Source organism: Streptomyces sp. NPDC007025, from assembly GCF_042869455.1.
GTDB lineage: Bacteria > Actinomycetota > Actinomycetes > Streptomycetales > Streptomycetaceae > Streptomyces.
In genome coordinates, this window is record NZ_JBIAFT010000018.1 from 55,614 (window position 1) to 111,126 (window position 55,513).

53 protein-coding genes and 3 pseudogenes (2 of these 56 only partly in view) are annotated in these 55,513 nt (G+C 73.3%); 24 read left to right on the forward strand and 32 right to left on the reverse strand.

Features of this window, described 5'->3' with window-relative positions:
• Positions 1–132: the 5' end (the start) of a cytochrome P450 gene (locus ACFYMO_RS28900; protein WP_366771324.1), read on the reverse strand. The gene continues 1,065 nt to the left of window position 1, outside the view; 132 of the gene's 1,197 nt are visible here — the first part of the coding sequence; the start codon lies at positions 130–132; its stop codon lies off the left edge, out of view.
• 139 nt (positions 133–271) lie between these two features.
• Positions 272–715 (reverse strand): Lrp/AsnC family transcriptional regulator, encoded by a 444-nt coding sequence (locus ACFYMO_RS28905; protein ID WP_388550087.1) that lies wholly within the window; start codon positions 713–715, stop codon positions 272–274.
• Positions 716–810: 95 nt separating this feature from the next.
• On the opposite strand from ACFYMO_RS28905, the gene ACFYMO_RS28910 reads away from it, so the two are divergent.
• Complete coding sequence (locus tag ACFYMO_RS28910; protein WP_388550089.1) at positions 811–1,776, forward strand: SMP-30/gluconolactonase/LRE family protein; 966 nt, start codon at positions 811–813, stop codon at positions 1,774–1,776.
• A gap of 346 nt (positions 1,777–2,122) precedes the next feature.
• Here the strand turns inward: ACFYMO_RS28910 and ACFYMO_RS28915 are convergent.
• A pseudogene (locus ACFYMO_RS28915) lies at positions 2,123–2,392 on the reverse strand (VOC family protein); the annotation flags it as partial.
• Positions 2,393–2,574: 182 nt separating this feature from the next.
• On the opposite strand from ACFYMO_RS28915, the gene ACFYMO_RS28920 reads away from it, so the two are divergent.
• Both ACFYMO_RS28920 and ACFYMO_RS28925 read left to right on the forward strand, forming a co-directional pair.
• On the forward strand, positions 2,575–3,231 hold the full coding sequence (locus ACFYMO_RS28920; RefSeq protein WP_388550092.1) for an alpha/beta hydrolase: 657 nt from the start codon (positions 2,575–2,577) through the stop codon (positions 3,229–3,231).
• Positions 3,232–3,515: 284 nt separating this feature from the next.
• Positions 3,516–4,466, forward strand: coding sequence for an aldo/keto reductase (locus tag ACFYMO_RS28925; RefSeq protein ID WP_366771320.1), 951 nt, complete (start codon positions 3,516–3,518; stop codon positions 4,464–4,466).
• A gap of 154 nt (positions 4,467–4,620) precedes the next feature.
• Here the strand turns inward: ACFYMO_RS28925 and ACFYMO_RS28930 are convergent, their stop codons facing one another.
• Positions 4,621–5,286, reverse strand: coding sequence for a chitinase (locus tag ACFYMO_RS28930; RefSeq protein ID WP_388550216.1), 666 nt, complete (start codon positions 5,284–5,286; stop codon positions 4,621–4,623).
• A gap of 863 nt (positions 5,287–6,149) precedes the next feature.
• Between ACFYMO_RS28930 and ACFYMO_RS28935 the strand changes: the two genes are divergently transcribed.
• Positions 6,150–6,341 (forward strand): hypothetical protein, encoded by a 192-nt coding sequence (locus ACFYMO_RS28935; protein WP_366771377.1) that lies wholly within the window; start codon positions 6,150–6,152, stop codon positions 6,339–6,341.
• 191 nt (positions 6,342–6,532) lie between these two features.
• On the opposite strand, the pseudogene ACFYMO_RS28940 reads toward ACFYMO_RS28935, so the two are convergent.
• Positions 6,533–6,907: pseudogene (locus tag ACFYMO_RS28940) on the reverse strand (TOPRIM nucleotidyl transferase/hydrolase domain-containing protein); the annotation flags it as partial.
• A 237-nt stretch (positions 6,908–7,144) separates the two neighbouring features.
• Positions 7,145–7,759, reverse strand: a complete 615-nt coding sequence (locus ACFYMO_RS28945; protein WP_366771318.1) for a helix-turn-helix domain-containing protein — start codon at positions 7,757–7,759, stop codon at positions 7,145–7,147.
• 79 nt (positions 7,760–7,838) lie between these two features.
• On the opposite strand from ACFYMO_RS28945, the gene ACFYMO_RS28950 reads away from it, so the two are divergent.
• Positions 7,839–8,462 carry a class I SAM-dependent methyltransferase gene (locus tag ACFYMO_RS28950; protein ID WP_388550095.1) on the forward strand — a complete coding sequence of 208 codons (624 nt, stop codon included), beginning with the start codon at positions 7,839–7,841 and terminating at the stop codon, positions 8,460–8,462.
• 37 nt (positions 8,463–8,499) lie between these two features.
• Positions 8,500–8,991 carry a DinB family protein gene (locus ACFYMO_RS28955; protein WP_366771316.1) on the forward strand — a complete coding sequence of 164 codons (492 nt, stop codon included), beginning with the start codon at positions 8,500–8,502 and terminating at the stop codon, positions 8,989–8,991.
• Between the two features lie 57 nt (positions 8,992–9,048).
• Here ACFYMO_RS28955 and ACFYMO_RS28960 read toward each other — a convergent pair whose 3' ends face one another.
• Positions 9,049–10,149 (reverse strand): winged helix DNA-binding domain-containing protein, encoded by a 1,101-nt coding sequence (locus tag ACFYMO_RS28960; protein ID WP_388550099.1) that lies wholly within the window; start codon positions 10,147–10,149, stop codon positions 9,049–9,051.
• A 379-nt stretch (positions 10,150–10,528) separates the two neighbouring features.
• On the opposite strand from ACFYMO_RS28960, the gene ACFYMO_RS28965 reads away from it, so the two are divergent.
• Both ACFYMO_RS28965 and ACFYMO_RS28970 read left to right on the forward strand, forming a co-directional pair.
• On the forward strand, positions 10,529–11,602 hold the full coding sequence (locus ACFYMO_RS28965) for a helix-turn-helix transcriptional regulator (RefSeq protein ID WP_388550102.1): 1,074 nt from the start codon (positions 10,529–10,531) through the stop codon (positions 11,600–11,602).
• A gap of 54 nt (positions 11,603–11,656) precedes the next feature.
• Positions 11,657–12,826, forward strand: a complete 1,170-nt coding sequence (locus ACFYMO_RS28970) for an alkaline phosphatase PhoX (RefSeq protein WP_388550105.1) — start codon at positions 11,657–11,659, stop codon at positions 12,824–12,826.
• Between the two features lie 87 nt (positions 12,827–12,913).
• On the opposite strand, the gene ACFYMO_RS28975 is transcribed toward ACFYMO_RS28970, so the two are convergent.
• Positions 12,914–13,378, reverse strand: a complete 465-nt coding sequence (locus ACFYMO_RS28975) for a GNAT family N-acetyltransferase (protein WP_366771312.1) — start codon at positions 13,376–13,378, stop codon at positions 12,914–12,916.
• 263 nt (positions 13,379–13,641) lie between these two features.
• On the opposite strand from ACFYMO_RS28975, the gene ACFYMO_RS28980 reads away from it, so the two are divergent.
• Entirely contained in the window at positions 13,642–14,631 is a 990-nt protein-coding gene (locus tag ACFYMO_RS28980) for a phospholipase (protein ID WP_069992022.1), read from the forward strand.
• Between the two features lie 119 nt (positions 14,632–14,750).
• Here ACFYMO_RS28980 and ACFYMO_RS28985 read toward each other — a convergent pair whose 3' ends face one another.
• The 6 genes from ACFYMO_RS28985 to ACFYMO_RS29010 form a co-directional block, all read right to left on the reverse strand.
• Complete coding sequence (locus ACFYMO_RS28985) at positions 14,751–15,398, reverse strand: DUF5825 family protein (protein ID WP_366771310.1); 648 nt, start codon at positions 15,396–15,398, stop codon at positions 14,751–14,753.
• Positions 15,399–15,466: 68 nt separating this feature from the next.
• Positions 15,467–17,434: a RiPP maturation radical SAM C-methyltransferase gene (locus ACFYMO_RS28990; RefSeq protein ID WP_388550110.1), complete on the reverse strand. Its 1,968-nt coding sequence runs from the start codon at positions 17,432–17,434 to the stop codon at positions 15,467–15,469.
• Between the two features lie 145 nt (positions 17,435–17,579).
• The gene (locus ACFYMO_RS28995) at positions 17,580–17,705 is read right to left on the reverse strand and encodes a hypothetical protein (protein WP_019357533.1); all 126 of its coding nucleotides are present in this window, start codon (positions 17,703–17,705) and stop codon (positions 17,580–17,582) included.
• The gene (locus tag ACFYMO_RS29000; RefSeq protein ID WP_366771308.1) at positions 17,702–19,753 is read right to left on the reverse strand and encodes a prolyl oligopeptidase family serine peptidase; all 2,052 of its coding nucleotides are present in this window, start codon (positions 19,751–19,753) and stop codon (positions 17,702–17,704) included. The genes ACFYMO_RS28995 and ACFYMO_RS29000 overlap by 4 nt, the downstream gene beginning before the upstream one ends.
• On the reverse strand, positions 19,750–21,039 hold the full coding sequence (locus ACFYMO_RS29005; RefSeq protein WP_366771307.1) for an MFS transporter: 1,290 nt from the start codon (positions 21,037–21,039) through the stop codon (positions 19,750–19,752). The genes ACFYMO_RS29000 and ACFYMO_RS29005 overlap by 4 nt, the downstream gene beginning before the upstream one ends.
• A 304-nt stretch (positions 21,040–21,343) precedes the next feature.
• Entirely contained in the window at positions 21,344–21,835 is a 492-nt protein-coding gene (locus ACFYMO_RS29010; protein ID WP_388550115.1) for a hypothetical protein, read from the reverse strand.
• Positions 21,836–21,932: 97 nt separating this feature from the next.
• Here ACFYMO_RS29010 and ACFYMO_RS29015 point away from each other — a divergent pair, with 97 nt between their 5' ends.
• Positions 21,933–22,157, forward strand: coding sequence for a hypothetical protein (locus tag ACFYMO_RS29015; RefSeq protein WP_366771306.1), 225 nt, complete (start codon positions 21,933–21,935; stop codon positions 22,155–22,157).
• 130 nt (positions 22,158–22,287) lie between these two features.
• Here ACFYMO_RS29015 and ACFYMO_RS29020 read toward each other — a convergent pair whose 3' ends face one another.
• The 3 genes from ACFYMO_RS29020 to ACFYMO_RS29030 are packed head-to-tail and all read right to left on the reverse strand — an operon-like array spanning position 22,288 to position 24,132.
• Positions 22,288–22,488, reverse strand: a complete 201-nt coding sequence (locus ACFYMO_RS29020) for a hypothetical protein (RefSeq protein WP_366771305.1) — start codon at positions 22,486–22,488, stop codon at positions 22,288–22,290.
• A 30-nt stretch (positions 22,489–22,518) separates the two neighbouring features.
• Positions 22,519–23,457 (reverse strand): DMT family transporter, encoded by a 939-nt coding sequence (locus tag ACFYMO_RS29025; protein ID WP_366771304.1) that lies wholly within the window; start codon positions 23,455–23,457, stop codon positions 22,519–22,521.
• Between the two features lie 45 nt (positions 23,458–23,502).
• The gene (locus ACFYMO_RS29030; RefSeq protein ID WP_388550120.1) at positions 23,503–24,132 is read right to left on the reverse strand and encodes an alpha/beta hydrolase family protein; all 630 of its coding nucleotides are present in this window, start codon (positions 24,130–24,132) and stop codon (positions 23,503–23,505) included.
• Between the two features lie 67 nt (positions 24,133–24,199).
• Between ACFYMO_RS29030 and ACFYMO_RS29035 the strand changes: the two genes are divergently transcribed.
• Positions 24,200–24,394, forward strand: coding sequence for a hypothetical protein (locus tag ACFYMO_RS29035; RefSeq protein WP_366771303.1), 195 nt, complete (start codon positions 24,200–24,202; stop codon positions 24,392–24,394).
• Positions 24,395–24,438: 44 nt separating this feature from the next.
• A complete protein-coding gene (locus tag ACFYMO_RS29040; RefSeq protein ID WP_366771302.1) occupies positions 24,439–24,969 on the forward strand; it encodes a GNAT family N-acetyltransferase in 531 nt (176 codons plus the stop codon).
• A gap of 140 nt (positions 24,970–25,109) precedes the next feature.
• Here ACFYMO_RS29040 and ACFYMO_RS29045 read toward each other — a convergent pair whose 3' ends face one another.
• From ACFYMO_RS29045 to ACFYMO_RS29055, 3 genes are all read right to left on the reverse strand, one after another.
• Positions 25,110–25,757: a serine/arginine repetitive matrix protein 2 gene (locus ACFYMO_RS29045; protein ID WP_388550124.1), complete on the reverse strand. Its 648-nt coding sequence runs from the start codon at positions 25,755–25,757 to the stop codon at positions 25,110–25,112.
• Positions 25,758–25,907: 150 nt separating this feature from the next.
• On the reverse strand, positions 25,908–26,522 hold the full coding sequence (locus tag ACFYMO_RS29050; protein ID WP_366771300.1) for a YdcF family protein: 615 nt from the start codon (positions 26,520–26,522) through the stop codon (positions 25,908–25,910).
• Between the two features lie 310 nt (positions 26,523–26,832).
• Positions 26,833–27,924, reverse strand: a complete 1,092-nt coding sequence (locus tag ACFYMO_RS29055) for a MerR family transcriptional regulator (protein WP_388550127.1) — start codon at positions 27,922–27,924, stop codon at positions 26,833–26,835.
• A 142-nt stretch (positions 27,925–28,066) separates the two neighbouring features.
• Between ACFYMO_RS29055 and ACFYMO_RS29060 the strand changes: the two genes are divergently transcribed.
• A complete protein-coding gene (locus ACFYMO_RS29060) occupies positions 28,067–28,597 on the forward strand; it encodes a GNAT family N-acetyltransferase (RefSeq protein WP_366771298.1) in 531 nt (176 codons plus the stop codon).
• A gap of 116 nt (positions 28,598–28,713) precedes the next feature.
• Here ACFYMO_RS29060 and ACFYMO_RS29065 read toward each other — a convergent pair whose 3' ends face one another.
• Positions 28,714–29,163 (reverse strand): DoxX family protein, encoded by a 450-nt coding sequence (locus ACFYMO_RS29065; protein WP_388550130.1) that lies wholly within the window; start codon positions 29,161–29,163, stop codon positions 28,714–28,716.
• A gap of 772 nt (positions 29,164–29,935) precedes the next feature.
• Between ACFYMO_RS29065 and ACFYMO_RS29070 the strand changes: the two genes are divergently transcribed.
• Entirely contained in the window at positions 29,936–30,286 is a 351-nt protein-coding gene (locus tag ACFYMO_RS29070; RefSeq protein WP_388550219.1) for a SpoIIE family protein phosphatase, read from the forward strand.
• Here ACFYMO_RS29070 and ACFYMO_RS29075 read toward each other — a convergent pair.
• From ACFYMO_RS29075 to ACFYMO_RS29085, 3 genes are all read right to left on the reverse strand, one after another.
• Positions 30,174–30,992, reverse strand: coding sequence for an alpha/beta fold hydrolase (locus ACFYMO_RS29075; RefSeq protein ID WP_388550133.1), 819 nt, complete (start codon positions 30,990–30,992; stop codon positions 30,174–30,176). The genes ACFYMO_RS29070 and ACFYMO_RS29075 overlap by 113 nt on opposite strands.
• Before the next feature lie 311 nt (positions 30,993–31,303).
• Positions 31,304–31,777, reverse strand: coding sequence for a diadenosine tetraphosphate hydrolase (locus ACFYMO_RS29080; RefSeq protein WP_366771295.1), 474 nt, complete (start codon positions 31,775–31,777; stop codon positions 31,304–31,306).
• Between the two features lie 80 nt (positions 31,778–31,857).
• On the reverse strand, positions 31,858–33,144 hold the full coding sequence (locus ACFYMO_RS29085; RefSeq protein WP_388550222.1) for a pentapeptide repeat-containing protein: 1,287 nt from the start codon (positions 33,142–33,144) through the stop codon (positions 31,858–31,860).
• A gap of 961 nt (positions 33,145–34,105) precedes the next feature.
• On the opposite strand from ACFYMO_RS29085, the gene ACFYMO_RS29090 reads away from it, so the two are divergent.
• From ACFYMO_RS29090 to ACFYMO_RS29100, 3 genes and pseudogenes are all read left to right on the forward strand, one after another.
• Positions 34,106–35,566, forward strand: coding sequence for a Glu/Leu/Phe/Val dehydrogenase dimerization domain-containing protein (locus tag ACFYMO_RS29090; RefSeq protein ID WP_366771293.1), 1,461 nt, complete (start codon positions 34,106–34,108; stop codon positions 35,564–35,566).
• Positions 35,567–35,852: 286 nt separating this feature from the next.
• The gene (locus tag ACFYMO_RS29095; RefSeq protein WP_388550137.1) at positions 35,853–37,187 is read left to right on the forward strand and encodes an MFS transporter; all 1,335 of its coding nucleotides are present in this window, start codon (positions 35,853–35,855) and stop codon (positions 37,185–37,187) included.
• A gap of 225 nt (positions 37,188–37,412) precedes the next feature.
• Positions 37,413–37,948: pseudogene (locus tag ACFYMO_RS29100) on the forward strand (hypothetical protein).
• Between the two features lie 165 nt (positions 37,949–38,113).
• Here the strand turns inward: ACFYMO_RS29100 and ACFYMO_RS29105 are convergent.
• Positions 38,114–39,388, reverse strand: a complete 1,275-nt coding sequence (locus tag ACFYMO_RS29105) for an FAD-dependent oxidoreductase (RefSeq protein WP_366771290.1) — start codon at positions 39,386–39,388, stop codon at positions 38,114–38,116.
• A gap of 97 nt (positions 39,389–39,485) precedes the next feature.
• Positions 39,486–40,736 carry a M24 family metallopeptidase gene (locus ACFYMO_RS29110; RefSeq protein ID WP_366771289.1) on the reverse strand — a complete coding sequence of 417 codons (1,251 nt, stop codon included), beginning with the start codon at positions 40,734–40,736 and terminating at the stop codon, positions 39,486–39,488.
• A 363-nt stretch (positions 40,737–41,099) separates the two neighbouring features.
• Here ACFYMO_RS29110 and ACFYMO_RS29115 point away from each other — a divergent pair, with 363 nt between their 5' ends.
• A complete protein-coding gene (locus ACFYMO_RS29115; protein WP_366771288.1) occupies positions 41,100–42,116 on the forward strand; it encodes a LysR substrate-binding domain-containing protein in 1,017 nt (338 codons plus the stop codon).
• A gap of 94 nt (positions 42,117–42,210) precedes the next feature.
• Here ACFYMO_RS29115 and ACFYMO_RS29120 read toward each other — a convergent pair whose 3' ends face one another.
• On the reverse strand, positions 42,211–42,786 hold the full coding sequence (locus ACFYMO_RS29120) for a GNAT family N-acetyltransferase (protein ID WP_366771287.1): 576 nt from the start codon (positions 42,784–42,786) through the stop codon (positions 42,211–42,213).
• Positions 42,783–43,859 carry a tRNA (adenosine(37)-N6)-threonylcarbamoyltransferase complex transferase subunit TsaD gene (gene tsaD / locus ACFYMO_RS29125; protein WP_366771286.1) on the reverse strand — a complete coding sequence of 359 codons (1,077 nt, stop codon included), beginning with the start codon at positions 43,857–43,859 and terminating at the stop codon, positions 42,783–42,785. Before tsaD ends, ACFYMO_RS29120 begins: the two co-directional genes overlap by 4 nt.
• 198 nt (positions 43,860–44,057) lie before the next feature.
• Between tsaD and ACFYMO_RS29130 the strand changes: the two genes are divergently transcribed.
• Entirely contained in the window at positions 44,058–44,330 is a 273-nt protein-coding gene (locus tag ACFYMO_RS29130; RefSeq protein WP_366771285.1) for a hypothetical protein, read from the forward strand.
• A gap of 183 nt (positions 44,331–44,513) precedes the next feature.
• On the opposite strand, the gene ACFYMO_RS29135 is transcribed toward ACFYMO_RS29130, so the two are convergent.
• From ACFYMO_RS29135 to ACFYMO_RS29145, 3 genes are read right to left on the reverse strand one after another with little or no spacing between them, the layout of a single operon-like run.
• Entirely contained in the window at positions 44,514–45,269 is a 756-nt protein-coding gene (locus tag ACFYMO_RS29135) for a copper homeostasis protein CutC (RefSeq protein WP_388550142.1), read from the reverse strand.
• A complete protein-coding gene (locus ACFYMO_RS29140; protein WP_388550145.1) occupies positions 45,266–46,789 on the reverse strand; it encodes a M81 family metallopeptidase in 1,524 nt (507 codons plus the stop codon). Before ACFYMO_RS29140 ends, ACFYMO_RS29135 begins: the two co-directional genes overlap by 4 nt.
• Before the next feature lie 10 nt (positions 46,790–46,799).
• Positions 46,800–48,047 (reverse strand): ROK family transcriptional regulator, encoded by a 1,248-nt coding sequence (locus ACFYMO_RS29145; protein WP_366771282.1) that lies wholly within the window; start codon positions 48,045–48,047, stop codon positions 46,800–46,802.
• A gap of 307 nt (positions 48,048–48,354) precedes the next feature.
• Between ACFYMO_RS29145 and ACFYMO_RS29150 the strand changes: the two genes are divergently transcribed.
• Genes ACFYMO_RS29150 through ACFYMO_RS29170 form a run of 5 tightly spaced genes read left to right on the forward strand, consistent with a single transcriptional unit; the run spans position 48,355 to position 54,718 of the window.
• Positions 48,355–50,166, forward strand: coding sequence for a peptide ABC transporter substrate-binding protein (locus ACFYMO_RS29150; protein ID WP_388550148.1), 1,812 nt, complete (start codon positions 48,355–48,357; stop codon positions 50,164–50,166).
• Positions 50,167–50,215: 49 nt separating this feature from the next.
• On the forward strand, positions 50,216–51,175 hold the full coding sequence (locus tag ACFYMO_RS29155; RefSeq protein WP_366771280.1) for an ABC transporter permease: 960 nt from the start codon (positions 50,216–50,218) through the stop codon (positions 51,173–51,175).
• Positions 51,172–52,077 carry an ABC transporter permease gene (locus ACFYMO_RS29160; RefSeq protein WP_366771279.1) on the forward strand — a complete coding sequence of 302 codons (906 nt, stop codon included), beginning with the start codon at positions 51,172–51,174 and terminating at the stop codon, positions 52,075–52,077. Before ACFYMO_RS29155 ends, ACFYMO_RS29160 begins: the two co-directional genes overlap by 4 nt.
• Positions 52,074–53,786, forward strand: a complete 1,713-nt coding sequence (locus ACFYMO_RS29165; RefSeq protein ID WP_366771278.1) for an ABC transporter ATP-binding protein — start codon at positions 52,074–52,076, stop codon at positions 53,784–53,786. The genes ACFYMO_RS29160 and ACFYMO_RS29165 overlap by 4 nt, the downstream gene beginning before the upstream one ends.
• Positions 53,783–54,718, forward strand: a complete 936-nt coding sequence (locus ACFYMO_RS29170; RefSeq protein WP_366771277.1) for an ROK family protein — start codon at positions 53,783–53,785, stop codon at positions 54,716–54,718. The genes ACFYMO_RS29165 and ACFYMO_RS29170 overlap by 4 nt, the downstream gene beginning before the upstream one ends.
• Before the next feature lie 190 nt (positions 54,719–54,908).
• On the opposite strand, the gene ACFYMO_RS29175 is transcribed toward ACFYMO_RS29170, so the two are convergent.
• Positions 54,909–55,513 carry the 3' portion of a 3'-5' exonuclease gene (locus ACFYMO_RS29175; protein ID WP_366771276.1) on the reverse strand. Its footprint extends 70 nt past the window's final position, so the window shows 605 of its 675 coding nt (coding positions 71–675); its start codon lies beyond the right edge, outside the window; it ends in the stop codon at positions 54,909–54,911.

Below are 55,513 nucleotides of genomic sequence, written 5' to 3' on the forward strand. Positions count from 1 at the left end.
GGTGCGCCCCGTCGGACCGCTTCGCACCGCGCGCACCGGCTCGTCATGCGGCGGCGAACCGCCCTGCCCGTGCGGCTCCTGGCGGCTGGATGCGGACTCCTGCACGGTGCCGAACTCCCGACTCCTGGTCATGCCGCCGCTGTCGCGGCGCTTGAGGCGCGCCGCGCGGACCGCGAACGCCCCGACAGACTACGGGCCCCCGCCGCCCCGCCCGTCGGCCGCGGCCCCCGGCACGTCGGCACGCGGGGGCCGGATGCGCCGCGTGCAGGGCTCACGCGTCCTTCACCGGCACCGGCCGTTCGAAGAACGTCTCCAGGACGACGGTGGCCTGGGTCCCGCTGACGCCCTCGATCGCGTACAGCCGCCGCAGTACGTCCTGCAGTTGCCCGGTGGTCGAGGCGCGCACCTTCACCAGCACCGAGGCGCTGCCGGCGGTGACGTGGGCCTCCTGGACCTCGGGCAGCGCCGCGAGGGCGGGTGCGGAGTCGCCCATCCAGGCCGTGGAGTCGAGCATGACGTAGGCCAGTACGTCCCCACCCACCGCGGCCGGATCCACCTCGACGGTGGTCCGTCGGATCACGCCCCGTTCGCGCAGCTTCCGCACCCGTTCGTGGGTGGCGCCGGGGGACAGGCCGACCGCCTCGCCGAGGGCGGCGTAGGACTCCGTGGCGTCCTGCTGGAGCCGGGTCAGCAGGGCGCGGTCGATATGATCCACAACTCTCCCATTCGACAGAAGCTTGTGCTAGCAATACATCATACTGCTGATGCGAGTGAGCATCGAATGAGATTCAGCTGCGAGAGGGTGTTCCTATGACTGCCGAACGACGGCCCCAGCTGTACGAGTGCTTCGACGACCGCTTCCGCTCCGGGCGCTGCATGGTCGGCGACGAGCGGCTGGAGGTGCTGCACACCGGGTGCCGGTGGGCCGAAGGGCCGGTGTACCTGCCCGCCTGGCGGCAACTGGTCTGGAGTGACATCCCGAACGACCGGATGCTCCGCTGGGACGAGGAGACCGGCGCCGTCAGCGTCTTCCGCCGCGAGGCCGGCCATACCAACGGCAACACCCTCGACCGGCAGGGCCGCCTGATCACCTGCGAGCAGGGGAACCGCCGGGTGACCCGGACCGAGCACGACGGCACCCGCACGGTGCTGGCCGACCGCTGGCAGGGCAAGCGGCTCAACAGCCCCAACGACGCAGCGGTGACCTCGGACGGTGCGATCTGGTTCTCCGACCCGGACTTCGGCATCACCAGCGACTACGAGGGGCACCGGGCGGAGAGCGAGATCGGCGCGAACAACGTCTACCGGATCGATCCCGCGACCGGGCGGGTGGAGGTGGCGGCGGACGGATTCGGAGCCCCCAACGGACTCGTGTTCTCGGCCGACGAGCGGCAGTTGTTCGTCTCCGACACCCGCGCCGGATGCATCCGGGTCTTCCCGGTGCGCGAGGACGGATCGCTCGGCGAGGGTGTGGTGTTCGCGGATGCCGTGGAGCGGCCCGAAGCCCGTTTCGACAACCTCCGCTTCGACGCCGACGGCCGGCTGTGGGCGGCGGCGATGAACGACGGTGTGCACTGCTACGACCCGGACGGCACCCTGATCGGCCGGCTCGACGTACCGGAGCCGGTCGCCAACATCGCCTGGGGTGGCGCCAAGCGCAACCGCCTCTTCATCACTGCCACGACCTCGCTGTACTCGCTGGTGAGCGGAGTGACGGGAACACACCCGACCGGCCCCGGCCGGCGTCCGGCAGCCGTCGCCCTGCCGCGGCCCTGAGGCCTGCCCCGAGACCGGCGGCGGGAGACGCGCCGTCCGGCCGGCCGCGGAGACCCCGACCCGCGGCGGGACCCGGGCGTTGCCCGGTCGCGGGGCGAGCGGACCGCCGGCTGGGCACGGCCCGCTGTTCCGTGCGCGCTCACGCGGTGGAGCGTGCACCTGCCACCGGTGAGGGCGAGGGCGAGGCGGCTCGGCTCCGTCCACGTCCCCGACGGCGGTGCGGTCGGCGCGGCGGGGCCGCCGACCGGCATAGCACGCCGTCGGTGCGGGCCGGGCTCGCCCGGGTCGGTGCGGGCAGATCCGTACATGACCTCGTCGCGGGGCGGCGCGGCGGCTCGGCTTCGGCCTACGCCGCGCAGAACTCGTTGCCTTCGGGGTCCTGGAGGACCCACCAGTGGCCGGCGGGCCCCTGGTCGACCTCGCGGAGGCGGGTCGCGCCCAGTCCCTCCAGCCGCGCCACCAGTGCCTCGCGGCCGTCCGGCCCGCTGTGCACGTCGATGTGCAGGCGGTTCTTGCCGGACTTGGCCTCGGGCACGTCCTGGAAGAGCAGCCGCCGGCCGCGTCCGACGCCGCTCCGCCTGTCGAACGGGTCCTCGGGGTGGCGGACCGCCGCGAAGCGGGCCGGGAATCGCGCAGGCCCACCCATCCGCGAGCACTCCGGCTCCGAAGTGGAGGATGGGCCCGCGGACGGGCGAACCGCGTCGGCGGGCACCCGGGACCGTCGTCGGACCGGGTGCCGGTGGCCCGGATCGGCCCGTCCTGCGACCCTGTCCGTCCGCCCAGTTCGAGGAGTGTCCGGTGGAAGACCCCGCTTCCGCAGTGTCGCTGGCCATGCCGGCTGCCGTACCGCAGGCCGCGGTCCTGGTCCTGCACGGTGGCCGTGCCGACGGGTTGGAAGCCCCGCCGCCGTGGAACCTGCCCGGCGCCCGGATGCGGCCCTTCGTGCGGATGATCGGGCGGGCGACCGCTGGGCAGGGTGTGGTGCTCGGCACGGTCCGCTATCGCCACCGGGGCTGGAACGGCGACCGCCAGGACCCGGCGCGGGACGCCCGGCAGGCCCTCACGGAGCTGGCGGACCGGGTGGGCGAGGTTCCGGTCGTGCTGCTCGGGCACTCGATGGGCGGCCGGGCCGCGCTGCGGGTGGCAGGACATCCGAGTGTGCGGGGCGTCGTCGGCCTCGCGCCGTGGTGCCCCCCGGGGGAGCCGGTGGCACACCTCGCCGGCTCGCGCCTCGCCCTCGTGCACGGTGACCGCGACCGGACGACGGATCCTCGCGCTTCGGAGGAGTTCGTACGCCGGGCCCGGGCCGGGGGAGCGGAGGCCCGCATGATTCCGGTGCCCGGTGGGGACCACGCGATGCTCCGCCGACCGGGCTTCTGGCACCGTCTCACCACTCGCCTGGTCACCGGGCTGCTGGACCCCACGGCACGGCCGCCGCGCGCCGCCGCTCGGTAGACCGCGGTTGCCGCAGGTGGTGGAAGGGCGCGGCAGGGCCTCCTCGGACCGCCTCGCGCGCGCACGGGGGAGTCGCAGCGAGGGCCGGTGTGCCCATGGTCCCGACGCCGCGCACCCGCCTCGGCGCGTCCGACTGAGCGAGACCGCTCCCACCCGGCGTGCGCCGTGTGCCGGCTGCGGTCGTGTCCGTGGGTGCCGGAATCCGGAGAGCGGCTGCTGCTCGGTGCGCTCCCGCACGGACACGGGCCCGGTTCGGCCGGGAGTTCGGCTGGTACGTTGCGTGGGTGACGCCAGCTGAAGACGACTACGCCCTGCTGTACGGCTGCATGGGCCTCGGCGGCACCGGGGAGGCGGAGGCCGGCGGCGCGGCGGAGATCGGCGCCGCGGAAGCCGCTGTCGAGGCTGCTCTCGACGCCGGGATCACCGTTTTCGACCATGCCGACATCTACCGCGGCGGCAGGGCCGAGGCCGTCTTCGGCGAAGTCCTCGGCCGTGCGGCGGGGTTGCGCGAGCGCATCGTGCTGCAGACGAAGTGCGGCATACGGCTGCCCGACGGCGACCGCCCCGGCCACTACGACCTGCGCGGTGCACGTATCCGCCGCCGGGTCGAGGAGAGCCTCACCCGGCTCGGTACCGATGTCCTCGACGTCCTCCTGCTGCACCGCCCCGATCCCCTCGCGGACCCGGCCGACGTGGCCGAGGCGTTGACGTCGCTGCACCGCGAGGGACTGGTGCGCCGCTTCGGTGTGTCCAACATGAGCGCCGGCCAGATCGCCGAGCTGCAGGCGCACCTGGAGCTGCCGCTGGCGGTCGACCAGTTGGAGATGAGTCTGGAGCGGCGGGACTGGCTCGAGGCGGGCGTCCTCGTCAACACCACGGCGGCCGCGGGCAATGGATTTCCGCTGGGGACCATGGAGTACTGCCGCAGCAACGGCATACGCCTCCAGGCGTGGGGTGCCCTCGCCCAGGGCCGTTACACAGGGCGGCAGGAGACACCGGAGCAGCACCGCACCGCCGCGCTGCTGAAGGACCTGGCGGCAGCCAAGGGCACGACCCCCGAGACCGTTCTGCTGTGGTGGCTGCAGCGCCACCCGGCCCGGATAGCCCCCGTCGTGGGAACCACCAGTCCCGAACGCATCCGTGCGTGCAAGGACGCGGCGGGGCGGGCTTCGCGCCTCACACACGAGGAGTGGTACGCGCTGTGGATCAGCGCGCGCGGACGTCCGCTGCCCTGAGATCGTCCGGAGACCGGGGGCGGGTGGCGTGTCCGAGTCGTGCCCGGAGCAGAGCCGGTGCAGCCCGGGCCGACTGTGGCCGACCCGGGCTCCGTCCGTGCCTTCCGCGCTGTTGTCTGACGTCCTTCGCCCGAGACGGCGGAGCACGCGGGAGTCAGCAGCTCAGATTGTCACCCGCGGGAACTCCCAGGACCGCGGCGAACTGCTGGTACTTGTCGATCCGGCTCTGGACCTGGCCGGGATTCCCGCCGTCGCACTCCAGGCTCCCGTTGATCGCCCGGATCGTCTCGCCGAAGCCCGCGCCGTCGACCATGGCGCGGTGCGGTGTCATGTTCCCGGGACCGGACTGGGTGTTCCAGTACCACAGAGCGGTCTTCCAGGAGACCGCCGCGTTCCGTTCCACCTGGTACGGGTCGTTGAGCAGGTCGATCCCCAAGGCGTCGCCCGCGGCCTTGTAGTTGAAGTTCCAGCTGAGCTGGATGGGGCCCCGACCGTAGTAGGCGGCCTGCCCGGCGGGGCAACCGTACGGTTGGCCGGCGTCGCAGTAGTGGGGGTAGTTGCTCTCGTTCTGCTCGACGATGTGGACGAGGCCGCCGGTCTCGTGGCTGACGTTGGCCAGGAACGCCGCGGCCTCCTGCCGCTTGACCGTGTCGCTGCCGGTGTTGGCGAATCCCGGGTAGGCGTCCAGTGCGGCGGTGAGACCGCTGTAGGTGTAGAAGGAGTTCCGGTTCGGGAACATCTGATTGAACTGCGCTTCGCTGACGACGAACTCCGCTGCCGCACTCTTGCGGGCCGGGGCGGCCTGAGAAGTCGTGGGCATGACAAACCACAAGGCGCATCCGACCGTCAGCGCGGTCAGCAGTGCCATGACGCGTCGCTTCGACACTGGTGCTCTCCTCGCATGTAGGGGGTGAGGAAAACTCAACTGCATTGGTCTGTACCAAGTCAAGATGCGGGATCGAGTGCGTCAAGGCGGTCGCCGGTACGGCGCGGCGACGGTCGCGCCAGGAGGCGCGCTCCGGCCGCACGCGGAGGCCGGCGCGACGCACTGCCGTTCGGCCCGCGGGCGGCACGGCCGGCCGGTGAGCCGCCGGCCGGCCTCAGCTGCGGGCGGCTCGGGCGGGGCGGGCGCAGCGCACCTGTCCGGACACCAGGGCCTCCCGGGGGAGGGAGAGGCCGAAGGCCCGCTCCAGCCCGGCGAAGAAGAGGGATATGCCGTCCGTGTGGTCGGTCTGCTCCTCGGCTCGTCGGATGTGCGGGTTGAGGAAGCCCAGCGGTGCGTCGGGTGCGAAGGGCGTCCTGCCCGGCGTGTACCAGATGAGCTCGTACATGTCGTGCCGCCCGTCCTCGGTGTGCTCCAGCGGGAACGGATTCTGGTACACCCCGTCCCTGGCGTAGCCGAACTGGTAGAGGCCCTTCGCCATGGTCGCGGTCAGCGTGATCCGCTGCGCCGGCGGCGGGTCGAGAGCGGGGGAGAGGGCGCCGTCGAAGTCGTGGTGGCCCAGCCATGTCCACCCGTCCGCCTCGCCGAAGGCCAGGGCGTCGAGGAAGTCGTTGCCGCCTTCGCGGTCGTTCCGCTCCCGCACCTGGTGCAGCAGCACTCCGTCGGCGACATCCTGGGCGTCGGCCCCGTAGCCGAGCGCGACCGCCTCGGGCGTCGGGCCCTTGACGAACTCCAGCACGGTGAAGGGCTCCTGCTCCCGCCATGAGCCGGCGATCCATGCGATGCCGTCCCCAGCCGGGCGCCGACGGGCGAGGAACTCCTCGAAAGCCGCGGCCTGCTTCGAGTCCATGGAGCCCTGGCGGCCGGCGCGTGCCCTCTCCTCCAGCCACGCGAACTCCGCCACGGAACGCAGCTCGGCCACCACCAGGTGATCCTGTGCGAACGTCATCCTGACCGCGTCGCTGTGCGCGTACCGCACGTACAGCCCCTGCCGCTGCGGACCGGCGCAACTCGGGCGGATCGTGCCGGACCACGGTCGCGGGCTCCCGCGGACCCGCTGCGCGAAGTGCTCCAGTTCCGCCAGCTCGGCCGACGGGAGCAGCACGCCCGCCGGCACACCGGCGTCGGTGACCTTCACACGCTCGCCGCTCTCCTCGACACGCCTGATCAGGTGGGCGAAATCGGCCGTGAGGTCGCCCAGTTCAACGCTGTCCATGCACAGCCCGGTCAGCCGCAGACCCAGGCCGGGCGGCCCGAGAGCGGAGGTGAAGCGCCCCACACTCATCGCACCACCCATCGGCAGGACGCAGACACCCTCGGCGGCCAGATCCCGGCCGCGCCCCGCGGCCAGCGCGTCGACCGCCGCCAGGTCGCTGGCTCCTTCGAGGAGGACCGCGGTCCGCACCGACAGCCGCGCGGCCGGCTCGCGCGCGGTGTCACCGGCGCCACCGGCCGCCCAGGCGGTCACCGCATCCCGGAACGCCCCGACGTCAGTCATACGGTGAGTCTCCGCTTCCTGCCGCCACCGCGGTAGGGAGTTTCCGCTCGCACCCGTCCGGAGCCGCCAGGGCGTCCGGGCACCCCGGGCACACGCCGGCCGGCCGGACTCCGGCCTCGGCCACCCGCCGGTTCGGGCGGCAGGCCGCGTCGACACCGTCGCACGCGCCACCCGGCGCCGCCCGGCGAGCGGCGGCACAGCCGACGCACCACCGCCGTCACGGCCGCTCCGCCCGGCTCACCGCTCGCGCTCGGTCCAGGCGGACCGCCGGGCGTCCGCCCGTGTATGGGCACGCAGCCCCTGCAGGTCGAACAGAATGAGCAGTTCGACCGTGCCGCCGTCGGCGCTGCCCAGCCAATGGGGCCGGGACGTGTCGAACTCCGCCGCCTCGCCCGGCGCCAGCTTCAGGTCGCGTTCGCCCAGCAGCAGCCGGAGCCGGCCGTCGAGCACATACAGCCACTCGAAACCCTCGTGTGTCTGCGGAGTCGGCTCGAGGGGCTCAGCCCGGGCGGGAATGATCATCTTGAACGCGTGCGTGCCGCCCGGCCGCCTGGACAGCGGAACGAGGACCATCCCGAACCGGTGGACCGGCTTCAGATGGATGCGGGGGTCGCCCGTGCGCGGCGCACCGACCAGATCGTCCAGCGGTACGTCGTAGGCGCGGGTCAGCGGAAGCAGCAGTTCCAGGGTCGCCCGGCGCCGTCCGCTCTCCAGCCGCGACAACGTGCTCTCCGACACCCCGGTCGCCGCCGCGAGCTCGGCGAGGGTCAGGCCGCGCCGGCGGCGCAGCGCGCGCAGCCGCGGTCCCACGGCGCCGAGCACGTCCTCCTGTGCGGGATCCACGGAGGCCATCTTGCCAGACCGGCAAGTTTCCGTGCCGATAGCGCTGAGCGGCGCGAACCTTGCCTGCGTACCGACAGAAGGAGGCTCGATGAACACCCAAGCGGTCGAGTTCTGGGACGGCGTCTACGAGGCCCGTGCCGCCCCCACCGACCCCCGCCCGAACGTACGTCTCACCGAGACGGTCACCGGCCTGGCGCCCGGCGACGTGCTGGACCTCGGCTGCGGGGACGGCGGTGACGCGCTGTGGCTCGCCCGCCAGGGCTGGCGGGTGACCGCGCTCGACATCTCGGCTGTGGCCGTCCGCCGGCTCGCCGGTCTCGCCCGCGCGCACGGTCTCGCCGACCGGGTCACCGCCGAGCGGCACGACCTGGGCGACCCCTTCCCGCCCGGCCGGTTCGACCTGATCTGCGCCCACTACCTGCACACCCCTCTCGGCCTGGACCGGGACGCCGTCCTGCGCGCGGCAGCGCACGCACTGCGCCCCGGTGGACAGCTGCTGATCGTCGACCACGGCTCCACCGCTCCGTGGTCGTGGAACCAGGACCCCGGCGTCCACTACCCGGCCCCGCACGAGGTCGCCGCCGGTATCGGCCTGGACCCGGCGCTCTGGCCGCTGGAGCGGGCCGAAGTGCTGCACCGGACGGCCACCGGCCCCGGTGGGCAGACCGCCGAAGTCACCGACCACCTCCTGCTCATCCGCCGCACCGCCTGAACCTGCGCCGCCGAGGCACCGCACGAAGGAGATCACCATGCCCACCGGCTCCCGCCGCCGCGACACCCCACCGCCCCGCACCGGACCCGCCGAGGCCGAGGTGCTGCGCGGATTCCTCGACCACCTCCGCGACGCGGTCGCCGCGAAGGTCGAGGACGCGCCCGAACCGCAGGTCCGGACAGCGCAGGTACCCTCCGGGACGAATCTGCTCGGCCTGCTCAACCACCTCGTCCTCGTCGAGAGCGCGACGTTCCTCGGCGACCGGGTGGCCGACTGGCAGGCGACCTTCCGCGCTTCGCCGCAGGACAGCGTGGCCGAGGTGGTCGCCCGCTACCGGGCCGTGACGGTACGGGCGAACGCCGTCCTCGACGAGTGCGCCGACCTGAGCGCTCCGGTTCCCCGGCCCCGGCCGAACATCCCGGCACCCAGCTTGCGCTGGGCCCTCACCCATCTGATCGAGGAGACCGGCCGCCACGCCGGCCACGCGGACATCCTCCGCGAACTGATCGACGGCACGACCGGACGCTGACCCGGGACACGACCGGTCGCCGTCCGGAACGCATGGGCTGCGGCCGGTCGTTCCTCGTCACCCCGGCCGATCCAGCCGGATCCGGGCGCTGCCGTCCCAGGAGAGGAGCCGGGCCAGTCGCTCCGCCTCCTCGGCCACGGCGGTGCGCTCGGCCGCGGACAGGCCGCGCAGCGGGGAGACGGACACGGTGTCCGCGGAGCCGGTGTGCCAGGTCGCGGACACGCGGCCGTCGACCAGTACGACGCGTTCGCCCGCGACGGAGAGGCCGCGATGGACGTCGTCGATGATCCGGCTGCGGTCGTGGTAGCCGAGGACCGCGTTGTCGAACGCGGGCAGGAACCGCACCGGCGCGGGCGTACCGGGATCCGGGCGTGGCGCGTCCGGAAGGTCCAGCAGCTCTCGGCCGCGTTCGTCGCGGAAGGAGACCAGTTCCTCCCGCAGCGCCGACACCGCGGCCGGGAGTCCGGACAGGCCGCACCAGGCACGCAGGTCCGCCGAGGCCGCCGGCCCGTGCGCGGCCAGGTACCGCCGGACCAGGGCCCGGCCGACCGGATCGGAGCCGTCCGGTGCGGGCGGGGCGGCCTCCCGGCCGAGCCAGGAGGAGAGCAGGACGTTGCGTACCCCGGCCCGGGTACGCCACAGCCCGCGCGGGGGAACCTGCACGACAGGGACGAGGGCGGCGACGAGGATTTCGCCCAGCGCCCGCTTGTCCCGGCCCGGCCGGCGGTCGGCGAGCGCCTCGACGAGTCCGGCCATGGTGCGGGGCTCCCCGTCGGCCAGCACCGCCCGGCCCGCCGCGGCGAGTTCGTCGAGGTCCACCCCCTCGAGCACGCTGCGGTGCACACCGAGTGTTCGTTGGTGCAGCATCCCGTCGAAGCGGGTCCGCCAGGCGAGGGCGTCCTCGGCGGACACCAGGTGCACGGTGCGGCGCATGAGGTGCATGCGCACGGCCCGTCGCTCGGTGAGCAGGTCCGAGAGGGCCGTCGGGTCGAACGCGCGCAGCCGTGACCACAACCCGACGAACGGCTCCTGCGGAGCCTGCGCCTGCAGTCCGCCCAGGTGTGCGATCGTGTCGAGGACCGGCATGTCGGACGGTTCGAGGAGAAGTTGCCGGGCGAGCGTCGCGCGGTTGAGTGTCCGGTTGTCCAGCACGGTCATGCGCGCACCGCCGCCCGCTCGCGGGTAACGCGGTGGCGCGGCTCCCGGGGCTGGGGTCGGACCGGAGGCGGCGGGCAGAACGGGCCGCGGAGGCCCTTGCCGGTTCCGGTAGCCGTGGTCCGGTCAGGGCACCGGGACGCGTGGGATATCCGTCGGGCTCGGTTCCGTTCGCGGCCGGGCCGCTGCGCCACGATGGCCGGGGCGGCTCGCGCTGCCGTCCGGGCGGCGCCCCGCGCGGCCGGGTGGACAGCCGGGGGAAGTGCAGTGCTCATCGTGTTCCGGTCCTTCCGATGGTTCTGGCGGTTCGGAGGGGGACGGGAACGAGAGTCGCAGCAGAAGCGGACACCAAGTGGCCGCTTTTTGCCGCAGGATGTGGAGCATGCCGAAAACCTCAGCGCGCCTGCTGGCAATCCTGTCGCTGCTCCAAGCACGCCGCGACTGGCCGGGGCGCCTGCTGGCCGAGCGGCTTGCGGTCAGCCCGCGCACCGTGCGCCGCGACATCGACCGCCTGCGCGAGCTCGGCTATCCGATCACCACAGCCAAGGGGCCCGACGGCGGGTACCGGCTGGGCTCCGGCACCGGGCTCCCCCCGCTGCTGTTCGACGACGACCAGGCCGTCGCTCTCGTGCTGGCCCTCCAGACCGCCACCGCCTCCGGCGTCTGCATCGAGGAGGCGGCGGTGCGCGCGCTGAGCACCGTCCGGCAGATCATGCCCGTGCGGCTGCGCCGGCGCGTCGACGTTCTCCGGGTGACCGCGGTCGACCACCCGGGAGTCCGAACCGGGTCGCGCGTCGACCCTCGGCTCCTGGTGACGCTCAGCGACGCCGTGCGCGCCTGTGAAGTACTGCGCTTCGCTCACACACCGGTGGTCCCGCCGCAGTCCGCCGAGACCGCTCCGGTGCTGCGGCGGGTGGAGCCGCACCATCTGGTCACCTGGAGTGGGCGCTGGTACCTGGTCGGCTGGGACCTGGACCGGGAGGACTGGCGCACCTTCCGCGTCGACCGGATCGACCCCCGCATCCCCACCGGCCCCCGCTTCACCCGGCGCGAGCTGCCCCGGGGCGATGTGGCCGCGTTCGTGTCCGAAAGGTTCCAGGGCACCGGCGGTGACCAGCCCTGCCGCGGGGAGGTGATCCTCCACCTCCCCGCCCGGGCCGGTTCCGCCTACGCGCCCGACGGCGTCGTCGAGGAGCTGGGTCCGGACCGGTGCCGACTCATCCTGGGCGCGTGGTCGTGGCCCGCGCTGGCCGCGTCGATCGGAAGGTTCGACGCCGACTTCGAGGTCGTCGGTCCGACCGCGCTGCAGGACGCCTGCGACCTGCTGGCCCGCCGGTACGCCCGCGCCGCGATCGGCGGACCGGGCAGGCCCGTGCAGGCCGGTGAAGCGACCCCGTGCCGACCCCCACCGGGGAATTCACCGCAGGTTTCGGCGTCGGCCATCCGCGCCGGTTAGCTTCCCCTGAGCAGCAGCACCATCCGTGCCCCTCCCTCTTCTCCAGGAGCGCTCATGGATCGTCGCTCACTCCTGCGCACCGCGGCCGTCGCGGGTTACACCGCCGCGCTGGGCGGCTCACTGTGGCGCACGGCCGCCGTCGCTGCCCCCGCACAGCCGGGCGCGGGCCCCTACGGTCCGCTGGGTCCCGCCGACGCGAACGGCATCCGGCTGCCGGCCGGCTTCACCAGCACCGTGATCGCGCGGACCGGGCGGCAGGTCGGTTCCACCGGATACACCTGGCACCCGGCACCCGACGGCGGAGCGTGCTTCGCCACCGGGGACGGCGGCTGGATCTATGTGTCGAACTCCGAGGTGTCCCCCGGCGGCGGCGCCGGTGCGGTCCGGTTCGGGGCCGGCGGCGACATCACCGGAGCCCACCGCATCCTGGACGACACGCGGCTCAACTGCGCGGGCGGCAGCACCCCCTGGGACACCTGGCTCTCCTGCGAGGAGACGGACCGGGGCGCCGTGTACGAGACGGACCCCTGGGGCCGGGAGGCGGCACGGCGCCGGCCCGCCATGGGACTGTTCAGGCACGAGGCCGCCGCTGCCGATCCGGTGCGCGAGGCCGTCTACCTCACGGAGGACGAGCCGGACGGCTGCCTCTACCGATTCCGCCCCAGCACCTGGGGCGACCTCTCGGCGGGCAGGCTGGAGGTGCTGACCATGGGGTCCGGTACCTCGGGTCCCGTCGGCTGGGCGGAGGTGCCCGACCCGGCGGCCCGGCGCACCCGCACCCGCCGCCAGGTCGCCGCCGCCGAGCACTTCGACGGTGGCGAGGGGTGCCACTACGCGGCCGGGAACTGCTGGTTCACCAGCAAGGGTGACAACCGTGTCTGGCAGCTGGACTGCGCCGCGGACACTCTCGAACTCGTCTACGACGACGACCTCGTACGGCAGGGCGAGGACGCGCCACTCAGCGGAGTGGACAACATCACCGGCAGCATCTCCGGCGATCTGTTCGTGGCGGAGGACAGCGGCAACATGGAGATCTGCCTCATCACTCCGCAAGCCGTCGTGGCGCCCCTCCTCCGCGTCGAGGGCCAGGGCGGGTCCGAGATCACCGGCCCGGCGTTCTCCCCCGACGGGAGGCGGCTGTATTTCTCCAGCCAGCGGGGCATCGGCGGCCGTTCGTCCGACGGGATCACCTACGAGGTGGCAGGCCCTTTCCGGGGGCGCTGAGGTGGCGTCCGGCACCGGAGCGGGCGGGGCCGCGGCGGCCGGCTGCGGTGTGCGCGTCCGCTCTGCGCACGGAGTGGGGCGGGGACGTCAGCCGACCGTGCGCCGGAAGACCTGCCGCGAACCGCCCTCCGGCCCCGGTTCGGCCATCTCGGCGGGGGCGAAGCCGAGCCGCTCGTAGAAGACCCGGGCCCCACCGGCGACGGCGCCCGGATGGTCGGCACCGAACGTCACCACGTCGATGCTGCCCGGGCCCCGCACGAACCGGCGCACGGCCTCCGCCATCAGTTCGCGGCCCACGCCCGTCCCGCGAGCAGCTTCCGCGACGACCAGCCAGTCGACGTGGTACTTCGGGTGCGCCGGGGCGAACAGCAGGCCGCCGAGGACGTCCGCCTGCGCGGAAACGGCCAGAAGCGCCGTGGACCGGTGGATGTGCTCCTCCAGCGCGCGGTGGAAGCCGGGCTCCTGCACCATCGGCCCGAACCAGTGCTCCACCTCCGCCGCCAGCCTCAACAGGCCGGGAAGGTCCGTCTTCCGTGCGGGTCTCACACTCACCCGCCCAGTCTCGCAGAAGCCGGCCGCCGCCCCGCGAACGCCTCCTCGCCCCCCGCCGCACCCGGAAGCCGGCCCATCCGTGCCCGGACTCCTACGAGGGGGAACGGCGGACGCACGGAACGCGACCACTGGTTACCCGTGGGTAATATGGCGTACGCTCTTCCGGGCGCGGGCGCTGGGCCCGCGTCGTCCGCCCCGGCAGACAGCGCGCCGAAGCGCCCATGGTCAGGGGCGGTCCGCAGCAGAAGGAAGGACCGGACTTCATGGCCGTCGCGCGTCGGCTCCGCGGAATACTGCTCCCGCTCGCTCTGGCCGCCGGAGCAATCCTCGTGGGGGCCGGGAACGCTCCCGCCCAGGAGCCCGCCTCCCAGGGCACATCGTCCGCCGCTGCACAGCAGCGTCCCACCTGGGCCATCGCCCACCGGGTCCTCACCACGGGCGGGGTGACAGCGTCCCTCCGGCAGGGGGCCAACGCGCTGGAGATCGACGCCACCGCCTGGCGGGACGGCTGGTGGGCGGACCACGACGGCACCCTCACCAGCTACGGCGACTCCATGGCCGCCATGTTCGACCAGGTGGCGCAGGAGCACCGGGCAGGGCGCCAGGTCTCGTTCGTCTGGCTGGACATCAAGAACCCCGACTGGTGCGAGAGCGGCGACCCCGAGTGGCGCCACTGCTCCGTGGCCGCGCTGCGGGACCTGGCGCGCAGCAAACTGGAGAGCCGGGGCATCCGGGTGCTCTACGGGTTCTACGGGAGCGAGGGCGGCGCCGGCTGGCAGGACGCCGTCGGCGACCTGAACGCCAAGGAGGCCATCAGCTACAGCGGCGACTACGCCGAGGTGCGGGACGGCTTCGCCGAGCACGGAGCGGCCGTGCCGAGCAACCAGCGCATCATGGACAAGGGGCTGTTCAGCATGGCGCTGGACTTCGGCAGCATCCAGGAGGAGCTGCGGGCCGGCGGCGCGGCCCGGGACCGCGGTGAACTCGCCCGCACGGTCGGCTGGACCGTGGGAACCGGCGACCGGGAGCGCACGGCCACGCTGCTCGACTCCTCCGGCCCGGGTGCGGCCGTGGACGCGCTGATCTACGGCAACCGCATGTCGTGCTATCCCGATGGCGTCAGCGGTCCGGACGGCTGCGGAACGGACGACAGCGGCGTGCGCACCGCGCTGTCCTACATCAGGGACTATGTGCGGGCACACCCCGGCACCCGCCGCATGGCCACCCCGCAGGACATCCCCTTCGGCAGCTGACCTCCGGCAGGACCCCGCGCCGGAGCGCGCCCGGTCCGGCCCCGCCGCCGGACGCGCTCCGGCAGCCCGCCGCGGATGTCCTCAGCGGCGCCGTGCGGCGGGCGCCCGCACGGGACCGTTCAGATGGCCATCGCCTCCTGGATCCAGCGCCGCACCCGGTAGGGCAGCCACCAGACCATCTCACCGACGTCCCCCACCAGCTGCTCGGACCGGAAGTCCTCGAGGATCGCCGCCGGTACCGCCGCGGCGGGCGCCCCGTCGGCCAGCAGCGCGATGGCCTCCTGGTAGTCGGGTTCGTCCACGGTGAAGCGGTGGAGTTCGCCCCACCGCCGGTCCCTGATCTGGACGAAACCCGGCCCCTGCCGCCAGAGGCACTTGCACAGGTAGTGCTCCTCGCGCCAGGTGCGCAGCGTCTGCTCCGGGTCGGGCGGACCGGAGAGGACGAGCGGCGGCTGGAGGTGGTTGAGCGGCCGCCACACGTCGGGTCCGGACGCGAGGCACAGCTCCCATTCGACGTACACGGCGTGCGCCGTCAACTCCCGAACCAGGCACAGCCTGCGCACCGTGCGGGCCGCGTCGACGGCGTCCGTGTTCGCGGCGGGACGCAGGTCGGTGGTGCCGGTCAGCCGGACCCGCCGCGCCCCGGAGCGCCACAGCCGTACGGCGGCCTCGGAGGGCGGACCGGCCGCCTCCACCTCGCCCAGTGACATGCCGGTCAGACCAGCGGCCTCGAGTTCGTAGTCGCGCCAGGCGGTGACTGTGTCCATGGAACTCCTCGGTACCGGGTGGTGCGTGCGGATGAGGGGGCGGATGCGGGAGGCCGGGCGGGGTGGCGTCAGGGGACCGGGACGGCGGGCCGCCCGCCTGTGTCCTGCGCGGCTGCCGGTTCCGCGGCGGCCGCAGTGCTGCGCATGAACTCCAGCCGCAGCAGGTCCTCGTTGACGGCAGCCGGGGCGAGGTGCACGTACTGGCCCGCGTCGGTGAACACCACACCCCACTCGAGCCAGCGCTCCAGCAGCTCCCGTATCGCCGGCTCGTCGGTGGCGCCGCCCTCCTGCGGCGGACCCTCCGCGCCCTCCGGCGCGAGCTGCCCGGCGACCTTCCGTGCGAGTGCGGCGGGGTGGTGCGGCTGGTCCAGCAGCCGGAAGGCGGCCAGCTCCACCGGCGCGGTCAGCTCCCGTACCCGCCAGTCGAACATCCGGCGGCGGCTGACCAGCACGATCCGGTCTCCGAGGTCGGTGTGGGTGAGCCTGCTGGCCGGGTATGCCTCGTGCCACGCCTTGATGCCGTCGTTGAGCCGGCTCGCGGTCTCCTCGCCGATCCCGCGCTCGGGTGCCTCGAAGACATAGGCCAGGTCGTTGAGTTCGGACTCCGGCAGGTCGTAGGTGAAGCGGTAGTGCACGTCCGGGCGCAGCTTTTCGTAGCCCAGTTCGGGTCGGTTGAAGTAGGGGCTGAAGCGCTCGATGGCGATACGGGCCGAGAGGTCGACCGGCGGCATCAGATGCTCCAGCGCCGGGAGCTGTTCGATCACCGGGGTGTAGTCCTCGTCGCGTTCGTGCGGAAAGCCGTGCAGGTAGTTCCAGGAGACGGCCAGGCCGGTCTCGGCGCCGTCGCGCAGCATCCGCACGTTCTGGCAGCCGCTCACCCCCTTGTCCATCAGGTCCAGCACCCGGCTGTTGAGGCTCTCGATGCCCGGCTGGACGTAGATCATCCCCGCGTCGGCGAGGGTCTGGAGCTGGGAGCGGCGCATGTTCGCCTTGATCTCGATGTGCAGCCGCAGATCGTATCCGCTGTCCACGATGCGGGGCAGCACCGTGCGCACGTACCCCATGTCCAGGATGTTGTCGACGACGTACATGTCCAGTACCCGGTGCTTGCGGGCGAGTTCCATGATCTCGTCGTAGAACCGCTCCGGCGCCTTGCTGCGGAACTCCATGAAGGTGCCGTTGAGCCCGCAGAACGTGCAGTGGTGCTTCTCGCCCCACCAGCAGCCCCGGGCGCCCTCCACCACCAGCTTGGGCTCCACCCAGTGCCGGGCCGCGGAGGCGGCGAGCCGCTCGAAGTAGCCGGAGTAGTCCGGCGAGGTGATCGCGGCGGGCGGAAGCGGGGAGGTGGCCATCGGGTTGGCCACCGAGGTGCCCTCGGCGTCCCGCCAGCACAGGCCCGGTATCGCACGGGGGCTCCCCGGACCGTCGAGCGCGGCGAGCAGCCGCGGGAAGGCGGCCTCCCCCTCGCCGCGCACCACGTAGTCGACGAACGGGAAATTGCGGTGAGCCGCGTGCCCCTGTTCGGCGTCGCAGTTCGCACCGCCCAGCACCGTCGTGATGTGCGGCGCGAGCCGCTTGACGTACTTGGCGGCCGCCAGCGCAGCGGTGTTCTGCTGGAATGTCGAGCAGAACCCCACCACGTCGGGCTCCCGCGCCACGATCTCGCGGGCGGTGCGCTCCACGAACTCCGGCGCGAGGCGGTGCAGCTCGTGGCTCATGCGCAGCCGGGAGGCGGAGAGCTTGCCGCGCAGCGCAGCGGTGAACTCCTCGGTGCGCCACTCCGGGTCGTCGTAGAGCGCCGAGGAGAAGACCCAGTCGCCGCAGCCGAGGAAGTAGGAGGAGAGCGAGTAGTACTCGTAGTCGCCCTTGCCGAACTCGGTTCGCTCGGTGATCCAGTCGGTGTACTCGAGGTTGGCGTGGTACACCTCCGCGGTGGTGGCGGGCCGGTTCTCGACCGCGCTGCGTTTGAGGATGCCCAGCGCGAGCGAGGGCACGTCGATGGGGGACCAGGGCATGTTGACCAGCAGCACGCGCATGGGCGGACTCCTCGGAACGGCCGCAGTCGGGCGGGACCGGGCGGTGACGGTGGGGAACGGCGGCAGGGCGGCCCGGGGGCCGGACCCGCGGCTGCGGGGGTGGATCCCGGTCCGGTGCCCCGGGGCACCGGACCGGGACGCCGGGTCAGATCTCCTCGGTCTCCTCCGCGTTGCGGATCGGAACCGTGATCGTGATGCTGACGCCGGGCTTGCGGTTCTCCTCGTCGTCCTCGAGCGGGTTGTTGTGGATGACGTCCTTCTGCATGGTCATCGCCTCCCTTCGGAGTGTCGGCGGACGGTGCCGGAGGGATCCGGGGAACCGGCCTGCTGGGCCCCGCGCCGGTCGGAGCGGGGAGCTGCGGAGGTCGTGCGGCGGGCGGCCGCGCCCAGGTGGAAGTGCAGGAACTCCAGGGCCCGGCGCAGCGTGGCCACATGGTCGGCGCCGCGGTAGCCGTCGTGGCCGGACTCCAGCCACAGCGACTCGTGCGGTGCTCCCGCGGCGCGCAGCGCCGCCAGGTAGTCGGCGATCTGCTGCGGCGGGCACTTGGCGTCCCGGGCCGCGGCGACCACCAGGACGGGCGCGGTGACGCGGGCCGCGTGAGTGACCGGGGAGCTTCGCGCGTAGCGCTCCGGCACCTCGTGAGGCGTCCCGCCGAACAGCCGCTCGTCCAGGGCGCGCAGGGCGGGCAGACCGGTACGGTGCGCCGCGGCGAAGTCCGCGATGGGCTTGACGGCGACGCCCGCCTGCCACAGCCCGGGCCGCACCCCGAGGGCCAGCAGCGCCAGCGCTCCGCCCCACGAGGTGCCCCAGAGGCCGACGGCGTCCTCCCGGGCCAGGCCGCGTGCCAGCAGATCGGCTCGTACCGCCACCAGGTCGTCGACCTGCGTGAGGCCGACCCCGGCGCCGAAGGCGGCCCGCCAGCGCGGACCGTAGCCCGTGGAGCCGCGGTAGTTCACCCGCGCCGCACCGAGGCCGGAGGCCACCAGCGAGTGCACGGTGCCGTCGTAGGCGTCCCGGTCGTGGGCGGCGGGGCCGCCGTGCAGCAGGAACACCAGGGGCGGAGGCGCCGGACCGGTGCGCTCCGGGAGACTGAGCAGGGTGTGTACCGGACCGTCGGGACCGGGTGTCCACAGCTCGCTGTGCACCCCGGGTACCCGCTCCGGCAGGGTGCCGAGCACCGGCGGGTGCGACGGGGCCGGGCCCGCCGCCGCTGTGGTGCACAGCCGCGGCGGGGTGGCGCTGTCCGTCCATACGTAGTGGATTCCTCCGCCGGGCCGCGGGGCGGCGTCCGGGATGCTGCCGGGCGGGGTGGCCGCCGTGGACAGGGTGCGCCGGTCCAGGTCGGCGGTGTGCAGCAGACTGCGCCCGTGCCGGTCCTGCCGGACCAGGACCTTGCGCGCGTCGGGGTACCAGACGGCGTCGATCTCGGTGTCGAAGGCGCACCAGGCGTGCTCGCGGAGTCCGTGCCCGGCGTCCCAGGTGGCAAGCCGGTACCGGTCGGAGTGCTCGGTGACCAGCAGGAGTTCGGCCGGTCCTGCCGCCGGCGCGAAGCCGCGCGCCCAGACCCGGGCCGCGGCGGGCGCCCGCGCCGCCTTCTTCGTCTCCGTCTCCTGGTGCGAGGGCGCGCCGGAGCCCGCAGCGGCGCCTCGGCCGCCCTCGGCCAGGTGCGGCAGGTCCCCGCCCCCGAACCTGGCGACGGTGTGTCCGTCGGGGGTCAGCAGGGTCACCGCGCTGACGTCGTGCGGCGGTCCGGCCACGGCCAGCAGCGCCCCGTCGGGGGAGAGCCCGGCCAGCCGCCGCGGGCCCGGGGCCCGGTGGACCTCGCGGGCCGGGCCGCCCCGGCGTCCGAGCCACACGGTCAGCCCGGCGCGGCTGCCGACGCCTGCGGCGACCTGCCCGGCGGCGTTCATGGCGAGCCCGCGCGGGGTGCCCACGGGAGCCGGCGGCAGTCCCGCGGTGTCCGGGCCCCCGTCGAAGTCCTGGACCCGCCAGACGCCGCGACCCTCCAGGTCCTCGTCGAACCACCACACGGCCCCGTCCCGGTCCAGGGTGCCGTGCAGGGTCCCGTGCGGCCGGTCGGTCACCTGGCGGGTTTCTCCGGTGGCGGCGTCGTGCGCGAACACCTCGCAGCGTCCCCCGGCGTCGGCGGTCAGGACCATCCGGTCCGGGTCCGCCGGGCAGACCTCCGGGATGACGGGGCGGTAGACGCGGTAGCCGCGTTCGTTCTCCGCCGCGCCGGACCCGGTGCCGGCCGCTCGCGTGCCGCCGAACCGGGTGCCGGGCCCGGGTACGTCGGCTTCCGTTCCGCCGCGCGTCATACGGTCTCCTTCCGCAGTACCGCGGGGGCACGCGCCGTGCACCACAGGGAGAGCAGGACCAGGGCCGCGCAGCAGCACAGCGCCGTGCGGCCGGTGCCCCCGGTCCCGGCGAGTCCGCCCGCCGCCAGTGGCCCCGCGGCGGCCGCCAGTCCGGTGGCGGTCGCGAGCACCGTTCCCGTGCGGGACTGGAGCTGCTGCGGGGTCACCTCGAGCGCGCGGGACTGCAGGACGACGGCCGCCGCCGGGAGCAGCAGCGAGATCGTGCCGAACAGCAGCGCGTACGCCCACACCCGGGTGGTCAGTGCGAGTCCGAGAGTGGGAGCCACCATCAGCCAGGACACGGTGATCACCAGTCGGGCACCCGGCAGCGCGCGTGCCAGCCGGGGCGCGAGCAGCGCGCCGGCCAGCCCGGCGGCCCCGGCCACCGCGAGCACCGCACCGACCGGCCCGCCGCCCGCACCCGAGTCCCGCAGAGTGAAGATCGTGCCGTAGGAGAGGGCGGCCAGCAGCAGGCTCATCGTGGTCGACCAGAGCACGACGAAGCGCAGGAACGGCTCCCGGCGCACGAACCCCGCTCCGGCGCCGAGTTCCCGCAGGAAGCTCCGGCCGGCCGCGGCGAGCCCGGCCCCGGACACGGCCGGGGAGCCGGACTCGGCCGGGCCGTCCCGGCGCGGGCGCAGGTCGGCTCGCATAGCCGCCACGCAGAGCGCGGAGGCCAGATAGGAGAGGGCGTCGGCGAGGAACGGCAGCCAGCGGCCGAGCTGGAAGAGGGCACCACCGAGGGCCGGTCCCACCACGAGCCCGGCCTGTTCACCGGCCTGCAGCCGGGAGACGGCCCGGGGGTAGCGGTCGGGCGGCACGAGAGCTGCCACCGTGCCGGCCGACGCCGCCTCCTGGCAGGAGGTCGCGGTCCGCTCCACGACAACCGCGGCGCAGAGCTGCCACAGCGGCGGATCGCCGGCCAGGGCGCCGACGGCGACCCAGGTCATCGCCCCGGCCGAGACCAGGGCGGCGGAGACCAGCACCCTCTTGCGCGCGCCGTGGTCGGCGAGGACGGCGGCGAACGGCCCCGCGAGGATGCCGCAGCCGGCGGACACACCGGCCACCGTGCCGACGACAGCGGGTGGGGTGCCGAGGGCGAGCAGCAGCAGCGGAAGAGCCAGACCGGAGGTCTGGGTGCCGAGCGCGTCCGCGGTGTTGGCCCACCAGAAGCGGCGGAAGTCTCCGTCCGCCGCGGGGCCCGTCGCAGTCGCCCGCCTTCCCGGGCGGGCGGTGTCCGGGCTCAACGCGCCGTGGGCGTGCGCCGATCCGGCGAGGGAGATGCGGAAGGTGCGGGAGGGTGGAGTAAGCAGCCTCTGCCGTGGTGCGCCATGGAACGTTCCCCCGGTTCACGAGCCGAAATCGCGTGAAGGTTTCGTGCCTTTCCCGTGCGCACCCTGAGAAATATCAGCCGCTGTCAAGGTTGCGCAATACGTGGGACGCGGACCCGTCCGATGTATTTCCGCGTTCTGCACGGACCGTTCGGTGGCCGCGGCCGGCCGTGTGCCGGGCCGCCGCGGGACTCCTACGCCGGCCCGTCGGGTGCCCGGATCAGCCGGCCGCCGGGGTGAGGACGGTGCGGTCGAACGGTCCGACGTGCGCGGCGGCGTACGGGACGGCGTCGTCGACGGCGTCGAGGGACAAGGTGCGGAGGCGTTCGGCACCGAGGTCGAGCGTGCCGGACGCGAGGATGCGGATCAGGCCGGGAAGCGTCGAGCGCGGATACATCCACTGCCCGCGCGCGGTCACCGAGTTGCGCATGAGCCACGGGTAGGGGAGGGCGAGATCCGCGCCGCCGAGCATGCCGACGCCGCCCATGAGGACGACGCGCCCGTACTCGCGGACGGTCAGGGCCGCGGCCCGGGTCGCCGCCGCCGGTGCGGCGGGTGGGAGCAGATCCATCGCCATGTCGACCGGGCCCGCGTCCGCCGCCGACAGGCGGCGGTGCCGGCGGCCCGGTCCCCGGATCGACCGGTCGAGGACACCGAACTGCTCGTGGGCGTGCCGAGGGACGGCACGTTCGCCGGCCGCACCGCGGTGCACGTGGACGAACTGCTCGACGCTCCCTGGATCGCCATCCCGTCGTCGGACGCGGAGCCCTGCTCGGGGCCTGGCCGGGCTGCCCGGGCGGCCGCGCATCGTGCACACCACGAGCGGCTGGCTGACGAAACTGCAGCTGGTCGGCGGCGGTTTCGGCGGGACGACGGTGCCCTCCCGCATGTCGCCGCTGCTGCCGCGGAGTGTGAGTTCGCTGCGGGTGGAGGGAGCGCCCGCCGAGGTCCGCCGGATCCTCCTGGTGCGGCTGCCCGGCAGGCCGTCGCCCGGGGGCGCGGCCGTCATCGACGCGCTCACCTCGACGGCCTGACATATCGGGCTGCCGCTCCGCCGCTCGCGGCTCGTCCGCGGCCCGGACTGCTGAGGAGCGCGGGTTCCCGGGGACGCGCGCTCGCTCCGCGTGCGCCCCCGGGGCGGGTTTCGCTGTCCCCGGCGGCAGGTCAGCGGGCGCCGTGCCGGTACGGCGGAGTCCGCCGAGGTCGCTGGGCCGCGAGCGGCGTGGCGGCGTCCCCGCTGCGGAAGGGGCCGCCGCGGCCGCCCCGGTCGGGAAGCGGCAGTCCGTGCCGGATCGCGTGGCCGGTGTCGATCCCGGTGGCGATGTCGCGTGCGAGGAGCAGGAGCCGGTGCAGTGCGGTGCGCATGGGGTTCTCCTTGCCGTCGGAGGTGAGGTATCAGAGGGAAGCCGCGGGATTCCGGGCCGGCGCCGGCGCCGGAGCGTCGCTCCGGGCGCGGACCGGCACCGGGGCCGCGGGCCGTCGGCCGCGGTGGACGACGACCACGGCCGCGAGGCAGACGGCCAGCCCGAGGGCGGTCCGCACCCCGAAGTGCTCGCTGAACATGATCGCGCCCCAGACCGCGGTGACCGGGGCCATGAGGAACATCAGCGTGTTGACCTTCGTGACGCCGGAGCGCCGCAGGATGAGCCAGTAGAGGCCGTAGCCGCCGAAGGTGGAGAGCACGACCAGCCAGGCGACCGCCGTCCAGAAGGCGGGTTCGGCGGGTGGCGTCGCCGAACCCGCTGCCAGGGCCAGGGCGGTGAAGATGACCGCGCTGGTGGCACAGTGCACGGCCAGCGGCACCTCGGGGGAGAGGTCCGTGCGGGAGCGGCCCTCCAGGAAGGTGGCCGCCACCAGCGACAGCATGCCGAGGAACGGTATGAGATAGGCCCACCAGGCCACCTCGGCGGCCGTGGCGGCATCGGCGGTGGTGACGATCACGACCCCGGCGAGTCCCAGCCCGAGCCCCAGCCACTGCCGGCGGGAGACGTACTGGCGCAGCAGCGGCCCCGCCAGTGCTCCGGCGACCAGGGGCTGTACACCGTCGATGAGGGCGGTGGTTCCACTGGAGACGCCCAGTTGGATCGCCCAGAAGACGGTGAGCAGATAGCCGCTCTGGGAGAGCGTGCCGATCAGTGCCTGCCGCAGGAGGACCCGCGGCGGGACACCCCGCCAGGAGGCCCGTGCGGCGGTGGCGGCCAGGAGGGCGAGCGCGAGCGGCAGGAAGCGCCACATCAGGATCGTCACCGCGGGCGCGCTGCCCGCCCCCAGCTTCGCCCCGATGAACCCGGAGCTCCAGCAGACCACGAAGGCGACGGCTAGCAGGAAGTTCACACCTCACCCCACTGTTCGACTAAACAGATCGGTTTACTCGCCTCACTATACAGATCTGTTTAGTCTTGGGGAGGGTGGGATCCGCCGGGTAGGCAGGGGCCTCGCCGCCACCGCACGGCCGGGCCTCCTGCTGCCGTGCGGGCTGCTGGGGCCGCACCGTGCCGGAAGCCGCCAGGAACCGCTGCTGGTCGGCCAGGACCCCTTCCGCGAACGGCCGGCGAGGGGTGAGGAGCGCGGTGAGCACGAGCTTGGGGGCCGACCCGCTCGACGGACTCCTTGACCAGCAGGTGGGCCGCCTCCGGGTAGTGCGCGACCGTCGGTGCGTAAGGTTGTGGCGGCCTGCCGGAGCCAGTTGGTCGCGGGCGAGACGGTGATCGCGAAGCTCACCCGGGTTTCGGCGGCGACCTCAGCCAGCACCCAGCCCGCCTGACTGGCGCCCCGGAGTCCGATCCGGTCCCCGTCGATGCCGGGGCGTTCGCGCGCCCAGTCGATGGCGGCGGCCGCTTCCTCCGCCCGGTCCTGCATGGACTGCTCCAGCCGGTCGCCGGGTGCCCCCGCGACACCGGGCTTGTCCCAGGAGAGCGAGGCGTATCCGGCTGCGGCGTTCGCCTCCCACAGGGGTCGGTAGCCGCCGTCGTGGGTGGCGCCCACGGCGCCGTCGCCGTGGACGTACACGACCAGACCGTGCCGTTCGCGCCCGTCCTCGGGGCGTGGTCGGTACGCCGTGCAGGACGTGGCCGCCGTGGCGGATCGAGACGCGCTGCTCGTGCATGCCGTAGGAGTGCTGCCCCGTCCCTGGCCCGGCGCCCGGGCCAGGGACGTCGTCGCCCGGTGCTGGGCGGAACTGCACGAACGAGCCCCCCGCGACTCCCGCCCGGCCCTCTTCCGGGTCTACGCCGACATCACGCGCGAGGCCGCGGAGCGGACCCGGCACTGAGCGGACCCGGCGGACCCTGCCGCCGGAGCGGCTATGCTCCCGCCGTGGACGACATCGCCCCCGGCATACGGATCAGGCCCGGAGACCGGGCCGACGCACCGGCTGTCCTGCACCTGCTCGACGTCGCGGTGGCCTGGATGAACGCTCGCGGCAACACTCAGCAGTGGGGCACGACCCCCTACTCCCGAAAGCCCGGCGGGGTGGCGCGGGTGGAGGGATACCTGAGCGAGAACAGCCCCTGGATCGCGGAGCTGGACGGCACACCCGTAGGGGCGCTGGTGCTCCACTCCGGCCCCAGCCCGCAGCTGCCCGTCGGGCCGGCCGGTGAACCCGAGCGGTACGTCCGACTGCTGGTCTCCGACCGCCGCCACGCCGGCCGGGGCATCGGCGCCGCGCTGCTGGACCACGCCGCCGCAGAGGCCCTGCGGGCCGGAGTGCGGTTGCTGCGGGTCGACTGCTGGGCGGGCGGGGGCGGCGAACTCGTCGCCTTCTACGAACGCAACGGATTCACCCCGGCCGAGCGGTTCCTGCACGGGGACTGGCCGGGAGCGGTGCTCACTCGCCGGGTGGGCTGAGGACCCCGCCGGGCGGGCGCGGTGCGAACATGCGGTGGCGCCGGTGGGTCTGGTGCAGGGGCTGCCGGAGAAGGCCCGCTCGGGAGCGCGCAGTTGCGGGCCGCACTCCCGCACGTCTCCGGGACGCGGGGTGAGTCCGCTCAGGAGCGCGGGCCGGGCGGGGGAGGCGGACCCGGATGGCCCGGGTACGGCTGCGGGCCCGGCATGGTGAGTCGGCGGCGGTGGCGGCCGCGGCGGACAGCGGTGACGACGCTGATGGTCACGGCCGAGGCGACCGCGGCGAGGAACAGCCCGATCGCCGCGAGGACGGAGCCCACCGCGGAACCCACGCGGGGCTCGTCCCCCAGCGCGAACTCGGTCTGCCGATCCGAGGTGCAGGTGAGCGTGTAGTCGCCGCTGCTACCCGGCTTCACCTCGAAGACGCGCTCCCAGGTGCGCGACCCGCTGGTGATCCGGAACGTGCTGTCCGGCTGTTCCACGGATCCGGACCGCATCTGCGGGATCCGGCAGTTGACCCGGCCCCGCCCGGAGACGGAGGCGTAGATCGCCTTGGTCTCGCCCGCGATGAAACGGAAGTTCTGCGAACCGCCGCTGGGGAAGCTGTGGTCGGTGTCGATCGAGTCCACGGTGTCCCGCACCGCCAGCACGATGACGGCGGTACCGCTGCCGGCCAGCACGAGCGCCAGCACCGCGGCGACCACGTACCAGAGGCGGCGGGGCCGCAGCTCCTTCGCCGGGATGTTCCGCGGCGCGGGGCCGCCGTACGCTGCTCCTCCAGGGTTACCCATAGCCACGGTCCCGCATCGTATCGCCGACGGGCGCCGATGCCAGGGGGCGGCCGACAGCGCCCGGTGCGGGAGCCGCCGCCCGGGGTCGGTCAGCGGGCCGCTCCTGTCGGCCGGAATCGCGCGAGGCCGGCGCCGCGGCGGAAGTGCCGGTCAAGCAGCGGTCCGACGCGGTTGCCGCCGCTCGTCGGCCGTGAGGCCGCGGAGGGTCCACACTCCGTACAGCGCGAGCAGCGGTTTGACGATCAGCCACTCGCCGGGGCGGTAGTCGTCGGCGCGCACGAGCCGCTCGGCGAGGTCGGGGCGCTGCCGCCGCAGATACGCGCGGGCCTTGAGCGCGTGTGCGGGCTGGGAGACGATTCTGATGCGGTCGGCGTTCTCGAGCAGCGGGAGCACGTTGGTGATGTTCTCCCATGTGGTGGTGCTCCGTTCCTCGAGGAGCACCCTGCCCTCGAAGCCGAGCACCGACCGCGCGTAGGCGGCCATCAGCCGGGCCTCCGGCACGCCGCTGCCGACCGGACCCCCGCTGAAGATCAGGCCGGTCCCGCTCTCGGGACCGGCGCCGAGGGAGCGGATCCCCGCACGCACCCGCCAGCGGTTGACGACGTTGGCCCTGGTGCGTGGGTTCCGGAAGCCCAGCACGACCACCGTCGCGGCAGCGGCCCCTCCGTCGGGCGCGAGAGCGCGGGACCAGCGCCGGTTCAACCACTCGCCCCAGGCCAGGGCGACGGCGGTCCCGGCCAGGGTCAGTCCCGTCCCGCGCTGCATCCCAGAGACTCTAGGGTGCCTCCACCCGGAGCGGCAAAGGCTCAGTCGCGCAGCAGCCCGCGGATCCTGCCGGGACTTCGAAGGATCCTCCCGAGCGGGCGGAGGAGCCGTACCCAGCCGCCGCCGTGCTTGTCCGCACGTTCGGCCGGAGGCGGGGCGCGGTAAGGCCGCGGGGCCGTGACCCGGGACGCCTCGCCCGCGACGGCGGAAGGGGCGGCCGTTCGGCGGGCCTGTCGGGCGAGTCGGTACGCGTCCGCCTCCCGCCGCAGCTCATGCGAGCGGATCCGGTGCCATTCGATGCGCATGCCGCTCACGCCTGCTGCCGCTGTGCCAGGACGTCGGCGACCACGCAGCTCACGTTGTCGGGGCCGCCGGCCTCGTTGGCGAGAGCGACGAGTTCACGGACCGCCTCCTCGGGCCGCGGGCTCCGTTCGAGCACTCGGCCGACTTCCGCCTCCGGAACGACGGCTGACAGCCCGTCCGAACAGAGCAGATACCGGTCTCCCGCCCGGACGTCGTGCAGCCGCAGGTCGGGAAGGACATCGTCGACTCCTCGGCCCAGCGCTCGCAGCAGCAGCGACTGTTGCGGGTGGGAGGCTGCCTCCTCCGGACTGAGCCGTCCCTCGTCGACGAGCGACTGCACCACGGTGTGGTCGTGCGTGATCTGGAACAGCTCCCCGTCGCGCAGGAGGTGGACGCGGGAGTCGCCGACGTGCACGAGCCCCAGTTGCGAGCCGGTCCACAGCATCGCGGTGAGTGTCGTGCCCGCCTCCTCGTCGGGCCGGGCGCCGGCGCCGGCTGCGCCGCACACGGCCTGCCGGGCCCGGTCGACGGCGTCCTCCAGGGCGTTGAGGAGGTTCCCGGCCGGGATGCTGTCGGTCTCCAGGTACTTCAGCGCGTCGACGGCGGCGGAGCTCGCGGGGGCTCCCGCCGTGCCGAAGCCGTCGGCGACGGCCAGCAGCCGGGATCCGGCATAGGCGGTGTCCTGGTTGCCCTCGCGGACCAGTCCCGGGTCGGAGAGTGCGGCGTAGCGGATTTCCAGGGGGCGGGTGGCCGGAGTCATGGCGGGGTCCTTCCTGGCGAGGCTGTCGATGAGGAAGGTGGCCAGGTCGCGCCGTGCCGCGGTGTCGGCTTCGACCTGCGCCCAGAAGGCGCGGACCTCCCGGGCCGCGGAGCCGGCGTCCAGCGCGCAGACCCGCTGGATGCGGGCCAGGGGCATCCCCAGCCGCCGGAGCCAGGCGACGAGCCGGGCCCGGTCCAGTTGCTCGGGCGCGTAGTGGCGGTAGCCGGTCACCGGGTCGACGCGAGCGGGGGTCAGCAGGCCGAGCTCGTCGTAGAGCCGCAGTGCCTTCGGCGACAGCCGGGACGCCTTCGCGAACGCTCCGATGGTCAGCAAGCCCATGCCACTCCTCCTCATGCCGGGCACGTCGCCCGGCCCCACCGATGCTGTGGCCTGCCCCGAGGTGAAGGTCAACACTGCTTGGCCCGGCCGCGTACCGGAATATTCGCTCGCCGCGCCGGCGGCGGGTGTCCATACTGCGGTGATGGACCCGGTGACTCTCGAGACGGACCGGCTGACGCTGCGTCCTTTCGTGTCCGCCGACGTGGACGCGTTGTACGAGGCGTGCCAGGACGAGGACATCCAGTACTTCACGCCGGTTCCGGTGCCGTTCCGGCGTGCGGACGCGCAGCAGCGCATAGCCGAGGACCTCCCTGCCGGCTGGGCCGAGGACCGGAACTACACCCTCGGCGCGTTCCGCAAGGACACCGGCGACCTGGTGGGGTCGTACTGCCTGTTCCTCGTCAGTCAGGGGGTCTGGGAACTCGGCTACTGGGCGGTCGACGACCAGCGCGGGCGCGGCTATTCGGTGGAAGCCGCCCGGTCGCTGTGCGAGTGGGGCTGGGCCGCTCTGGACGTGCACCGTATCGAGTGGTGGGCCATGGTCGGCAACGCCGGCTCGCGTGCCGTCGCCGAGAAGCTCGGCTTCACCGTCGAGGGGACCTTGCGCAATCGCAGCATCGCCAATGACGGCAAGCCGCACGACTGGTGGGTCGGCGGCCTGTTGCGGCCCTGAGAGCCCATTCAGCTGAGAGTCCGCCCGGTTCCGCTGCGGGGCCGGGCGCCCATGGAGGCCCGCGGCTGCCCAGGCGTGCGGCGTCCGGGCAGCCGCGGGTGTCGTGGGGGCCGGTATCAGGCGGGGACGGCCTGCCGGTCCAGTTCGCGGGTGCGGGAACGCGAGGAGGAGCGCAGCGAGCCCAGTGCCAGAGCGCCTGGCCCGGTGAAGACGAGCAGCAGGAGCGCCCAGCAGAACATCGCCGAGGCTTCCCCTTCGTTCTGCAGGGGGAAGAGGCCCCTGGGCTGGTGGACGGCGAAGTAGGCGTAGGCCATCGAGCCGGACGAGACGAAGGCCGCTGTCCTGGTCCCCGCGCCCACCAGGACCAGCAGGCCCCCGGCGAACTGGATCACTGCCGCGTACCAGCCGGGCCAGGCACCCACCGGCACGGTGCCGCCTTTCGCACCGCCGAGCACCCCGAAGAGCGACGCGGCTCCGTGGCAGAGGAAGAGCAGGCCGACGACGATCCGGAACAGTCCGGTCGCGTAGGGGCGTGCCTGGTCCAGTCGAGCGGTGAGGGAGGACATGGGGGTTCCTTCCGTGGGGGGATGGGCACCGCCGCGCCTCTCGCCCCGACTCGGCCCGGATGGAACGTCTTTGCGTGGGAGGGGTGATCGACGGACCGGGCCGGGCCGACGGGGTCCGCAGCGGTGGGGCCGGTCGGAGGGGAGGGGCGGCGGTGGAGGACGCTGTTCCGCGTGCAGGGCGCCGGGCTCGGACACGCATCCTGTACTTGGTCTAGACCATGCCCGAGTCGACGGAAGCGGTCAAGATGCTCGAGGACCGCTTAAGACTCGGTTAAGAACCGGTCGAGACACCCGCGGCGGACCACCCCGGGCGGAACGCGTCCAGGTCCGGCGGCCCCGGTGGGGAATACTGTGGCAGGCCCCGGCCGGAAGCCCCTCGCGCAGGCGGAGAACAGGCTGCGCCGCATGACATACGAGCGGTGAGCGAGGGCGCGTAGCGCACCACGGTGCTGCGACGTACCGCTGTGTCGGCACATGCCACATCCCGCGTCGGTACGCGGACCCGCCTCTGCCCAGGGGAGCACAGCGTCAGCCGCGACCTGCACGAGCTCACCGACACCGACGGCGGCGGCGAGGAGGCCTTCATCACCGCGGCCCTCGTGGAGCTCCCCCATGCCGCTACCGTGGTCAGGCTGGTCAACTGCGGTCATCCCCCCACCCCTCCTGCTGCGCGGCGGGAGCGTCACACCTCTCCTGCCGAAGTGGAAGAAGCCCCCTCGTCTCCTCCGCCTACCGGGCCGGCACCTTCCCGACGGAGGAGAACGACCTGCTGCTGTACACGGACGGCGTCATCGAGTCGCGGGACGAGGCAGGGGCCTGCTGTCCGCTGACCGAGCGGCTCACCCGCTGGGTGGGAGAGGACCCCGGCACGCTGGTACGACCGCTGAAGGGGGATCTGCTCGCGCACGGCGGCGGCAGCCTCGGCGACGATGCCGCCGTGGTCGCGCCGCAACGCACCCCGAAGCCGGCGGACTCCTTGACGCTCCGCCGCCCGCCCTTTCCGGGGCGGGTCAGCTCTCGGCGGTCTCCGCCGTGCCGGGCGCGGTGCGGGATGCCGCGCGCCGGATGGGCATCATCGTCTCCACCGCGTCCCGTGCGAGATGGTTCAGGATCAGCCGGTTGACCGAGGCCGGCTGCTCCACCGGCACCAGATGGGAGGCCCCGGGGACCACCGCCAGTTGACCCGCCGGAAGCGCCCGGTACAGCGCGACCGTGTGCTCCAGCGTCATCATGTCGTCGTCACCGGCCACCACGAGGGTGGGCGCCGTGACGCGCGCCAGATCGGCCGCGGTCAGTGACGGCTGGGTGCGCCACATGTGGATGACCTTCCGCGCCACCACCGGCCAGTGTCCGGCGCCCTCGGGTGTGACGGCCTCGTACAGCTCGCGGAAGAACGCCAGGTCCACTCCCTCCGGGCGCAGCGCGTCCACGAGCGCCGGTTCGACGAAAGACTCCGGGGAAGGACGGAAGTTGGCCCCGATCAGCACCGCTCTGCGGACCAGGTCGGGGCGGGCCATCGCGACGAGCAGCGCCACGACACCGCCGTCGCTCCAGCCGACCAGCTGCGCCGGACCGCCGACCACCGTCTCCAGGAAGGCCACCGTGTCCTCGGCCATGTCCTGGTACGAGAGCGGCCCCTCGACGTCGGGGGTGTGTCCGTGGGCGCGCCGCTCGGGAAGGAAGAGGCGGTAGTGCGCGGCGAGTTCGGCGCGCTGACCGCCCCACGTCGCGTTCGTGCACAGCCCACCGTGCAGCAGGAGCAGCGGATCGCCGCTCCCCTCGGTCTCGTACCACATCCTGATACCGGGAAGGTCCGCGTAGTCGCCCAACGTCCCACCTCTTCCGCTGCCGTCGTCGCGAACCCGTCCCCGGCCCGGTTCCCGCTCGGCACCGCGGACACCCGGGAGAGCTGAGCGCCGTGCGGAGCCGGCCGCACCGCCCCTGCCGCCGGGCCGCCGTCCTCGTGCTCCCGCACCGGCCCCGGCGCCCCGCCCATTGCTCTCCCCGGCGGCGCCGGCGGCCGATCCGCCCCGCGGGGAACTCGACCCGAACGGGCGAAGCCCCGGCGGCAGCGGCCGCACCGCCCGGGCTGCGCCGGTGGGAACACACCCTCACGCGTCCGGCCCGGCCCGCGGCGGGATCAGGGGTCCAGCCGGTCCAGCTCGCTTCCGATCGCCTCCCGCAGCGGGTCGTGCTGCGGTCCGAGCCGGAACTCCCACGCGCTCCACCGCTCGCGCGGGTAGCGCCACACGGGACCTCCCACGAGGTCGGCCGGTTCCCAGTCGTACCGGGGCCACACGTGCGCGTGCAGAAACGGGTCCGTGTTCCCCAGGATCTCCAGGTTCACCCTGCGGAACGCCGGGTCGAGCCGCCGGCAGGCGCGCTCCACCGCCTCGCCGAGCCGGTCCATGCCGGACAGGAACGAGAGCCGCTTCGCCTTCGGCAGGTCCGACAGCCGCCCCACCTCCGGGTCGTCCACGAGCAGCAGCGCGTAGCCCGGCAGGAACTGCACATCTCCGATCACGGCGAACCCCGGGGCCAATCGCCGCAGCACAGCGGGGTTCTCCCCGCGCAGCGCGCTCCCGATCCGATCGGCCCGCCAGTCGACTGTCATCGCCACCTCCGCTCTCTCGCCGGTGAGGATACCGCCGCCGCTTCCGGGGCCACGGCGGCGGAGTGTGCGGAACCGCGCGTTCACGATCGCGTCGGCGCGGAGTGCCAGCTGTCCGGCAGGCGCACGCCGTCGGGCGGCGGCGCGCCGTTCGACGGCACCAGCCCTGGCGGAGCCGCGCCCTGCGCCTGGACGAAGCCGACCGCGCCACCGGTAAACGTCGCACGGGTGAAGTCGGCGCCGCCGTCCGCGAAGCGCGCGCCGGTGAAGGTCACGGCCCCGGCCGAGAACTCCGCGCTGCCGATGTCGACGGCGTTTCCGGCGAATCCGGCACGGTCGAAGTCGACGGCGGCGCCGCAGAAGCGGGCGCCGTGGAAGCTGACCGTGCCGCGGAAGCTGCCGGGGCCGCCGGAGAACCGCGCCCCGCGGAAGCTGACCGCCCCGTCGGCGAAGTGCGCGCCCTTGAAGGAGACCGTGCCGCCGGTGAAGAGCGCGGCGCCGAAGCCGACGGTGCCGCCGCAGAACCGGGCGCCCTCGAAGCTGACGCGGCCACCGGAGAAGTGCGCACCGTTGAAGTCCGTGGCGCCGCCCGTGAACCGGGTGCCGGTGAAGGTCACCGTACTGCCGCAGAACCGGGCACCGTTGAGCACCACCGCTCCGTGGAAGACCGCGTCGTCGAAGCTGACCGTGCCGCCGGAGAACTGCGCGTGGTCGAGGGAGCCGCCGTCGAGGAGGGCGCCGGTGAAGTCGAAGTCGTAGCCCTGCCAGGAGTGCGGGTGGTCACCCGGGAGGCGCAGGCGGTCGCGGACGAGCCGGAGCACGGTACGGCGGACCTCGTGCAGGCCCGGGTGCCTCCGGCTGCCGGGCACCTCCGTCCCCTCCGGGTGCTCCCCGGAGGGGTAGGGCAGCCGGAGGTAGGCGCACAGCACGTCGATGCAGGTCTGCCGCCGTGACCGGTCCGGGGCGTCGTCCGCCAGACCCGCAAGGGCGTGCACACCCCCCAGGCGGACCGCGGCGGATTCCTCACCGAGCTGACCGACCGCGCCGGTGAAGCGTTCGGTGTGCAGACGGGTGGCGTCCCGGCGGGCACCGTCCTCGTCGACCCGCTGGCGCCGGTAGGCCACGACCAGGGCGACGAGCGCCCCGGACCCGGCCACCACTCCGAAGGAGAGCTTCACCAGTTCGAAGACCGTCTTCGAGGTCAGCCGCCGCTCGCGCTCGATTCCCCGGGCGCCGAGCAGGTCCCACCCGGTGAAGAACACCGCGGCGGCCACGACCAGCGAGGCGAGGAAGGTCAGGGTGAGTACGGAGCCGACCGGCCACAGGCGCAGGCCGCCGCGGCCCTCCGGGGGCCTGGACTGTCGTGACATCACACCGCACAAGCTTCGCTCACCCGCCCGGTCCGCGACACCGGTTTCGCCCAGATCCGCAACGCCCCGCGCCCGCTCCCGGCGCCGCGGCCGGCCTCCACGACGCGGTCGCCGCCCTCCCTCCTCCCGGGGGTGCCCGGTCAACCGGATACGTGGTGGTCGGAAAACCGGAACGCTCCCGGGTGCACGGGACTCGTAGTTTTCCGGAAACAGCACGGTGACAGGCCGATGCTCTCATGGCAAGGCAGGGGCCGAGTGACTCTTTCCGCCCTGCGGAAGGAGGGGCCGCGGAATCCGGCGAGGCGGTTGCGGAGGGCGAGAGGGCGGACCGGCTGTTCCGGTGGCCAAGGGATGGAGAGTGCGAATGATAAAGCTCCTGAGCGGTATCGGGCAAACACGAGCGGAGTCCGTTCGGGCCGGGCGGAAAGCACCGGCACGTATTCCGCCCCGGAGTCCGTCCCGCGCCCGGAATCGGGGGTGCCGGACGGCCCGCCGGCGGGCCGTCCGGGCGGGGGTGGCGAGCGGGGGGCGACGGGCCCCGGCCGCCTCGGTGCGCCGACGCCGGCGTCACGTCCCAACGCCCCCTCGACCAGGGGGGCTTCACCCGTTCGGGCCAATCGCGCCGGGGTGGTCACGCGGGCGCCGGAGCCGCCTCCAGAGACACCTTGACAAGGGGTGATCCCGACCTCACAGTGGTCGCTACGTACAACGCAACCGGATGCGTTCTCTGCGTACATCCGTCCCCTCCCTTTTCTGGGGATCACTGAAGAACACCCTGCGGGTGTCATTCGGCCTGCCCGAATAAACCCGCACGACCGTCGCACGTATTGCTGCCCGCCCGATCGGTGGAACAGGACCGTGCGACCCCTCATGTGCGTTAGCGGATTTCTGCCCGCTGGGCGGTGATGCCTGAAAGCTCGCACATAAAAGCCTGGATAGTTAACGGAAGGGTGAGTGCCACATGACACAGAACGCTGTCGACACGCCGCTGCAGGCTGCCGAGCATGATCCCTTTCTGCAGGTCATGTGGCGAGATTCGGAAACCACCGCGCGGGGCTATGTCGTGATCGACCAGCTGGTGTCCGGCATCGCCACCGGAGGCCTGCGCATGCGGCCGGGATGCACGCTCGACGAGGTCGGCGCGCTCGCCCGGGAGATGACGCTCAAGATGGGGGCATTCGGCATCCCGGTCGGCGGTGCCAAGGGCGGCATCGACTTCGACTCCGCCGACCCCCGCGCCGACGGGGTGCGGGAGCGGTTCCTCCAGGGCGTGCGGCCGCTGCTGGAACGCTTCTGGGTGACGGCCGGGGACCTCGGGACCCAGCAGGACGAGCTCGACAGCGCCTTCGCGCGGGTCGGCCTCGGAGACACTTCCTTCCACGCCGCCATGGTCCGGGCCCCGGACGAGGAGGAAGCGCGGGAGCGCGTCCGGCAGGCTTTCGCAACCCGGACGGACGGCCTGAAGCTCTCGGAGCTGGTCGGCGGCTTCGGAGTGGCGGAGGCGGCGCTGGCGGCGCTGGAGCACCGCGGCATCCCCGCTTCGTCCGCTCGCGCCGTCGTCCAGGGCTTCGGCACGATGGGCGGGGCCACGGCGCTCTACCTGGCGCGCGCCGGAGTCAAGATCGTCGGTGTCACCGACGCCCAGGGGCTGGTCCGCAACCCCTCGCGCGGCGTCGATGTCGAAGGTCTGCTGAGCGCGCGCAGCACCAGCGGGGTGATCGACCGCTCCGCGCTGCGCGACGACGACGAGGTGTGCCCCGGTGACGCGTGGCTGGACCAGGAGGTCGACGTCCTGGTCCCGGCCGCCGTCTCCTACGTGATCACCGAGGAGAACTGCCACCGCGTCACTGCCGAGCTCGTGGTGGAGGCCGCGAACGTACCCACCACCCCCGAAGCCGAACAGCTCCTGAAGGAGCGGGGTGTCGGCGTGGTGCCCGACTTCATCGCGAACACCGGTGCCGCCGCCGGAGCCTGGTGGGTCATCCTGGGCGACGTGGTCAGCCCCAGCGGAGCCTGCGGCCGACTGGCCTCTCAGATCCGGCCGCTGGTCCGCGAACTGATGATCCTGGCGGACGAGACCGGAATGTCGATGCGCGCCGCCGGGGTCCGGCTCGCGAAGCAGAACTCGCAGCGGATGATCGGTGAGTGCGGGGCGGCGGTGGCCTTCCGCGACCTGTTCGACCGCACGGACCGGGACCAGCAGCTGCCGGACGCACACACCGGTTCGGCGCCCGGGTCCGCGCCGGCGCCGGGCCCCGGGGCCGTCACCGACGTCGTCGCGGCGGCCCCGCCGAACGGGGTGGCTCCGATCGTGGCCGAGCTGGAGCCGGACGCCGGTCTCAGGGAGACCGGGCGGCAGCCCGCCGCCGCCTTCCCCGCCTACTGGCCGGGCACGTCCGACGAGCCCCCCGCGCGTCACTGAGAAGTCTCGCGCCTGTGCGGGTGCCTGCGGTCGGGAAGCCCCGGCCGCAGGCATCTCCCGTTCTGCCACGACGCGGCACCGGCACTCCGGTGCCACCACGGTGAACCGAGCTGACCGCCCCCGCTGGTCGGCGGCGGTCCGGAGGCCGGACCGTCCCCCCTTCCCCCCAGGCGCGTCGGGCCCAGGGTGACCGGATGCCGGGACGCGGCGGAGATGCAGGAATGGAGGCGCGGCGGAGTCCGGTTACCCGGTGCGCAAGGCAAGCGCACCGGAAGGATGGCGAGCGATGACGCGGGTGAGTGAACAGTCGCAGGACGCGGCCGGCGGGCCGCAGCCCGACCGGCCTGGCGAAGGGCGCGACGGTCCGCCCCGGCGCACCGGGCGCCAGTTGGTCGCCGCCTCGGTCGGCAACGGCGTCGAGTGGTACGACTGGTTCGCGTACTCCTTCCTCGCCACCTACATCGCCGACGAGATCTTCCCCGAGGGCACGGGCAGTTCACTGGTCCCCCTGCTCTCCACCTTCGCCGTCTTCGCCGTCGGCTTCTTCATGCGGCCCGTGGGCGGCCTCCTGCTGGGATCGGTGGCTGACCGGTCCGGGCGGCGGGCCGCGCTGACGCTGACCATTCTGCTGATGGGCGGCAGCAGCCTGCTGGTCGCGGTCACGCCCACCTACGCGTCCGCCGGGGTGCTGGCCCCGGTGGTGCTGGTGGTCGCGCGCCTGCTGCAAGGGCTCTCCGTGGGCGGTGAGTTCGCCGCCTCGACGACTTTCCTGGTGGAGTCGGCCGGCCCCGGCCGACGGGGGCTGTTCTCCAGTTTCCAGTATGTGTCGACGACCGCGGGCCAGTTGGTCGCCAGCGGCGTCGCCGCGCTGCTCGTCTCCACCATGAGCGACGGGCAGATGCACCAGTGGGGCTGGCGGGTGCCGTTCCTGTTCGGGGCACTGCTGAGCCTGGCCGGATTCTGGGTGCGGCGCGGGGCGCGGGAGACGCGGAGCGGGCAGCAGGCCGGGGCACCGCGCCCCGGGCTCTTCGATGCGCTGCGTCTGCACCCCCGCGAATCCCTCCTCATCGTGGGGATCACGGCCGGCGGGACGATCGCCTACTACGTGTGGACGGCCTACCTGCCCACGTACGCGGAGGTCAACGCCGGTCTCGACAAGAGCGACGCACTGATGTCCGGCACGATCTCGCTGGTCTTCTTCATGCTGCTCCAGCCGCTGGGCGGGATGCTGTCGGACCGGATCGGCCGCAAACCGCTGCTGCTGGCCTTCGCGATCGGCTTCGCCGTACTGTGCGTGCCGCTGCTGCGCGCGGTCGGTGACTCGTTCGCCTCATTGCTGCTGATCCAGTGCACCGGCATGGTGCTGCTCACCGGCTACACCTCGATCGCCGCGGCGGTGAACGCGGAGATCTTTCCCGCCCGGGTGCGGGCCACCGGCATCGGATTCCCGTACTCGCTGGCGGTGGCGCTCTTCGGCGGCACCGCGCCCTACGTCGGCACCCTGTTCGAGGACTTGGAAATTCCCGACGCCTTCCCGTGGTACGTGGCGGCGCTGTGCCTGTTGTCCGCGCTGGTCTATCTGCGGCTGCCGGAACGGTCCGGGGAGGAACTGGAGCGCTGACCCGGGGAGCCCTCCCGCGTCCCCTGACCCCGTACGCCGCGACAGGCAGCAGGCAGCAGGCAGCAGGCAGCAGGCAGCAGGCAGCAGGCAGCAGGAGCGGGCCCGGCCGCGCGCACCGTCCGCCGAATCGCGAGGCTCTTCCCGGGATTCGGCGGACCGGCCCACCGTAGAGCGGCTACCGTACGCTTACGGCCCGCTCCACACGGTCATCCGACGAGGAAGTCTGTGCCCTCGCCCTGCGATCCCCAGCACGCGCCCGCCGGTGACGTGGGCGCAGTGCTCATGATGATCGACTCCCAGCTCAAGGCCGTCTACGACGAGAACACCCGGCCCGACGCCGAACGGCGGCGGCTGGACCGGCAGTTCGCGGCCTCGCTCGGACCCGGCGGCACCGACGACGTGCTCGACGGCGCGTGCACGCTCATCTACCTGTTCATGCGGTGGCTGCGACTCGCCTACGAGGACCACGACAAGGACGTCATCGAGTGCGTGGTGCCGAACCTGGTCGCCTCGCTGCGCATGATGCCCAGGAGCGTCCGCCCGGAAGTCGTCCCCACCATGGCCGGCCTGCTCGTCGCCGCCGGTACCGGGCTGAGCCCCAGCCTGTGGCGTCAGCGGTTCGGAGAGTGGCGGCGGGAGGAGCTGAATTCCCTGGAGGCCACCGCCTTTCTGCTCGCCGAGCTCATCAACCGGATCACCGACGACCGTGACTCGCCACCCGCATGATCGCCGAGGCGCTGACCAGTGCGGACGAGAGCTGACGTGCCATCATTCGTGCTGCGGAGGCGGCCCGCCGCAAGCGGCATGCGTACGACACGGCGACCCACGCCGCGCATGACCTGGTGCCGGAAGGTGCCCGGGCGCGGCACTTCGCGGCGCCGGAGCGCCCCGGACGCACCGGCGCCCCGCCGACGGCGGAACGCCGCTCAGCGCAGCGGGTCGAGTCGGCGCAGCAGCGGCGGCACCTCACCGCCGGTCATGGCGTCGGCGAGCAGCCGCCCGGTGAGCGGCCCGAGCACCATGCCCCACATACCGTGCCCGCCGGAGACCTGCACCCGGGGCGAACGGCTCGCCCCGACCAGCGGCAGCCCGTCCGCGGTGCACGGCCGGGACCCCACCCACTCCTCGCGGCGGTCCTCCCAGTCCACATCGCGGAACATCGGCCGGGCCGACTCGACGATGGTGCGCACCCGCCGCGGATCGAGCGGCGCGTCGGGCGCGCGGAACTCCATGGTGCCGGTGACCCGGAAGCGGTCGCCCAGCGGATTGCACGCGATCCGCTGGCCCGACAGATAGATCGGATGCGTCGGCATCGCCCGCGGCCGCACCGTGAAGCTGTACCCGCGCCCTGCCTGCACCCGCATCCGGACCCCGAACGGCCGGGCCAGGGCGTCGAGCCACGCACCGCAGGCGAGTACGACCGCGTCGGCCCGCACCGTCTCCGCGACCGCGGAGACGGGAGAACGAACCAGCTCCACACCTGCCCTGCCCCGGTCACGGATCCTGGCCACCGAGCAGCCCTCGACGATGTCCCCGCCCCGCCTGCGGACATCCTCCGCGAGGGTGCGCAGGAACGCGGGCGGGTTGATGAAACGCTGCCCGTGCACCATCAGCCCCAGCCGGACTTCGTCACTGAGCACGGGCTCGAGCGCGCGCAGCTCCGCACCGGAGACGGCCTCGAACCGAGCCTCGTCCCCTCCGGTCGCGCTCATGTGCGCGAACTCCTCCAGTACATGTGCGCGGTCCTGCTGGTTCCGGCAGGCGATGACCAGCGGATCGGCGTCCTTCACGGGGGCGTGCACGCCGCCCTCGACGAGCTGCTCGTACGCCGCGAGGCAGCCGCGGTTGAGTTCGTTGAACACCGCCATCGTGCGCCGCCACCGCCGTGCCGTGCAGTTGCGCGCGAACGAGAGGAGGAAGGCCCACAGGTGACGGTCGACCGCCGGCGGCACGGACACCGGCGAGTCCCGGTCGAAGAGGGAGGCGATGCCGTAGCGCAGCACGGACGGCTCCGGGAGCGGCACGGTGAACGCGGGATTCAGCATGCCCGCGTTCCCCCACGAGGATCCCGCGGCCACTCCTCCGCGGTCCAGCACGGTCACCCGCACCCCGCGTTCCTGGAGGAACCAGGCGGCGGAGAGCCCGGCCATGCCCGCCCCGACGACGGCGACGTGTTCGGGTGCGGTGTGCGTTGTGTTCACGGTCACCTCGAAGAATCCGGAGAAGCAATGCGGTTGCCGAACCCGTCGGCCGGGCCGCCGCCCGGCGGCACCGGCCCGAGCGGGACGGGATCCGGTCTCATACCTCGATGACGTCCGCCGGGCCGTGGGTGAGCACGCGCGTGCCGTGCTCCTCGACCACGAACGTCTGGCTCAGTCCGACCCCTGACGTGCCGAAGGAGCGGAAGGAGCCGGGAATGTGGAACGTCATGCCGCTCACCAGAGGCTCGTGATTGTCCGGGGTGAGATAGAAGGGGGCGCCGTCCATCCAGTGCGGCTTGTGCGCCAGGCCGACGGGATAGCCGAAGAGCTGGTGGAACATGACGTCGTCCGGGAGCGGCCCCAGCGCCTTGCCGGCCTGGACGGCGACCTGCGCGGCGGTGACGCCGTCCGCTGCGGTCTCCAGCACGGCGGCGACGGCCGTGCGGGCCAGCTCCGCCAGCCGTCGGTCCGCCGCGTCCAGCGCTCCGTCCCGCACGACCGTGCGCATCACAGGCGCGTGGTAGCGGTCCCGGGTCCCGGCGAACTCCAGGAAGGTGGGCCCGCTGCCCAGCTCCCGGCCCACCCAACTGGAGTGCGGAATGCCGCCGCGCCGCCCGGTGGCGACGACCGGCCCCCAGGCCGAGGGCGAGTCCGCCTCGCGGTACAGCGCCTCGGCGATCGCCGCGGCCACCGAGGAGTCGGTCGCTCCGTGGGCGCCGGTGGCGGCCACCCCCGCCGCCACGCCCCGCTGGGTCACCGCGGCCGCCTCCTCCATCCGGCGCAGCTCGGCGGGGGAGAGCACCAGGCGGGCGCGCTCGACCAGATGGTCCGGGTGCACGACCACCAGTCCCTGCTCGCGCAGCAGCTCCAGCGCGCGCGGGGGCGTGGAGGCGTGGCCGACCTCGACACCCACCCGCGCGCCCCGGGGGAGCACCCTGGCCGCGTGCCGGATGAAGAGTTCCAGGCCGCGCAGCGCGTCCGCGTAGCCGCAGTAGTGGAGGCTGCCGGCCACCGAACTGGCCAGCGCCCTGCCGACCTCCAGGTCGGGCAGGTAGAGATGGGTCTCGGAGCCGGTGACCAGCAGCGGCTGCGGAGCTGTCTCCGCCGTGTGGAAGCCGCACAGATACTCCACGCTGGAGGGCCGGAAGACCAGCATCGCGTCCAGCGGCAGCCGCTCCATACGGCCGCGCAGCTCCCGCAGCCGCGCCGCGTACTCCGCCTCGTCGAAGGCGGGGCCCTCCGTCGCCCGGATCGACGCGGCGTTCTCCTCGGTGAGCCAGCCCGGCGACGGGGCGTTGCCCAACCGGGTGACGTCGGGTCCGTGTCCGCCGTGTTCCGTGGTGCCCATGTGCCCCTCTTCTCTTCCTGACGGAGGAATGTCGGTGACCGTTCGGCAGCCGTGCCCCGCCCGCCGCTGTCGTGTGACACGGCGGCCCCGGGGCGTGCGGCTGCCCGTGCCGGGTGTTTCGTCGTACCCGCCCGGTGCGGGGGAGCGCACCGGCCGGGTACCACGGCTTCCGGTGCCCCGCTGCCACCGCCGGGGCGGCGCGGGCGGGAGCAGGCGCGGGAGCGGAGCAGGGTGGTGTGTGAGATCGGTCTGCTGCGGCGGGGTCCGCCCGACAGGAGGGCTTTCGCCGTGCACGCAGTCTCGTGCACCGCGTTCTTTCACGTCCATCGGGAAAACCTTCAGCGATCTCATTAGGTTTGGTTAATGGAACTCTCGCTGAACCGGTTGCGCATGCTCCGGGAGCTGTCCCGGCGCGGCACCCTCACCGAGGCGGCGGCCGCGCTCCACTACACGCCCTCTGCCGTCTCCCAGCAGTTGGCCGCGCTGGAGCGGGAGGTGTGTGTGCCGCTGCTGGAACACGTCGGGCGCCGCGTCCGGCTGACGGAGATCGGGCGCGTGCTGGCGCAGCACGCGGAGGAGATCCTGGCCGCCGAGGAGCGCGCCCGGATCGCGCTCGAACAGGCGCGGGAAACCCTCACCGCCGAACTGACCGTGGGCGTACTGGCGACTCTCGCCGGAACCCTCGTGCCGCCCACGCTGGCCACCCTCGCCGAACGCCACCCCGGAGTGCACGTCAGGACGCGGGAGGTCGTACCGGAGGAGACTCAGGCCGCCGTACGGGACGGTGACCTCGACCTGGCGTTCGTACTGGACTATCCCACCGCCCCCGGCTCCGGCGCCCTGGACGGCGCGCTGGAGAGCACTCTGGTCGGCGTGGAGCAGCTCTACCTCGTCGCCCCGCACGGCGCCCTGAGCACACCGGCGGCCCCCGGCGCATCCGCCGAGGAGCCGCCCGCGACTGCCGCACCGCCGCGGTCCGCGGCCCGGGACAGCGCGGCCCCGGGCGCCCCCGTGGACCTCGCTGATCTGGCCGGCAGCTCCTGGGTCGCCTCCGGGACCGACACCGAGTTCGGACGGGCCCTGTGCGCGGTGTGCCGGACGGCAGGCTTCACCCCGCGGATCGCGCATCAGATCGACGAGCAGGCCACGGCCATGGCGATGGTGGCGACGGGCCTCGGTATCACCCTGGTCGCCGAACTCGCGTTGCCACTGCGGCCGGCGAACGTCGACGTCTTCCCCTTCCGGGACCCGATCAGGCGCCGCATCACCGTCATCCGGCGGACCTCGACCAGAGACCGCCCCTCCGAACTGGCCTTCGTCCGCGCCGCCCTGGACACGGCAGCCGCGCTCCGGCTGCTGGAGGATCCGGACGGTCGCTGAGAGACGGGCCGCGCCGCGCCACCGATGCCGGGCTCCGGATGCGTCGCATCCAGGGGAGCAAGCCGCACGGTGTGCAAGGCAGTGCTCCGGACGATTACTGGGGGAGGGCGGCGAGGGAGCGGGCGGGATGGCGCGGACCGAGGAAGACCACGACCCCTTCGCCCTCGGGGGCGGGATGGGTGGCCTGGGTCCAGCCCTGGCGGCGGTAGAACGAGACGGCCCGCGGCGATCTGACGGACGTCAGCAGCCAGACGCGGCCTCCGGGGGCGTCCGCCGCCACCGCGGCCAGCAGAGCGGCGGCGAGACCGGTGCCGCGGGCCGCGGTGCGCACGGCCAGCTCGGCGACCTCCCGGGCGCCGCACAGCCACGCGGCGGTACGCTCCGCGCCCAGCGCGGCGGCCGCCTGCTGATAGCAGCGGCCGGCCGGAAGGCGGGCGGGAGTCGTGCGGGCGGTGGCGAAGCCGGACGTACGCCCCTCCCCGCCGGCCGTCACCGCGGTGAACCCGGGCCCGAACGCCTCCTTCCGCAGCCGCGCCACGAACTCCGCGGCCCGCTCCACCTCTTCGTTCCACGGTGGCGCGCAGAACGCGTCGACGTACACGCCGCGCAGCGCCTCCGCCTGCTCCAGCAGCGCGGCACCCCGGACGACGCGGAGGTCGGAGGCCGTCACGCCGCCCGCCCGGCACCGGCCGGAGTGCCAGGCTGGAGCGCCGCGTACTCCAGCGGTGCCGACGGGTCGACGGACACTCCCAGCGGCGCGGGCTCGGCACCGGAGCGCACCAGCAGATCACCGACGGCCGCGATCATCGCCCCGTTGTCCGTGCACAGCGTCAGCGGCGGGACGCGCAGTTCCACCCCGGCGGTGGCGCACCGCTGCTCCGCCAGGGCCCGGACCCGGGAGTTGGCCGCCACGCCGCCGACCACCACCAGGGTCCCGACGCCGTGGGCGCGGCAGGCCGCGACCGCCTTGCGGGTCAGCACGTCGGCCACAGCCTCCTGGAGGGCGGCGGCCCCGTCGGCCACGGGCGGCTCCTCGCCACGGAGGCGGTGCTGCTCGGCCCAGCGGGCCGCAGCCGTCTTGAGCCCGGAGAAGGAGAACGCGTACGGGTCGTCGCCGGGACGCGTCAACGGCCTGGGGAAGGCAACGGCCCGCGGATCGCCGTCCCGTGCCGCCCGGTCGACGGCCGGACCGCCCGGATACGGCAGGCCCAGCACGCGGGCGACCTTGTCGAAGCACTCACCGGCCGCGTCGTCCAGGGTGTCACCCAGGTGCAGGATCGGCTCCCGCACCAGGTCCCGGACCAGGAGCAGCGAGGTGTGGCCGCCGGAGACGATCAGCACCACGGAGGGGTCGGGCAGCGGCCCGTGCTCCAGGGTGTCCGCCGCGACGTGTCCGGCCAGATGGTGCACCCCGTACAGCGGTGCTCCCACCGCGTAGGCGAGGCTCTTCGCCCCGGCGAGCCCCACCTGCAGCGCGCCCGAGAGACCGGGCCCGGTGGTGACCGCGAGCGCGTCGATCTGGCTCAGCCGCAGACCGGCCTGGTCGAGCGCCCGCCGGACCACGGGGTTGAAGGAGTGCAGATGCGCGCGGGCCGCGATCTCGGGCACGACACCGCCGAACCGCGCGTGCTCGTCCATGCTCGACGCGACGACATGCGCCAGCAGTTGCCCGTCCCGCACGACCCCCGCACCTGTCTCGTCGCACGACGACTCGATACCGAGCACGATCGGTCCTCGGGACACGGCCACTCCCTCACATCCGGCTTTCTTGCACGCACATTGTAGTTGCAACCAAGATGCAATAAATGTCTCGCGGGGTCGTGAGGCCTGGAAGGGGATCCGGGACGACGCCGGCAGAAGACGACCCTGACGCGCGTCCGGACGGTGCGGGCGGCGAGAATTTCCCGCACCACCACGTCAGCGATCATGAAAGAGGAACCCGTGAGCAGACCGGCTCGGCAGCGTGCGGCGGCCCTGTACGCGATATCCGCCACCTGCGCCGTCGTGGGCGCGCTGCTGTGGGTGCGCGGACACGACCGGATGGGGCAGCCACCCCGCTCCTACGGGGCCTACCTGGCGGTCGACGGCTATACGCCCTCGACGTGGCAGGTTTGGTCCTCGGCGGTGCCGCAGGACCGACTGGGTGTGTACCTCGTCGTGTTCGGCGCTCTGCTGGCGGTGGGGACGCGCGTGTTCCTGGCGCGGCGCGGCTGACGGCCGTCCGGTCGCGGAGGCACTGTGTACCGGCCTGCCCGACCCCCGCCGCTTCCTCGGCGGACACGGCGAGCGGGAGTGCGCATTCCCGTCGGCCGGCCGAGGATCGGGCGGGCCGCACAGTCGGCCCGCCCGGCGGGAACGGGCCGGTGTGCGCGCCCGTTCAGTCCTCGCGGCCGGAGGTCAGCCCGCGGCGTCCAGCGCCCGCCGGGCTGCCGCGACGGCGGCGGGGTCGGTGACGAAGTGCCCGTCCTCCGCGGCCGAGGCGCCTGCGGCGCCGAGCGGCACCCATCTCCCGCCGCGCCGGGGCGCGGCCCGGGTCTTGGCGGAGAGGTGGACGGCGGCGGCGCCCGCGGCGAGCAGCTCCGCGACCGTGCCCGGGCGCACCCCGCCGCCGGCCATCACCTCCACGCCGTCAGCGGCGGCGGCCATCTCGGCGATCAGCTCGGCCCCCTCGACCGCGGTGGCGGCCCCGCCCGAGGTGAGCACCCGGTTGAGGCCGAGCCCGGGCAGCAGCGCCGCGGCCGCGACCGGGTCGGCGGTCTGGTCGACGGCCCGGTGCAGGGTGACCTCGACCGGCCGGCCCGCGGCGTGCGCGGCTTCGGCGAGCGCGGCCACGACGGGGACGTCGAGGGCGCCGTCGGCGGTGAGCGCCCCGATCACCACCCCGGCGGCTCCGGAGGCGACGGCCGACCGCACCTCGGCGGCCATCAGCGCCACTTCCTCCGCGTCGTGCACGAAGTCGCCGGGCCGGCACCGGACCAGGACGTGCACCGGCGGGCCCGCTTCGGCGGCGGCCTCGACCAGCGCCGCGGACGGGGTGAGGCCGCCCAGCTCCAGGCCGGTGCACAGTTCGACCCGGTCGGCGCCGTGCTCGCGCGCGATGCGGGCACCGGCCGGTGAGGTGACGGCGATCTCCAGGGCGGGGCGGGCGGTCACTCGTCGTCCCCGGTCAGCGGCTGGTCGGAGGCCGGGATGCGGCGGGCCCGCAGGTCCGGGTCGGCCATGCCGCGGTCGAAGGGGAACATCGGGCGGCGGATGCGGTGGTGGCCCAGGCGCACCAGGTCCTGGTCGACGCCGCCGGGGGTGAGCGCCATCTTCCAGCCGGCCGACATCTCGGCCAGTTCCGGCTCCAGGTAGCCGATCTTCACGATCACGATGTCGGCGCCACGCGGGTCGAGGCCGAGGTCGGTGAAGTCGTGCTCGTGGTGGTAGGGCTTGCGGCGCCGGGTGAGGATCGCGTGGACGCTGCCGATCCGGATCACGACCTCGGTCCCGGCGTCCCGGTCGCCGTGCCGGACGGCGTGGACCACGCCGGTGAGGGTGACCGGACCCGCGTGCCGGTCGTCGACCTCGGCTCCGGCGGTCACGGTGACGGTGGCGCCGACGCCCGCCGCGACGGCGGTCTCGACCGCCTCCGGACCCGGGAGGGAGGCGTAGAGCACCGTCGGGCCGTCGTCCTGTTGGAACTCCGGGCGCTCCAGCAGCCGGGTCAGGCCCCAGGTGACGTCGCCCGCGCCGCCCGCGGTCGGGTTGTCACCGGTGTCGCTGACGTAGAACGGGCGCTGGTCGGAGGCGAGCGCCTCGTCCAGGATGCCGTCGAAGGTGCCGGTGGGGGCGACGAAGTCGAAGTCGTGGCGGGCGTCCCAGAAGCCGCGGGCGAGCCGTTCGGCGCCCGCAGCGACGGCGTCCCCGTCCGGGCCGGTGACCACGACGGCGGCCCGGTTGCGGGGCTCGTCGGCCCAGGCGTAGCCGACCCAGATCGCGGCGTCGGTGACGCCGTCGGCGGCCTCGACCTCCTCGACGGCCGCGTACACGCTCCGGGCGGGCTCCACGCGGGTGGAGGTCTGCTCGCCGGCCAGCAGCACCGGTACCGGCACCCACGCCTTGGCCGGGCGGGGTGCGCCGGAGGCCAGCAGGTCCACCAGGTTGCGGGCGGCCCGCTCCTTGGTCTCCATGTGGTCCTCGTGGGGCGCCATCCGGTAGCAGGTGATCAGGTCGCTGCGGTGGACGAGTTCCCGCGAGACGTTGCCGTGCAGGTCCATGGAGGTGGAGACGGTCACGCGGGGGCCGACGGTGGCGCGGATGCGCTCCAGCAGCACGGCCTCGGCGTCGTCGACGCCCTCGACGGTCATGGCGCCGTGGATGTCGTACCAGAGGCCGTCCGGCTCGGGCAGTGCCGCGAGCCTCTCGATCAGCTCGCCGGTCAGCTCCTCCCACGCGGCGGCCGTGACGGTGCCGCCCGGCAGTGACTTGCCGACGAGTGCGCCGTGCCACTCGGCGGCCTCGCGCAGCTCCCGGCCGGGCGCCAGGAAGGGGTAGCGCTCGAGCACCTCCTCGCCGCGCGAGGGATGGAAGGCGGGGGCCAGGGTGCGGGCGGGGGAGAAGGTGGAGGACTCGATGCCGAGTCCGGCTATCGCGATCACCGGGCGGTCGGCGGGGGTGAGGGGGCGTGACACGGCTGTTCTCCTACGGTGTGCGGGGGCCCGGCGAGGCGGGGGAGGCGGGGGAGGGAAGGTGGCCGGAGGCCAGGTCGGTGCGGCCGACCTGGCGCAGGGCGTCGGCGAGAGCGCGTTGCAGCGCGAACTGCCCGGCGCCCACCAGCCCGGCGTCGGCGCTGAGGCTGACGCGTTCGATGGTGAGGTGTTCGGTGACCAGCGGGTGGCAGCTTTCGTACAGCTGGCTGCGCACGGCGGCGACGAACGGTTCCAGGGTGGAGAGGATGCCGCCGAGGTAGACGGCGTCGGGGTTGAAGAAGTTGACGTTGGCGGCCAGGACCTGGCCCAGGTAGTCGCCGGCCTTGCGGACGGCGCGGGTGGCCTCGGGGTCGCCGTGGCCGGCGAGCCGCACCACATCCTCCAGGCGCTCGACCTGTGCGCCGCGCTCGCGCAGGATGCGGACCAGCGCGGCGCCGGAGGCCACGGTCTCCAGACACCCGGTGTTGCCGCAGGAGCAGGGGGTTTCGGCACCGCCGACGACGCGGATGTGGGTGATCTCGCCGGCGGCTCCGGTGGCGCCCCGGAAGAGCCGGCCGTCGACGATGACTCCGGCACCGATCGCGGAACCGATCTTCACCATGATCGACTGCCGGTGTTCGGCGGGCCGCACGGTGTGCTCGCCCACCGCCATGCAGTTGGCGTCGTTGTCGGCTGCGGCCGGGACGCCGAAGCGGTCCTGGAGCCAGGAGATGATCGGGAAACGGTTCCAGCCGGGCATCCGGGCCGGCATGACGGCCGAGCCCGAGACGACGTCGACCGGGCCCGGTAGCGAGAGGCCGACGCCGCGCAGCCCGGGACCGTGGTCCTCGGCCAGCGCCTGCAGGGTCTCGGCGAGCCGCGGCAGGGCCGCCTCGGGTCCCTCGTCGATGGCGAACGGAACGGTCGAGACGCCTGCGACGCCGCCGCCGGGCAGCACCACGCCGACGCGGGCATGCCGTCCGCCGAGGTCGGCGGCGACGGCGAACTCGTCGGTGCCGCCGAGCCGCAGCACCTTTCGGGGCCGCCCGCCGGTGGACGCCTGGGTGCCCTCCTCCGCGATGAGCCCGCGCTCGACGAGCCGGCTCACGGCCAGCGAGACCGTGGAGGCGGCGGCACCGAGCAGACCGGCGAGCTCGGCGCGCGAGGACGCCTGTCCCGACGCCACGAGCTCCAGTATCCGCGGGGCGAGGGCCGAGGCGCCCTTCGCGTCCTTGGAGCCCCCTGGACTTATTTCATTCATGGACGAAGTAACTTCCGCGATGGGTGGGTGTGCCGGAGACAGTACGCCCGAGCGGCGCGTTGCGGAACGGTTCCTGATGATCTTTTCCAGCCATAAAAATTGCCCAAAACCCCGCAAAGCGCAGCATCGTGGCTGGTTCTCAGGGTAGGCCGAACTTTTTCCATAACCGCAGATACTTACTTGTTACAGAACTTTGTTTGTGTGCGCGCCGCAGCAGGCGTTAGCTGTCGTGAACACAGCGCCGGTCCGACGGCGCCAGCCCGGTTCACCGGGCTCCCCCTTCGGGTCCTACCTCCTGAGGAGAGCCATGTCCCCTGCTCGTAAGGCCGCCGGCCGCCGCTGGGCCCTTGTCGCGGGCGCCACCGCCACCACCGGAGCACTGCTGGCCGGCTGCTCCGGCGGCGGCACCTCGTCCGCCTCCGGCGCCTCGGACACGATCAACTACGCGCTCCCGGCCAACTTCACGCCGAACTGGATCCTCCCGATCGGCACCGCCGCACATCTGAACACCAACAACTCCTCCATATCGCAGTCCCTGTGGGAGCCGCTGATCGCCTACGACGGCTCCACCGGCAAGGTCGGCTGGAACAAGGACAACTCGCTCGCCACCGCCGCGGACTTCGCCGACGACAGCAAGAGCGTCACCGTCACCCTCGGTGACCGGCACTGGAGCGACGGGAAGCCCGTCACTTCCCGCGACGTGGAGTTCTGGTTCAACCTCGTCAAGGAGAACAAGAAGGACTGGGCCAGCTACAGCCCCGGCAAGGCACCGGACAACTGGAAGTCCTTCAAGACCGTCGACGACACCCACTTCACCCTCACCTTCGACCGGGCCTACAACCAGCAGTGGATGCTCGCCAACGAGCTGAGCATGATCCGCCCGATGCCGCAGCACGTCTGGGACAAGACCAGCGACTCCGGCTCCGTCTCCGACCTGGACCGCACCCCCGCCGGGGCGAAGAAGGTCTGGAAGTACCTCAACGGAGTCGCCAAGAAGATCTCCGGCTACGCCACCGACCCGCTGTGGAAGACCGTCAGCGGCCCCTACACCCTCAAGTCCTTCTCCACCGCCGGAAAGGTGCAGCTCACCGCCAACGCCGAGTACGACGGCGGCGGCAAGGCCCACATCAAGAACGTCAACCTGCTGCCGTTCACCACCACCGACGCCGAGGAGAACGCGCTGCGGGCCGGCACCGTCGACTACGGCTACATCAAGGCCACCGACCTCGGCCAGAAGTCGCAGTTCACCGCCAAGGGCTACACCGTCCGGCCGTGGTCGGGCTGGGCCATCACCTACATGCCCTACAACTTCAACAACCCGAAGATGGGCCCGGTCTTCAAGCAGCTCTACGCCCGCCAGGCCATCCAGATGTCGGTGAACCAGAAGACGCTCTCCAAGGTCGTCTTCAACGGCACCGCGGTGCCCACCTACGGCCCGATCCCGCAGGGCCAGAAGTCCTCCTTCCTCTCGAAGAAGCAGCAGGACAACCCCTACCCCTTCGACACCGCCAAGGCCCGCAAGCTGCTCACCGACCACGGCTGGAGCGAGCGCGGCGGCACCATGGTGTGCACCAGCCCCGGCGACGGCGACGGCCACTGCGGCAAGGGCGTCGACAAGGGCACCAAGTTCTCCATGCAGGTGCTCTCGCAGTCCGGCTCCACCGTGACCGACAACATGATGAGCGCCCTGCAGTCGTCGTTCGCCAAGACCGGCATCGACTTCCACATCAAGACCGCACCGGTCAACTCCGTCCTCTCGCAGTCCGGCCAGTGCAAGGCGAGCGAACCGAGCTGCAAGTGGCAGCTCTCCTTCTTCGGCACCGCCGGCAGCTGGTACTACCCCGCCTACCCCAGCGGCGACTCGCTCTTCGCCGGCGGCGGCGGCTCCAACTTCGGCAACTACTCCGACCCCGAGGTCGACAAGCTGGTCGCCCGGACCACCACCTCCGCCTCCGACGAGGCCATGCGCGACTACAGCGCAGCCCTCGCCGAGAAGCTCCCGGTGGTGTGGCTGCCCGAACCCGACTACCAGGTCTCCGTGGTCAAGAAGGGACTCGGCGGCTTCGCACAGGACTCACTCGCCAACTTCCACCCCGCCATGTGGAAGTGGACCAAGTAGCCCGTCACCGCGACCGCGCGCACCACCGAGCCCGAGCGACGGAACACAGATGAGCACTCCCACATACCTGATCAGACGCGTCCTGCAGGCCGCCGCGGTCATCCTGATCGTGACGATCGTGGTCTTCGCCCTGCTGCACGCCCTGCCCGGGGGTCCCGCCCGCGGGATCCTCGGCCCGCAGGCCACCGCACAGCAGATCGCCGCCTTCGACCACGAGCAGGGCCTCGACAAGCCCCTCCCCGTGCAGTACCTCTACTACCTGGGGCAACTGGCACACGGCGACCTCGGCACCTCCTACACCCTCAACGAGCCGGTGTCGCAACTGATCACCGAGCGGCTGCCGAAGACCCTGCTGCTGACCGTCCTCTCCGCGGTCGTCGGCCTGCTGCTGGCCGTACCGCTGGGGATGTGGCAGGCCGTGCGGCGGAACAAGCCGGTCGACTACGTCATCACCACGCTGAGCTTCATCGCCTACTCCACACCCGTGTACTTCCTCGGGCTGATCCTGGTGCTGGTGTTCAGCCAGGCGCTGCCGTGGTTCCCCTCCCAGGCCCCGCAGGGGCACACACTGGGCGAGGTGCTCGCCCACCCCCAGGGACTGGTGCTGCCCGTCGCCGCCGGCGCCGCCTCGATGGTCGCCGTCTTCAGCCGCTACATGCGCGCAGCCACCCTGGAGAACCTCTCCGAGGACTACGTCAGGACGGCCCGGGCCGGGGGCTCCCGCTCCCGGGCCATCCTGTGGCGGCACGTCTTCCGCAACTCGCTGACCCCGGTGGTCGCCATGCTCGGCTACTACGTGCCGGTGCTGTTCGGCGGCGCCCTGGTCGTCGAGCAGCTCTTCAACTACCCCGGCATGGGCCTGCTCTTCTGGACCGCCGCACAGTCCTCCGACTACCCGGTGCTGCTCGGCTGCGTGCTGATCATCGCGGTCGCCACCGTGACCGGCACGCTGCTCGCCGACATCGTCCAGCGGATCATCGACCCCCGAGTGAAGGCAGGCCGGTCATGAGCACTGTCATGCAGCCGGACCGCACCCCCGGCACGGGCACCACCACCCCCGAGCCCGCCGCCTCGGGAACCCGGCTTGCCGTCCGGCGCTTCCTGCGCAACCGGCTCGCGGTGGTCGGCCTCGGCGTCGTCGTCTTCTTCGTCCTGTTCTGCTTCGCGGGCCCGCTGGTCTACTCGACCGACCAGACCCACACCCTGCTCCAGCAGGTCAACCTCGCCCCCAGCGGCGCACACTGGCTGGGCACCGACGCCGTCGGCCACGACCAACTGGGCCGGCTGATGTACGGCGGCAAGGTGTCGATGACCGTCGGCCTCGCCGCCGGCGTCCTGGCCACGGTCATCGGCACCCTGTGGGGCGCCGCCGCCGGATACGCAGGTGGCTGGGTCGACGCCGTCATGATGCGGATCGTGGACGCCGGCATCGCCATCCCCGCCCTCTTCATCCTGCTGGTGGTCTCGGCCATCACCACCCCCGGACTGGGCGGCCTCGTCCTCATCCTCGGCTTCGTCTCCTGGCTGGTGCCTTCGCGGCTGGTCCGCGCCGAGACACTCACCCTGAAGAACCGCGACTACGTCCTGACGCTGCGCGCCATCGGCGGCACCCACTCCAGGGCCATCACCCGGCACATCCTGCCCAACTCGGTCTCCACCATCGTCGTCGCGGCTACCTTCCAGATCGCCGACGCGATCCTGCTGGTCGCCTACGTCTCCTACCTGGGCCTGGGCGTCCAGCCGCCGTCCACCGACTGGGGCGGCATGCTGTCGGCGGGCCTGACCGCCGCCTACTCCGGCTACTGGTGGCTCATTCTGCCGCCCGGCCTCGCCATCATCCTGGTGGTGTGGGCGTTCAACGCGATCGGGGACGGGCTCCGCGACGCTTTCGACGTGAGGGGACGCGGATGACCGCCACCGAAAGCCCCGCTGCACCGGCGGCCGGGCCCATCCTGCAACTCGACGGCCTCGGCGTCGTCTTCACCACCCAGTCCGGCGAGGTGCCCGCCGTCCGCGGCGTGTCCCTGCTGGTCGAACCCGGCGAGACCCTCGCCCTCGTCGGCGAGTCCGGCTCCGGCAAGTCCACCGTCGCGCTCGCCGCGATGGGCCTGCTCGCCGACAACGCCCGCGCCACCGGGAGCGCCGCCGTCGCCGGCACCGAGGTGATCGGCGCCGGCGAGGCCGCGCTCGCGGGCCTGCGCGGCCGGACCGTCTCGATGGTCTTCCAGGAACCGGCCACAGCCCTGGACCCGCTCACCCGCGTCGGCAAGCAGATCGCCGAGGTCGTCCGCAACCACCGCGACGTCTCCGCCAAGGACGCCGCCGCCGAGGCCGTGGACCTGCTGCGCCGCGTCGGCATCCCCGAACCGGAGAAGCGGGCCTCGGCCTACCCCTTCCAGCTCTCCGGCGGCCAGCGCCAGCGCGTCGTCATCGCCATGGCCATCGCCAACGAACCCGCGCTGCTCATCGCCGACGAGCCGACCACCGCGCTGGACGTCACCGTGCAGGCCGAGATCCTCGACCTGCTGCGCCGCCTCGCCGCCGAGACCGGCACCGGCGTGCTGCTGGTCACCCACAACATGGGTGTGGTCGCCGACTTCGCCGACCGGGTCGCGGTCATGTACCAGGGCGCCCTCGTGGAGACCGGCCCCGTCGAGGACGTGCTGCTGCACCCCTCCCACGAGTACACCCGGCGGCTGCTGGCCGCGGTGCCGCGCCTCTCCGTCGCCGAGGGGAGCGCGCCGCAGGCGCCACGGCCCGCCGCACCCGCTGCCGGGGCCGAGCCGGTCGTCGAACTGGACGGCGTCTCCGTCGTCTTCGGACGCGGCAGGAACGCCGTACGGGCGCTGGACGGTGTCTCCCTCGCCGTGCGCCAGGGCGAGACCCTCGGCCTGGTCGGTGAGTCGGGCTCCGGCAAGTCGACCGCCGCCCGGGTCGCGCTCGGCCTGGTCCCGCCGACCGAGGGCACCGTCTCGCTGTTCGGCACCGACCTGGCCCGCACCCGCTCCCGGGCCCGCCGGGCGCTGCGGGCCGGCATCGGCGTGGTGCTGCAGGACCCGGTGGCCTCACTGGACGCCAGGATGACCGTGGGCGAATGCGTCGCCGAACCCCTCAGGGTGCACCGCCGGGGACTGAACGCGCGGGAGCGCCAGGACCGCGTCGCCACCGTCCTGGACCGGGTCAGACTGCCGCGCGAGGTGGCCCGGCGGGCGCCCAGGGAACTGTCCGGCGGGCAGCGCCAGCGGGTCAGCCTCGCCCGCGCTCTGGTGCTGGAGCCCCGGCTCCTGGTCGCCGACGAACCCACCAGCGCACTCGACGTCAGCGTGCAGGAGGCCGTCCTCGAGGTGGTCTCCGAACTCCAGGCCGAACTCGGCTTCGCCTGCCTTTTCGTCTCCCACGACCTCGCGGTCGTCCAGCACTTCGCGCAGCGCGTCGTGGTGATGCGCGCCGGCCGGGTCGAGGAGCAGGGCGACACCGGCAGCACGTTGCTGCGGCCGGAGACCGACTACACGCGCAGACTGCTGGCCGCCGTGCCGGTGCCCGACCCGGTGGTGCAGCGCGGCCGCAGAGCCGAACGCCTGGCCACCCTGGCAGCGGGCCGGACGGAGGCGAGGGCTTGACCTCCCGGGAACGCACCCTCTTCGCCGGGGTGGACATCGGCGGAACCACCACCGAAGTGGTGCTCTGCGCCGAGGACCTGACCGTCCTGGACCGCGCCGGGACGGCGACCCCGGCGGCCGACGGCGGCCAGGCCATGATCGGCAAGGCGCTCGGCGCGCTGGCTCCGCTGCTGGAGCGCACCCCCGGGCGGCTGGCCGGCGTCGGCACCGGCGCGGCCGGCGTCGTCGACTCCGACGCCGGACGCATCCTGGTGGCCAGCGACTCCTTCACCGGCTGGGCGGGCTTCGCGGTCGCCGATGCCGTCGCATCGGCACTCGGCGTCCCGGCCTACCTGGACAACGACGTCAACGCCTTCCTGTACGGGGAGGTGTACGGCGGCGCCGTGCGCGGCGAGACCGACGTCCTCGGCATCACGCTGGGCACTGGGGTCGGCGGGGCACTGTGGACCGGCGGCGCACTGTTCCCCGGGCCGCACGGCGCGGCGGGCGAGATCGGGCACATCCCGGGATTCGGCGACCTGCCCTGCACCTGCGGCGGCCGCGGCCATCTGGAGACCCTCGCCTCCGGGCGGTCGCTGTGCGCCCGGTACGCCGAGCGCACCGGCCGCCGGCTCACCGCGCGCGAGATCGCCGACGCCGCCGGACACGGCGACGCGGACGCCCTCGCGGTCTACCGGGCCGCCGCCGGGGGCCTCGCGCGGGCCATCGTGATGACGGTGGGCCTCGTCGACGTCACCACGGTGGTGGTCGGCGGCGGCGTCAGCGGTGCCTGGTCGCTGCTGGAGCCCCTGATACGGGAGCAGTTGGCCGCCGAGCCGCCGGTCAGCGGCCACCCGGTCCGGCTGGTGCGGGCCGCGCTGGGCGCCGACGCGATCCCGGTGGGCGCGGCGGCCAGGGCCCGCCGGGAACTGACCGCGGGCGCCCTGGTCTGAGACCGTACCGGGATCCGGCGGCACCATCCGGCCGCACCCGCCGGCGGGTGCACCGGACCTTGCCGCCGGTGCACCCGCCGACTTCCTCCCGGCGATCCCGATCCGGGCGGAAGGCGTGCTCGACCGAGCGGCCGCGGAGCCCGTCGAAGCCGTCGGCAACGGCACCACGAGACCGGTGTGCCTGCCCGCGTCAGCGGCCGGGGCCGAACAGTTCGCCCTGCACGGGGAGGTCGTCGGCGGCCGTGGCGGCGGGTTTCGGCCGGAGCCCGGCTGCGACGTCGAGATCGAGGAGTGTGGACCAGCGACCGGCCCGCGCTCCGTCGGCCAGCAGCCGCCGGAAGACCTCGGCGGTCGCCTCCACGTCCGGCATCGCCCGGTGCCGCCCGCGAGGTGGCGGCATGCCGTAGTGCCGCAGCAGCGCGTCCAGCCCGTACGAGGACAGGCCGCGCAGTACCCGCCTGGCCAGCCTGAGCGTGTCCAGTATCGGGGCGGCGCCGAGGGTGGGGCAGTGCGAGGCGTGACGCGCGATCAGCCCGGCCTCCGTGGAGGCGTGCTGGGCGACGAGCCGGTAGGGCGGCGACGTCAGACGCCGCTCGAGTCCGGCGAGGACCTCGGCAGGTGGCGGTGCGCTGCGCAAAGCGGCTTCGGTCATGCCGCCGGCCAGGTCCCGCGCCGTGACCGGCACATCCGACGGAGGCCGGATCAAGGAGGCGAAGCGGCCGTCCTCCACCAGCCGCCCTCCGCGGACGACCAGGGCGAGAGCCGCGACCTCGGTGGGCTCGGCCGGACGCCCCG

What these genes read in the sequence shown, in the direction of transcription:
- ACFYMO_RS28910 (WP_388550089.1), top strand. Translation starts at nt 811, where the DNA reads ATGACTGCCGAACGACGGCCCCAGCTGTACGAGTGCTTCGACGACCGC.
- ACFYMO_RS28930 (WP_388550216.1), bottom strand. Translation starts at nt 5,286, where the DNA reads ATGCCCACGACTTCTCAGGCCGCCCCGGCCCGCAAGAGTGCGGCAGCG.
- ACFYMO_RS28945 (WP_366771318.1), bottom strand. Translation starts at nt 7,759, where the DNA reads ATGGCCTCCGTGGATCCCGCACAGGAGGACGTGCTCGGCGCCGTGGGA.
- ACFYMO_RS28950 (WP_388550095.1), top strand. Translation starts at nt 7,839, where the DNA reads ATGAACACCCAAGCGGTCGAGTTCTGGGACGGCGTCTACGAGGCCCGT.
- ACFYMO_RS28955 (WP_366771316.1), top strand. Translation starts at nt 8,500, where the DNA reads ATGCCCACCGGCTCCCGCCGCCGCGACACCCCACCGCCCCGCACCGGA.
- ACFYMO_RS28960 (WP_388550099.1), bottom strand. Translation starts at nt 10,149, where the DNA reads ATGACCGTGCTGGACAACCGGACACTCAACCGCGCGACGCTCGCCCGG.
- ACFYMO_RS28965 (WP_388550102.1), top strand. Translation starts at nt 10,529, where the DNA reads ATGCCGAAAACCTCAGCGCGCCTGCTGGCAATCCTGTCGCTGCTCCAA.
- ACFYMO_RS28970 (WP_388550105.1), top strand. Translation starts at nt 11,657, where the DNA reads ATGGATCGTCGCTCACTCCTGCGCACCGCGGCCGTCGCGGGTTACACC.
- ACFYMO_RS28980 (WP_069992022.1), top strand. Translation starts at nt 13,642, where the DNA reads ATGGCCGTCGCGCGTCGGCTCCGCGGAATACTGCTCCCGCTCGCTCTG.
- ACFYMO_RS28985 (WP_366771310.1), bottom strand. Translation starts at nt 15,398, where the DNA reads ATGGACACAGTCACCGCCTGGCGCGACTACGAACTCGAGGCCGCTGGT.
- ACFYMO_RS28990 (WP_388550110.1), bottom strand. Translation starts at nt 17,434, where the DNA reads ATGCGCGTGCTGCTGGTCAACATGCCCTGGTCCCCCATCGACGTGCCC.
- ACFYMO_RS28995 (WP_019357533.1), bottom strand. Translation starts at nt 17,705, where the DNA reads ATGACCATGCAGAAGGACGTCATCCACAACAACCCGCTCGAGGACGAC.
- ACFYMO_RS29000 (WP_366771308.1), bottom strand. Translation starts at nt 19,753, where the DNA reads ATGACGCGCGGCGGAACGGAAGCCGACGTACCCGGGCCCGGCACCCGG.
- ACFYMO_RS29020 (WP_366771305.1), bottom strand. Translation starts at nt 22,488, where the DNA reads ATGCGCACCGCACTGCACCGGCTCCTGCTCCTCGCACGCGACATCGCC.
- ACFYMO_RS29045 (WP_388550124.1), bottom strand. Translation starts at nt 25,757, where the DNA reads ATGGGTAACCCTGGAGGAGCAGCGTACGGCGGCCCCGCGCCGCGGAAC.
- ACFYMO_RS29050 (WP_366771300.1), bottom strand. Translation starts at nt 26,522, where the DNA reads ATGCAGCGCGGGACGGGACTGACCCTGGCCGGGACCGCCGTCGCCCTG.
- ACFYMO_RS29055 (WP_388550127.1), bottom strand. Translation starts at nt 27,924, where the DNA reads ATGGGCTTGCTGACCATCGGAGCGTTCGCGAAGGCGTCCCGGCTGTCG.
- ACFYMO_RS29060 (WP_366771298.1), top strand. Translation starts at nt 28,067, where the DNA reads ATGGACCCGGTGACTCTCGAGACGGACCGGCTGACGCTGCGTCCTTTC.
- ACFYMO_RS29065 (WP_388550130.1), bottom strand. Translation starts at nt 29,163, where the DNA reads ATGTCCTCCCTCACCGCTCGACTGGACCAGGCACGCCCCTACGCGACC.
- ACFYMO_RS29080 (WP_366771295.1), bottom strand. Translation starts at nt 31,777, where the DNA reads ATGACAGTCGACTGGCGGGCCGATCGGATCGGGAGCGCGCTGCGCGGG.
- ACFYMO_RS29085 (WP_388550222.1), bottom strand. Translation starts at nt 33,144, where the DNA reads ATGTCACGACAGTCCAGGCCCCCGGAGGGCCGCGGCGGCCTGCGCCTG.
- ACFYMO_RS29090 (WP_366771293.1), top strand. Translation starts at nt 34,106, where the DNA reads ATGACACAGAACGCTGTCGACACGCCGCTGCAGGCTGCCGAGCATGAT.
- ACFYMO_RS29095 (WP_388550137.1), top strand. Translation starts at nt 35,853, where the DNA reads ATGACGCGGGTGAGTGAACAGTCGCAGGACGCGGCCGGCGGGCCGCAG.
- ACFYMO_RS29110 (WP_366771289.1), bottom strand. Translation starts at nt 40,736, where the DNA reads ATGGGCACCACGGAACACGGCGGACACGGACCCGACGTCACCCGGTTG.
- ACFYMO_RS29115 (WP_366771288.1), top strand. Translation starts at nt 41,100, where the DNA reads ATGGAACTCTCGCTGAACCGGTTGCGCATGCTCCGGGAGCTGTCCCGG.
- ACFYMO_RS29145 (WP_366771282.1), bottom strand. Translation starts at nt 48,047, where the DNA reads ATGAATGAAATAAGTCCAGGGGGCTCCAAGGACGCGAAGGGCGCCTCG.
- ACFYMO_RS29150 (WP_388550148.1), top strand. Translation starts at nt 48,355, where the DNA reads ATGTCCCCTGCTCGTAAGGCCGCCGGCCGCCGCTGGGCCCTTGTCGCG.
- ACFYMO_RS29155 (WP_366771280.1), top strand. Translation starts at nt 50,216, where the DNA reads ATGAGCACTCCCACATACCTGATCAGACGCGTCCTGCAGGCCGCCGCG.
- ACFYMO_RS29160 (WP_366771279.1), top strand. Translation starts at nt 51,172, where the DNA reads ATGAGCACTGTCATGCAGCCGGACCGCACCCCCGGCACGGGCACCACC.
- ACFYMO_RS29165 (WP_366771278.1), top strand. Translation starts at nt 52,074, where the DNA reads ATGACCGCCACCGAAAGCCCCGCTGCACCGGCGGCCGGGCCCATCCTG.